Source organism: Streptomyces zhaozhouensis, from assembly GCF_900230195.1.
Classification (GTDB): Bacteria; Actinomycetota; Actinomycetes; order Streptomycetales; family Streptomycetaceae; genus Streptomyces; species Streptomyces zhaozhouensis.
This window is the reverse complement of sequence record NZ_OCNE01000020.1, coordinates 57672-113638: the sequence shown is the minus strand read 5'-3', so window position 1 is coordinate 113638 and position 55967 is coordinate 57672. Positions and strand designations below refer to the sequence as shown.

51 protein-coding genes, 1 tRNA gene and 2 pseudogenes (2 of these 54 cut by a window edge) are annotated in these 55967 nt (G+C 72.8%); 20 read left to right on the top strand and 34 right to left on the bottom strand.

Going from position 1 to position 55967, the window contains the following annotated elements; translation table 11 throughout:
* From CRP51_RS23530 to CRP51_RS23500, 7 genes are all read left to right on the top strand, one after another.
* Positions 1 to 621, top strand: the 3' portion of a protein-coding gene (locus CRP51_RS23530) for a potassium channel family protein (RefSeq protein WP_097233321.1). The gene continues 108 nt to the left of window position 1, outside the view; only the last 621 of its 729 coding nucleotides appear in the window; its start codon lies beyond the left edge, outside the window; it ends in the stop codon at positions 619 to 621.
* 138 nt (positions 622 to 759) lie between these two features.
* Positions 760 to 2016 (top strand): Na+/H+ antiporter NhaA, encoded by a 1257-nt coding sequence (gene nhaA / locus CRP51_RS23525; RefSeq protein WP_097233320.1) that lies wholly within the window; start codon positions 760 to 762, stop codon positions 2014 to 2016.
* A 74-nt stretch (positions 2017 to 2090) separates the two neighbouring features.
* Entirely contained in the window at positions 2091 to 3002 is a 912-nt protein-coding gene (ehuB, locus tag CRP51_RS23520) for an ectoine/hydroxyectoine ABC transporter substrate-binding protein EhuB (RefSeq protein WP_097233319.1), read from the top strand.
* Complete coding sequence (gene ehuC / locus CRP51_RS23515; RefSeq protein WP_439333211.1) at positions 3002 to 3748, top strand: ectoine/hydroxyectoine ABC transporter permease subunit EhuC; 747 nt, start codon at positions 3002 to 3004, stop codon at positions 3746 to 3748. The genes ehuB and ehuC overlap by 1 nt, the downstream gene beginning before the upstream one ends.
* Positions 3745 to 4398, top strand: coding sequence for an ectoine/hydroxyectoine ABC transporter permease subunit EhuD (ehuD, locus tag CRP51_RS23510; protein ID WP_097233318.1), 654 nt, complete (start codon positions 3745 to 3747; stop codon positions 4396 to 4398). Before ehuC ends, ehuD begins: the two co-directional genes overlap by 4 nt.
* A 103-nt stretch (positions 4399 to 4501) precedes the next feature.
* Positions 4502 to 5257, top strand: a complete 756-nt coding sequence (gene ehuA, locus CRP51_RS23505; RefSeq protein WP_245880764.1) for an ectoine/hydroxyectoine ABC transporter ATP-binding protein EhuA — start codon at positions 4502 to 4504, stop codon at positions 5255 to 5257.
* Between the two features lie 199 nt (positions 5258 to 5456).
* On the top strand, positions 5457 to 6230 hold the full coding sequence (locus CRP51_RS23500) for an IclR family transcriptional regulator (RefSeq protein WP_097233316.1): 774 nt from the start codon (positions 5457 to 5459) through the stop codon (positions 6228 to 6230).
* A 72-nt stretch (positions 6231 to 6302) separates the two neighbouring features.
* Here the strand turns inward: CRP51_RS23500 and CRP51_RS23495 are convergent, their stop codons facing one another.
* Positions 6303 to 6638, bottom strand: coding sequence for an antibiotic biosynthesis monooxygenase family protein (locus tag CRP51_RS23495; RefSeq protein WP_097233315.1), 336 nt, complete (start codon positions 6636 to 6638; stop codon positions 6303 to 6305).
* A 183-nt stretch (positions 6639 to 6821) separates the two neighbouring features.
* Between CRP51_RS23495 and CRP51_RS23490 the strand changes: the two genes are divergently transcribed.
* Complete coding sequence (locus tag CRP51_RS23490) at positions 6822 to 7250, top strand: OsmC family protein (RefSeq protein WP_097233314.1); 429 nt, start codon at positions 6822 to 6824, stop codon at positions 7248 to 7250.
* A 77-nt stretch (positions 7251 to 7327) separates the two neighbouring features.
* Here the strand turns inward: CRP51_RS23490 and CRP51_RS23485 are convergent.
* Together CRP51_RS23485 and CRP51_RS23480 are read right to left on the bottom strand one after the other, a co-directional pair.
* A tRNA-Leu gene (locus CRP51_RS23485) sits at positions 7328 to 7412 on the bottom strand.
* Between the two features lie 158 nt (positions 7413 to 7570).
* Positions 7571 to 8941 carry a DUF445 domain-containing protein gene (locus tag CRP51_RS23480; RefSeq protein WP_170970646.1) on the bottom strand — a complete coding sequence of 457 codons (1371 nt, stop codon included), beginning with the start codon at positions 8939 to 8941 and terminating at the stop codon, positions 7571 to 7573.
* Between the two features lie 178 nt (positions 8942 to 9119).
* Here CRP51_RS23480 and CRP51_RS23475 point away from each other — a divergent pair, with 178 nt between their 5' ends.
* Together CRP51_RS23475 and CRP51_RS23470 are read left to right on the top strand one after the other, a co-directional pair.
* A complete protein-coding gene (locus tag CRP51_RS23475) occupies positions 9120 to 10439 on the top strand; it encodes an SGNH/GDSL hydrolase family protein (protein ID WP_097233312.1) in 1320 nt (439 codons plus the stop codon).
* Positions 10440 to 10655: 216 nt separating this feature from the next.
* Positions 10656 to 13187 (top strand): transglycosylase domain-containing protein, encoded by a 2532-nt coding sequence (locus CRP51_RS23470; protein WP_097233311.1) that lies wholly within the window; start codon positions 10656 to 10658, stop codon positions 13185 to 13187.
* Between the two features lie 61 nt (positions 13188 to 13248).
* Here the strand turns inward: CRP51_RS23470 and CRP51_RS23465 are convergent, their stop codons facing one another.
* The gene (locus CRP51_RS23465; RefSeq protein WP_097233310.1) at positions 13249 to 13551 is read right to left on the bottom strand and encodes a GroES family chaperonin; all 303 of its coding nucleotides are present in this window, start codon (positions 13549 to 13551) and stop codon (positions 13249 to 13251) included.
* Between the two features lie 144 nt (positions 13552 to 13695).
* Positions 13696 to 14040, bottom strand: coding sequence for a DUF3618 domain-containing protein (locus CRP51_RS29750; protein ID WP_245880761.1), 345 nt, complete (start codon positions 14038 to 14040; stop codon positions 13696 to 13698).
* A gap of 136 nt (positions 14041 to 14176) precedes the next feature.
* Here CRP51_RS29750 and bcp point away from each other — a divergent pair, with 136 nt between their 5' ends.
* From bcp to CRP51_RS23440, 4 genes are all read left to right on the top strand, one after another.
* The gene (gene bcp / locus CRP51_RS23455; RefSeq protein WP_097233308.1) at positions 14177 to 14644 is read left to right on the top strand and encodes a thioredoxin-dependent thiol peroxidase; all 468 of its coding nucleotides are present in this window, start codon (positions 14177 to 14179) and stop codon (positions 14642 to 14644) included.
* Positions 14645 to 14675: 31 nt separating this feature from the next.
* Positions 14676 to 15455, top strand: a complete 780-nt coding sequence (locus tag CRP51_RS23450) for an HAD-IIA family hydrolase (protein WP_097233307.1) — start codon at positions 14676 to 14678, stop codon at positions 15453 to 15455.
* 128 nt (positions 15456 to 15583) lie between these two features.
* On the top strand, positions 15584 to 16570 hold the full coding sequence (locus tag CRP51_RS23445) for a hypothetical protein (RefSeq protein WP_099459328.1): 987 nt from the start codon (positions 15584 to 15586) through the stop codon (positions 16568 to 16570).
* Complete coding sequence (locus CRP51_RS23440; protein ID WP_097233305.1) at positions 16567 to 17250, top strand: class F sortase; 684 nt, start codon at positions 16567 to 16569, stop codon at positions 17248 to 17250. Before CRP51_RS23445 ends, CRP51_RS23440 begins: the two co-directional genes overlap by 4 nt.
* 25 nt (positions 17251 to 17275) lie before the next feature.
* Here CRP51_RS23440 and rdgB read toward each other — a convergent pair whose 3' ends face one another.
* From rdgB to clpS, 15 genes are all read right to left on the bottom strand, one after another.
* The gene (rdgB, locus tag CRP51_RS23435; protein ID WP_097233304.1) at positions 17276 to 17887 is read right to left on the bottom strand and encodes an RdgB/HAM1 family non-canonical purine NTP pyrophosphatase; all 612 of its coding nucleotides are present in this window, start codon (positions 17885 to 17887) and stop codon (positions 17276 to 17278) included.
* Positions 17888 to 17917: 30 nt separating this feature from the next.
* A complete protein-coding gene (locus tag CRP51_RS23430; protein ID WP_097233303.1) occupies positions 17918 to 20029 on the bottom strand; it encodes a beta-galactosidase in 2112 nt (703 codons plus the stop codon).
* A gap of 53 nt (positions 20030 to 20082) precedes the next feature.
* The gene (locus tag CRP51_RS23425; protein WP_097233302.1) at positions 20083 to 20904 is read right to left on the bottom strand and encodes a carbohydrate ABC transporter permease; all 822 of its coding nucleotides are present in this window, start codon (positions 20902 to 20904) and stop codon (positions 20083 to 20085) included.
* Positions 20905 to 20963: 59 nt separating this feature from the next.
* Positions 20964 to 21902 carry a carbohydrate ABC transporter permease gene (locus CRP51_RS23420; RefSeq protein ID WP_245880760.1) on the bottom strand — a complete coding sequence of 313 codons (939 nt, stop codon included), beginning with the start codon at positions 21900 to 21902 and terminating at the stop codon, positions 20964 to 20966.
* A gap of 9 nt (positions 21903 to 21911) precedes the next feature.
* Positions 21912 to 23318, bottom strand: coding sequence for an ABC transporter substrate-binding protein (locus tag CRP51_RS23415; RefSeq protein WP_245880759.1), 1407 nt, complete (start codon positions 23316 to 23318; stop codon positions 21912 to 21914).
* A 260-nt stretch (positions 23319 to 23578) separates the two neighbouring features.
* On the bottom strand, positions 23579 to 23953 hold the full coding sequence (locus CRP51_RS23410) for a hypothetical protein (protein ID WP_097233300.1): 375 nt from the start codon (positions 23951 to 23953) through the stop codon (positions 23579 to 23581).
* 90 nt (positions 23954 to 24043) lie between these two features.
* Positions 24044 to 24772 (bottom strand): ribonuclease PH, encoded by a 729-nt coding sequence (gene rph / locus CRP51_RS23405; protein ID WP_097233299.1) that lies wholly within the window; start codon positions 24770 to 24772, stop codon positions 24044 to 24046.
* A 98-nt stretch (positions 24773 to 24870) separates the two neighbouring features.
* Entirely contained in the window at positions 24871 to 25626 is a 756-nt protein-coding gene (locus tag CRP51_RS23400; RefSeq protein ID WP_097233298.1) for an MBL fold metallo-hydrolase, read from the bottom strand.
* Between the two features lie 137 nt (positions 25627 to 25763).
* Positions 25764 to 26960 (bottom strand): rod shape-determining protein RodA, encoded by a 1197-nt coding sequence (gene rodA, locus CRP51_RS23395; RefSeq protein WP_097233297.1) that lies wholly within the window; start codon positions 26958 to 26960, stop codon positions 25764 to 25766.
* Between the two features lie 253 nt (positions 26961 to 27213).
* A complete protein-coding gene (locus CRP51_RS23390; RefSeq protein WP_097233296.1) occupies positions 27214 to 28164 on the bottom strand; it encodes a PLP-dependent cysteine synthase family protein in 951 nt (316 codons plus the stop codon).
* Complete coding sequence (locus CRP51_RS23385) at positions 28164 to 28442, bottom strand: MoaD/ThiS family protein (protein WP_097233295.1); 279 nt, start codon at positions 28440 to 28442, stop codon at positions 28164 to 28166. The genes CRP51_RS23390 and CRP51_RS23385 overlap by 1 nt, the downstream gene beginning before the upstream one ends.
* A 321-nt stretch (positions 28443 to 28763) precedes the next feature.
* Positions 28764 to 29222 (bottom strand): M67 family metallopeptidase, encoded by a 459-nt coding sequence (locus CRP51_RS23380; RefSeq protein WP_097233294.1) that lies wholly within the window; start codon positions 29220 to 29222, stop codon positions 28764 to 28766.
* Positions 29223 to 29289: 67 nt separating this feature from the next.
* Positions 29290 to 30873 (bottom strand): alanine/glycine:cation symporter family protein, encoded by a 1584-nt coding sequence (locus CRP51_RS23375; RefSeq protein WP_097233293.1) that lies wholly within the window; start codon positions 30871 to 30873, stop codon positions 29290 to 29292.
* 111 nt (positions 30874 to 30984) lie between these two features.
* Positions 30985 to 31590 (bottom strand): DUF2017 domain-containing protein, encoded by a 606-nt coding sequence (locus tag CRP51_RS23370; RefSeq protein WP_097233292.1) that lies wholly within the window; start codon positions 31588 to 31590, stop codon positions 30985 to 30987.
* The gene (clpS, locus tag CRP51_RS23365; protein ID WP_097233291.1) at positions 31590 to 31901 is read right to left on the bottom strand and encodes an ATP-dependent Clp protease adapter ClpS; all 312 of its coding nucleotides are present in this window, start codon (positions 31899 to 31901) and stop codon (positions 31590 to 31592) included. Before clpS ends, CRP51_RS23370 begins: the two co-directional genes overlap by 1 nt.
* A 108-nt stretch (positions 31902 to 32009) precedes the next feature.
* Here clpS and CRP51_RS23360 point away from each other — a divergent pair, with 108 nt between their 5' ends.
* Positions 32010 to 33359, top strand: a complete 1350-nt coding sequence (locus tag CRP51_RS23360; protein WP_097233290.1) for a nicotinate phosphoribosyltransferase — start codon at positions 32010 to 32012, stop codon at positions 33357 to 33359.
* Between the two features lie 88 nt (positions 33360 to 33447).
* Positions 33448 to 34038: an isochorismatase family protein gene (locus CRP51_RS23355; protein ID WP_097233289.1), complete on the top strand. Its 591-nt coding sequence runs from the start codon at positions 33448 to 33450 to the stop codon at positions 34036 to 34038.
* Between the two features lie 246 nt (positions 34039 to 34284).
* Here CRP51_RS23355 and CRP51_RS23350 read toward each other — a convergent pair whose 3' ends face one another.
* A complete protein-coding gene (locus CRP51_RS23350) occupies positions 34285 to 34605 on the bottom strand; it encodes a hypothetical protein (protein ID WP_097233288.1) in 321 nt (106 codons plus the stop codon).
* 171 nt (positions 34606 to 34776) lie between these two features.
* Complete coding sequence (locus CRP51_RS23345; RefSeq protein ID WP_097233287.1) at positions 34777 to 37131, bottom strand: immune inhibitor A domain-containing protein; 2355 nt, start codon at positions 37129 to 37131, stop codon at positions 34777 to 34779.
* 425 nt (positions 37132 to 37556) lie between these two features.
* On the opposite strand from CRP51_RS23345, the gene CRP51_RS23340 reads away from it, so the two are divergent.
* Positions 37557 to 37865 carry a hypothetical protein gene (locus tag CRP51_RS23340; protein ID WP_097233286.1) on the top strand — a complete coding sequence of 103 codons (309 nt, stop codon included), beginning with the start codon at positions 37557 to 37559 and terminating at the stop codon, positions 37863 to 37865.
* 33 nt (positions 37866 to 37898) lie between these two features.
* Here CRP51_RS23340 and CRP51_RS23335 read toward each other — a convergent pair whose 3' ends face one another.
* Positions 37899 to 38549: an RDD family protein gene (locus CRP51_RS23335; RefSeq protein ID WP_097233285.1), complete on the bottom strand. Its 651-nt coding sequence runs from the start codon at positions 38547 to 38549 to the stop codon at positions 37899 to 37901.
* Positions 38550 to 38625: 76 nt separating this feature from the next.
* Positions 38626 to 40293, bottom strand: coding sequence for an RDD family protein (locus tag CRP51_RS23330; protein WP_097233284.1), 1668 nt, complete (start codon positions 40291 to 40293; stop codon positions 38626 to 38628).
* A 406-nt stretch (positions 40294 to 40699) separates the two neighbouring features.
* Here CRP51_RS23330 and CRP51_RS29745 point away from each other — a divergent pair.
* Positions 40700 to 41113, top strand: a pseudogene (locus CRP51_RS29745) (SsgA family sporulation/cell division regulator); the annotation flags it as partial.
* 327 nt (positions 41114 to 41440) lie between these two features.
* Here CRP51_RS29745 and CRP51_RS29740 read toward each other — a convergent pair.
* Positions 41441 to 41908: pseudogene (locus CRP51_RS29740) on the bottom strand (Lrp/AsnC family transcriptional regulator); the annotation flags it as partial.
* Positions 41909 to 42077: 169 nt separating this feature from the next.
* Here CRP51_RS29740 and hppD point away from each other — a divergent pair.
* Positions 42078 to 43211 carry a 4-hydroxyphenylpyruvate dioxygenase gene (gene hppD, locus CRP51_RS23315; RefSeq protein WP_097233283.1) on the top strand — a complete coding sequence of 378 codons (1134 nt, stop codon included), beginning with the start codon at positions 42078 to 42080 and terminating at the stop codon, positions 43209 to 43211.
* A gap of 78 nt (positions 43212 to 43289) precedes the next feature.
* Here the strand turns inward: hppD and CRP51_RS23310 are convergent, their stop codons facing one another.
* From CRP51_RS23310 to CRP51_RS23270, 9 genes are all read right to left on the bottom strand, one after another.
* Complete coding sequence (locus CRP51_RS23310) at positions 43290 to 44126, bottom strand: hypothetical protein (RefSeq protein ID WP_245880758.1); 837 nt, start codon at positions 44124 to 44126, stop codon at positions 43290 to 43292.
* 58 nt (positions 44127 to 44184) lie between these two features.
* Complete coding sequence (locus CRP51_RS23305; RefSeq protein WP_097233281.1) at positions 44185 to 44829, bottom strand: IclR family transcriptional regulator; 645 nt, start codon at positions 44827 to 44829, stop codon at positions 44185 to 44187.
* Between the two features lie 337 nt (positions 44830 to 45166).
* Positions 45167 to 46969: a DEAD/DEAH box helicase gene (locus CRP51_RS23300; RefSeq protein ID WP_097233331.1), complete on the bottom strand. Its 1803-nt coding sequence runs from the start codon at positions 46967 to 46969 to the stop codon at positions 45167 to 45169.
* Between the two features lie 387 nt (positions 46970 to 47356).
* Positions 47357 to 48925, bottom strand: coding sequence for an MFS transporter (locus tag CRP51_RS23295; RefSeq protein ID WP_097233280.1), 1569 nt, complete (start codon positions 48923 to 48925; stop codon positions 47357 to 47359).
* A gap of 67 nt (positions 48926 to 48992) precedes the next feature.
* Positions 48993 to 51329 (bottom strand): xanthine dehydrogenase family protein molybdopterin-binding subunit, encoded by a 2337-nt coding sequence (locus tag CRP51_RS23290; protein ID WP_097233279.1) that lies wholly within the window; start codon positions 51327 to 51329, stop codon positions 48993 to 48995.
* Entirely contained in the window at positions 51329 to 52606 is a 1278-nt protein-coding gene (locus CRP51_RS30270) for a (2Fe-2S)-binding protein (protein WP_097233278.1), read from the bottom strand. The genes CRP51_RS23290 and CRP51_RS30270 overlap by 1 nt, the downstream gene beginning before the upstream one ends.
* Positions 52603 to 53496 (bottom strand): FAD binding domain-containing protein, encoded by an 894-nt coding sequence (locus tag CRP51_RS23280; protein ID WP_097233277.1) that lies wholly within the window; start codon positions 53494 to 53496, stop codon positions 52603 to 52605. The genes CRP51_RS30270 and CRP51_RS23280 overlap by 4 nt, the downstream gene beginning before the upstream one ends.
* Before the next feature lie 275 nt (positions 53497 to 53771).
* Complete coding sequence (locus CRP51_RS23275; RefSeq protein WP_097233276.1) at positions 53772 to 54068, bottom strand: DUF3039 domain-containing protein; 297 nt, start codon at positions 54066 to 54068, stop codon at positions 53772 to 53774.
* Between the two features lie 11 nt (positions 54069 to 54079).
* The gene (locus CRP51_RS23270; protein WP_097233275.1) at positions 54080 to 54637 is read right to left on the bottom strand and encodes a YqgE/AlgH family protein; all 558 of its coding nucleotides are present in this window, start codon (positions 54635 to 54637) and stop codon (positions 54080 to 54082) included.
* A gap of 306 nt (positions 54638 to 54943) precedes the next feature.
* Here CRP51_RS23270 and murA point away from each other — a divergent pair, with 306 nt between their 5' ends.
* Positions 54944 to 55967, top strand: partial view of a UDP-N-acetylglucosamine 1-carboxyvinyltransferase gene (gene murA / locus CRP51_RS23265; RefSeq protein ID WP_097233274.1) — the 5' portion only. The gene runs 296 nt beyond the window's last position; only the first 1024 of its 1320 coding nucleotides appear in the window; its start codon is at positions 54944 to 54946; its stop codon lies beyond the right edge, outside the window.

Here is a 55967-nt window from a genome sequence, read left to right as displayed (position 1 = left end):
GGCAGGTTCGGCATCTCGCTCGCCGAGGAGCTGATGCGGCGCGGCTGGGAGGTGCTGGGCGTCGACTCGGACGAACACCTGGTCCAGCAGCACCGCGACACCCTGACCCACGTGGTGCTCGCGGACGCCACGGACGAGGTGGTGCTGCGGCAGTTGGGGATCGACGAGTTCCCGCGCGCGGTGGTGGCCATCGGCACCAGGATCGAGGCCAGCATCCTGACCACGTCCAACCTGCTGGAGCTGGGGGTGCCCAACCTCTGGGCCAAGGCGATCAGCCGCCAGCACGGCAAGATCCTGGAACGGCTCGGCGCCCACCACGTGATCCTGCCGGAGCACGAGATGGGCGAACGGGTGGCGCACCTGGTGACGGGCCGGATGTTGAACTTCATCGAGTTCGACGACGACTACGCGCTGGTGAAGACGGTCGCCCCGCAGTCCACCACCGGGATGCCGCTGAGCGAGAGCGGGGTGCGCCGCCGGCACGGGGTGACGGTGGTGGGCGTCAAGCGGCCCGGCGAGCAGTTCACCCACGCGACGGCGGAGACGGTGGTCCAGCCGGGAGACGTGATCGTGGTCACCGGCAGGACATCGGCGGTCGAGAGCTTCGCCGACCTGACCTGAGGTTGTTCGCCGCACCTCGGGGTACGGTGACGTCAAAGACGCGTAAGGACGGCGGCCCCTGACCGCCCGAGCGGCTTGGGTGTGCCGGGAAGTCTGGTCGGCGAGTGAATGCCGCGTTCCCGAGGAGAGAGACACCGGATGACCCCGCCACGCCTGCCCTCCCCCCTGCCGAAGATCGCCCGCCGCCTGCCCCCCGCCGAGCGCGACCGGCGTTCCGTCGCCGAGTTCCTGCGCCTGGAGGTCACCGGCGGGATGCTGCTGCTGGTCGCCGCGGCCCTCGCCCTCTTCCTCGCCAACTCCCCGTGGAGCGCCGGATACGAGTCCGTGCGCGACCACCACCTGGAGATCCCGTTCCTCGGCCTCGACCTGTCGGTGGGCCACTGGGCCGCGGACGGGCTGCTCGCCGTCTTCTTCTTCGTCGCCGGCACCGAGTTGAAGCGCGAGCTGACCGTGGGCGAGCTGCGCCGCCCGGCGGCCGCCGCGCTGCCGGTGATGGCGGCGATCGGCGGGATGGTCACCCCGGCGCTGATCTACCTCGCCGTCGCGCTGCCGTCGGGCGGCGCGTCCGACGGCTGGGCGGTGCCGATGGCCACCGACATCGCGTTCGCGCTGGGTGTGCTGGCCGTGGTCGGCCGGCGGCTGCCGAGCGCGCTGCGCACCTTCCTGCTGACGCTGGCGATCGTGGACGACCTGATCGCCATCCTGGTGATCGCGGTCTTCTTCACCTCGGAGCTGGACGTGCTGGCGCTCGCCGGCGCGGCCGCCGGCCTGCTGCTCTTCCGGCTGCTGCACACGCGGGGGGTGCGCGGCTGGTACTGGTACGTGCCGCTGGCGCTCGCGGTCTGGACGTTGACCTACCACAGCGGGGTGCACGCGACGGTCGCCGGCGTCGCGCTCGGGATGCTGCTGCGCGCCACGCCGCGCGACGACGAGGAGTCGACACCGGCCGAGCACATCGGGCACCTGGTCCACCCGTTCTCCGCCGGGCTGGCCGTGCCGCTCTTCGCCCTGTTCGCCGCCGGGGTCCCGGTCTCGGCCGCGACGCTGGGCGAGATGGCGGGCGAGCCGGAGGCGCTGGGCGTGGTGCTGGGGCTGTTCCTCGGGAAGCTGATCGGGGTCTTCGGCGCCACCTATCTGACGGCGCGCTTCACCAAGGCCCGCCTCAACCCGCAGCTGGGCTGGCCCGACGTCGCCGGGACGGCGCTGCTGGCGGGCATCGGCTTCACGGTGTCGTTGCTGATCGCGGAGCTCGCCTTCGCCGGCGACCCGGCGATGACCGAGCACGTCAAGGCGGCCGTGCTGCTGACCTCGCTGCTGGCGGCGACCAGCGCCGCCCTGATGCTCACTCTGCGTGGACGGAGGCTCGCCCGTTCCGGCGACTCGACGTCACCGTAACGACCAGGCAACGGTGTGCGCGTACGCCCGAACGGGCCCGCATAGATGTGAAGGCTCTGGGTAGCCGCGCGCCCATGGCTCCACCGACAAGAAGTTTTCTTCAGGACGGACACCGAGGGACCGGGCTCAGTCGCCGCTCTCTGCTGGCCGGTCTGGCGGTGTTCGGCGGCCTCGCGGCCACCGGGTGCAGCCGGGTGGCCGCCGAGGACGCGGTGGAAGGGGGGAACCTTCTCGACCGGCTGCGTGACCGGGGCAGCGTGAAGATCGGCATCGCCAGCGAACCGCCGTTCGGCTATGTCAACGACGACGGCGAGCCCACGGGCGAGGCGCCGGAGATCGCCAAGGTGATCTTCTCCCGCCTCGGCGTGGACAACGTCGAGGCGATCCCGGTGGACTTCAGCGCGCTGATCCCCGGGCTCAAGGCGCAGGTCTTCGACGTGGTCTCGGCCGGGATGTACATCACGCCCGAGCGGTGCGCGCAGGTCCTCTTCGCCGATCCCGACTACCAGATGCCGGACTCCTTCATCGTCCCGGCGGGCAACCCGCTGGGCATCACCAGGTACGAGGACGTCGCCGAGCAGGGGCTGACCCTGGCGACCGGGCAGGCGTACGCGGAGATCGACTACGCGCTGGCCGCCGGCGTCCCCAACAGCAAGCTGCTGATCCTGCCCGACCAGGTCGCCGGCCTCGACGCCGTCAGCCAGGGCCGCGCGGACGCCTTCGCCGGCACCAACGTGACCGTGATGGACGTCGTCGAGGGCAACAACCGGGTCGAGGCCACCGAGCCCTTCGTGCCCATCGTGGACGGCGAGCCGGCCTACGGCGCCGGCGCGTTCGCCTTCCGCCCCTCAGAACAGAACTTCCGCGACACGTTCAACGAGGAGCTCCACAAGCTCAAGGAGAGCGGGGAGCTGCTGGAGATCGTGGAACCCTTCGGCTTCACCGAGGCGGAGATGACCGACCTCACCGCTGAGGAGCTTTGCTGATGATGACCGAGGGGATGTTCGACAACTACTTTCTGCCGGGCATCTGGATCACGATCCAGGTGACCCTGTACAGCGCGGTGCTCGGCGCGGTGGTCGCCTTCACCGTCGGCACGCTGCGCACCTCGCGGCTGTGGATCGTGCGGTTCCTGGCGGGGACCTACTTCGAGATCTTCCGCGGCATGTCGTCGCTGGTGCTGATGTTCTGGCTGGTCTTCTCGCTGCCGCTGCTGCTGGAGTGGCGACTGGTGCCGATGTTCGCCGGCGTGCTGGCGCTGGGTCTGACCTACGGGGCGTACGGCTCCGAGGTGGTGCGCGGGGCGCTCGCCGCCGTGCCGGAGGGGCAGCGCGAGGCGGGGGTCGCGTTGAGCTTCACGCGGTGGCAGCGGCTGCGGCGGATCGAGATCCCGCAGGCTCTGCCCGAGATGATCCCGCCGTTCAACAACCTGCTGATCGAGCTGCTCAAGGGCACCGCGCTGGTCTCCGTCATCACCGTGGCGGACATGACCTACGCGGGTAACCTGGTCCGGCTGGGCTCCAACGAGTCCGCTCCGGTCTACACACTGCTGCTGGTGCTGTACTTCGCGCTGGCGTTCACGCTGACCCGCGGGATGCGGGTGATCGAGCGCAAGGCCAACGCGAACGTCGGCAGGCCGCAGCAGCGCCGCGGCCTGCTGGCCAAGCTCTCCCTGCGGGAGAGCGCCAACGAGGGTTCGGGCGCGCTGACCACGGGGGGTGTGGCCAAGTGAACTGGGACTGGGAGATCGTCAACGACTTCATGCCCTCGTTCTGGGACGGGGTCCTGGTCACCCTCCAGGCGTTGGTGCTGGGGAGTCTGATCGCGTTCGGGCTCGGCCTGGTCTGGGCCATGGCCCAGCGCGCGCCGTTCGCCTGGGTGCGGTGGCCGGTGACCGCGCTCACCGAGTTCATCCGGAACACCCCGCTGCTGGTGCAGTTGTTCTTCCTCTACTACGTGGTGCCCGAGTGGGGTCCCTCGATGTCGGCGCTGACCACCGGCATCATCGGTCTGGGCCTGCACTACTCGACCTACACGGCCGAGGTGTACCGGGCGGGGATCGACGGCGTGCCCGTCGGCCAGTGGGAGGCGGCGACGGCGCTGAGCCTGCCGCGCGTGCGCACCTGGGTCGCGGTGATCCTGCCGCAGGCCATCCGCCGCGTCGTTCCGGCGCTGGGCAACTACGTCATCGCGATGCTGAAGGACTCCCCCATGATCGCGGTCATCGGGGCGATGGAGATGCTCGGAGAGGCCGAGAACTTCAGCAATACCACCTTTACCACCGAGGCCTACACCATCGTCGGCATCGCCTTCCTGGTCATCGCCTACCCGGCCTCTCTGCTGATCCGAGTTCTGGAGCGTCGTCTTGCCCTCACCAGCTGAAAACCCCGAGAACGTGAAGAAGGCCCAGGACACCGAGTCCGCCGAGCCGACCGGGACCGACGCGTCCGCCGACCCCGCCGAGTGCCGCGCGGCCGGCAGCGAACTGGTCAGATTCGACAAGGTGACCAAGCGGTTCGGCGACGTGACCGTGCTTGACCAGTTGGACTTCCGGGTCGAGACCGGCAAGCACGTCACGCTGATCGGCCCGTCCGGCTCCGGGAAGACCACCATCCTGCGGCTGCTGATGACCCTCCTCACCCCCGAGGAGGGCACGATCAAGGTCGACGGCCAGTACCTCACCCACGAGGAGCGGGCCGGCAAACTGGTCAAGCCGAGCGAGAAGCACGTGCGCGAGGTGCGCAAGAAGATCGGCATGGTCTTCCAGCACTTCAACCTCTTCCCCAACATGCGGGTGCTGCGCAACGTGATGGAGGCGCCGGTGCACGTGCTGGGCCTCTCCAAGGACGAGGCCGAGGAGCGCGCCAAGGAACTGGTCGAACTGGTCGGTCTCACCGAGCACCTGGACAAGTACCCCAGCCAGCTCTCCGGCGGGCAGCAGCAACGGGTCGCCATCGCCCGCGCGTTGGCGATGCGGCCCCAGGTGCTGCTGCTGGACGAGGTCACCTCGGCGCTCGACCCCGAGCTGGTCGCCGGCGTGCTGGACGTGCTGCGGGACATCGCGCTCTCCACCGACATCACCATGCTGGTGGTCACCCACGAGATGTCCTTCGCGCGGGACATCTCGGACGCGGTGCTGATGTTCGACAAGGGGAAGATCATCGAGTCCGGCTCCCCGGAGAAGATCTTCAGCGAGCCGGAGCACGACCGCACCAAGGAGTTCCTCTCGACGGTGCTCTGACCGCGCCTCGGCCCGCTGTGCTGGCCGAACGCCCCCGGGGCCGCCGCCCGTCGGCCGCGGCCCCGGACCGCCCCCGGTGGTGTGCCGTTCCTGTGTGAACCGGCGCACCACCGGTGTCGTTCTCGCTACTCTGGGGAGGCTCAGCCTCCTCGTGTCCTCCCGGACGCGTGGACCTTGTGAACGCTGGCAGGAGGACGACGTGGCGACAACGCCCGGCCGCACAGCTCCGTTTCACTCCGTGCGCTGCGCTCTGCGGCTGCTGGAGACGATCGCCGGGCACCCGGACGGCATACCCGGCGGCGAGTTGGGGCAGGCCACCGGCCTTCCCCCGGAGCAGCAGGAGCATCTGCTGCGGATGCTGCTCGCCGAGGGGTATGTGGAGGAGCCCCTGGACGGGGTCTACGCGCCTGGCCGGACGCTGCTGATGCTCGGGGGCGCGGGCGACGACGGCGAGGAGAGCCGCCGCCGCTTCCGCGAGGAGCGGCTCCAGTCCGCCCTCGACGCGCTGCGCGACTCCCTCAACGCCCCGGTCTACCTGGCCCGTTACGCCGACGGCGAGCTGGAGGTGCCGCAGGTCTCGGACACCCCGCAGGCGCCGGTGGTCAACGAGTGGGTCGACTTCCGCTCCGCCGCGCACGCCACCGCGATCGGCAAGTGCCTGCTGAGCCAGCTCGACCACGACGGCCGCCAGGACCACCTCACCCGCCACCGCGCGGCGCGGCTCACCTCACGCACCATCACCGACCGCCGGGTGCTGCTGAGCACGCTGGAGCGGCAGCCGCCCACGATGCCGGTGCTGGACTTCCAGGAGTACGCGATCGGCACGCTGTGCGCGGCGGTGCCGCTGACGGCCGGCGCCACGGTCGGCTGCCTGGCGCTCTCCCTGCCGGTGGGCCAGGGCCACCGACTGCGCGAGGCCGCCGAGGAGTTGAACCGTCAGGCGGCCACCACGCTGCTCTCGCTCAGCATCTGAACCGCGCCCCGCCCGCGGCCGGGCCGAGGCCGGGCCGAGGCCGGTCGTCCTGGTCGTCCCCGTCCGGGTCGCCTAGGACGGGTCCTGGGCCCCGGGCGCCCTGGGCGCCGCCTGCTGGACCACTTCGAGGGACCACAGCTCCGACCCGGTCGCGGCGGGCCGCCGGCCCTCGCCGCCACCGCCGTGCGCCTGCCGCATCGAGCCCTCGGCCCAGGCCCGGTAGTCCTCCTCGCTCCGCCAGCGGGTGTAGACCAGGTACCGGTCGGTCCCCTCGACCGGCCGCAGCAGCTCGAACCACTCGAACCCGTCCTGCCCCTCCACCATCCCGGCCCGGCCGGCGAACCGCCGTTCCAACTCCTCCCGCTGCTCGGCGGGAACCTCCAGAACGTTGATCTTCACCACGGACACCCGAACGTCTCCTGTCACCTCATGGCCTCCGGCCCCGCCGCCTCAACGGGCCGGGCCGCCGGCCCCCAGTCTGCACCCGGAGGAACGCGCCGGCGTCGACCGCCCGTGCTTCCCCGTCACCCGGGCGGCAGCGATAGCGTGTAGGTGACCCGCTTCTGGTTTTTCCCCTCGGGAGGATCGCCCATGGCAACCACACGCACCGCGACGACCAACTGGGAAGGCTCCCTCATGGAGGGCGCCGGCAAGGTGAACCTGGACTCGTCCGGGGTCGGCACCTTCGACCTGACCTGGCCCTCGCGCGCGGAGACCCCCGAGGGGCGGACCAGCCCCGAGGAGCTGATCGCCGCCGCGCACTCCGCGTGCTTCTCGATGGCGCTCTCGCACGGGCTGGCCGGCGCCGGCACCCCGCCGGAGACGGTGCGGACCTCCGCCGACGTCACGTTCCAGCCGGGGACCGGCATCACCGGCATCGTGCTGAAGGTCCAGGCCAGGGTGCCGGGGCTGTCGGCCGACGGCTTCCAGGAGGCGGCCAACACCGCCAAGGAGAACTGCCCGGTGAGCCAGGCGCTGGCCGGCGTCACCATCACGCTGGAGGCCGAACTCCTCGACTGAGCCGAACTCCTCGGCTGAGGCGCCGCGTCGGGCCCCCGGCATCCGTTCCGTCGACGGGTGTCGGGGGCCCTGTCGTGTGCGGCCGGAGGGATTCGAACCCTCACGCGCGCGAGGCGCACTGGGACCTAAACCCAGCATGACTGCCAGTTCCATCACGGCCGCTCGTGCGGGCGATTCTACGACAGACGTCCACCACCCCACCGGTGGAGAAGCGCCCCGGGAGGCCGCGCGGACCGCCGCCCACGGACCCGACCCGACCGGCGCCCCCCCGACCACGCCGCACCGCCGCAGCACCGCACCCGGCGGCCGGCCGCGCGTGCTCAGCCGCCCAGCGCCCGGGTGGCCGCGTGGATCACCAGGCCGGCGAGCGCGCCGATGACCGTGCCGTTGAGCCGGATGAACTGGAGGTCGCGCCCGATGTGCAGCTCGATCTTCCGCGAGGTCGTCGGGGCGTCCCACGCCGCCACCGTGTCGGTGATCAACGACGTGATCTGCGCCCGGTAACCGGAGACCACGTGCACCGTCGCGTCCGCGACCCAGCCGTCGAGCTTGGCGCGCAGCCGGTCGTCCGAGACCAACCGCCCGCCGGTGCCCAGCACCGCGGCCCGCGCGCGCAGCCGCAGCGCGCTGCGCTCGTCCTCCGCGGACGCCAGGATCATCGCCCGCAGCGCGCCCCACGCCGAGGCGATGAGGTCCTGCACCGCCGGCCGGTTGAGCAGGTCGTTCTTCACCCGCTCGACCCGCTCCCTGGTCTCCGGGTCGTGCTGCAACTGCTGGGCGAAGTCGGCCAGGAAGCGGTCGACGGTCTCCCTGGCGGGGTGGTCCGGCTGGTCCTTGGCCTCGGTGACGAAGCGCAGCAGCTCGCGGTAGACCCGCTCGCCGACCCTCCGGTCGACGAACCGGGGCGTCCAGCCGGGCGAGCCGCCGGCGACCGCGTCCAGCACCGCGTCCCGATGGGTCGTCAGCCAGCCCTGCGCGGCCTCCAACAGCAGGTCCACCAGCCGGCGATGGCCCTCGTCCGCGATGGTCCGCTCCAGCAGCCGGCCCAGCGTCGGGGCGATCTCCTGCGCCTCGGCCCGCCGGGTGATCGACTCGGAGAGCACCGCCTGCACGTCGGCGTCCCGCAGCACCCGCAGCCCGCCGCGCACCGCCGTGGCCAACTCGGCGGTGACGCGGTCCGCGTTGTCCGGCACCGCGAGCCAGTCCCCCAGCCGCCGCGACAGCTCGACCGACCGCAGCTTGTCCTTGACCACCTGCTCGGAGAGGAAGTTCTCCCCGACGAACTCGCCCAGGGACTGGCCCAGCTGGTCCTTCTTGGTGGGGATGATCGCGGTGTGCGGGATGGGCAGGCCGAGCGGCCTGCGGAAGAGCGCGGTCACCGCGAACCAGTCGGCGAGCGCGCCCACCATCCCGGCCTCGGCCGCCGCCGCGACATAGCCGGCCCAGGCGCCGGCGCCGCTGTGCTCGGCCCAGGTGGCGAGCGCGTAGACCACGGCGACCACCACCAGCAGGCCGGTGGCCACCGCCTTCATCCGGCGCAGCCCGCGCCGCTTCGCCTCGTCGGCGGCGGTGAGCACGCCGGCCTGCCCCACGCCCTCGCCACGCCCGCCGCGTGTGTCGCGCTCGTCACGCGCTCCGGCGCGCTCGTCACGCTCCACTTCCTCGGCGCGCTCGGCGTCCTCGGTCCGCATCCCCGTCACTCCCTCCGCGTTCGCCGTTGGCAACGACCCGTGCCCCACCCGTCGTTCCCGCATCATCCCCCCTCGGACCGTTTCTGCCGCATTCGCCATCCACAGGGCCGGTGTGATCATTCACAAGCTGTGGAGGGTTTGGTACGGCCGTGCGGGTGACGCGTGGGATCATCGACGCGTGGGAGAGGTCAGTAAGCGAGGGGTCTTCGGGCTGCTCGCCGCTTTGCTAGTGATACTGCTGGGGGTCGCCCTCGCCATCGGCACGGGGCGGGGCGAGAGAGTGGACATCGCGGCGCCGACACCGTCGGCGCCCGAGGTGGTGCCCGCGGCGCGCGGGGAGTGGATCGGCACCTGGTCGGCCGCGCCCTCGGGGGCCGAGCCCGGCACCGCCGACGGCTTCGCCGACCAGACGATCAGGAACGTGGTGCGCACCTCCGTCGGGGGCAGCGCCGTGCGCGTCGAGCTGTCGAACAGATACGGCGGTCAGCCGGTGACGTTCACGAACGTGACCGTCGCACTCTCCTCCGCGCTCGGGGGCGCGGCGGCGCACGAGGGCACGATGCACCGGGTGACGTTCGGAGACGGCCACTCGGTGACGGTGCCGCCCGGGGGGTCCGTCATATCCGACGCCACCCCGCTGGAGCTGCCGCCCGCCGCAGACCTGTTGGTCTCGCTCTACTCGCCGGAGCCGTCCGGCCCGGTCACCTACCACCGGATGGCCCAGCAGGGGAACTACCTGGCCGTCGGCGAGCAGACCAGCCGGCTCTCCGGCACCGGCTTCACCAGGACCTCCGACGTCTGGCGCTATCTGACGGGGGTCCAGGTGCTCACCGCCCAGGCCGACGGCGCGGTGGTCGTCATGGGCGACTCGTTGACGGACGGGATCACCTCCACGCGGGACGCCAACCGCCGCTGGACGGACGTGCTCGCCGCGCGGCTGCGCGACGACGCCGACGCCCCCGACCTGGCGGTGCTCAACCAGGGCATCAGCGGGAACCGGCTGCTGCGGGACGGCCCCCCGGACCGCCTGTTCAACGGGGCGCGGGGGCTCAGCAGGCTGCACACCGACGCGCTTCCCCAGCCGGGCGCCCGCGCGCTGGTGGTGCAGTTGGGCATCAACGACATCCTGCTGGAGCCCCGCGTCACCGATCCGCGGGCGATTCTGCGCGGGCTCGACCGGCTGGCCGACGAGGCGGCGGCCGAGGGGCTGCGGGTGCTGGGCTGCACGCTGGCGCCGTTCGGCGGGCACCCGGCGTGGACGCCCGAGTGGGAGGAGATACGTCTGCGGGTGAACGACCGCATCAGGGCGGGCGGCCTGTTCGACGCCGTGATCGACTTCGACGCGGCGCTGGCGGACCCGTCCTCTCCCCACCTGATGCTGCCCGCCTTCGACTCGGGCGACGGTCTCCACCCCAACGACCAGGGGTTCCGCGCCATGGCGGAGGCGGTCGACCTCTCCGAGCTGGTCGACCACACGGCGGAGGCCCAGGCCCTCTGACCGCCCGAGGCACGGGAGGCTGCGGTCCGCCGCGCGCGCGTCCGCGCCCCGCCGCCCGCGGGCCAACGGGTGAGGCGGCGCGCCCGTCCGGGGGACAGCGGACGCGCCGGTGATGTGCGGAGCGCCGGGGATTCGTTACGCACGGTGCGAAAGTGTCTATCCAAGGCAGATAAAAGCACCGCCGACGCACCGCGACCAGGTCGTGACGAGGGCCCCATGAGCGACGCAAGCCCGCCCAGCAGCAGCGACGACGAACCTTCCCCGGACGCGACCCCCGAGGCCGGCCCTCCGTCCGCCGCCGCGCCCGCCCCGGGACCGGCCGCCCCCGAGGCCGACGCGTCCGCCGCGCACACCGCGCGTTCCCGCTTCGGCGGCTGGCCCGGCTGGGCACCGCGCCCGCCGCGCCCGCCGGCGCGGCGCCGCAGCGGCTGGCGCCGGCTGCTGCCGACCTGGCGGCTGGTGCTGGTGGCCGGCGCGGTCGCCCTGGTCGCCCTGCTCGGCTCGCTGGTCGCCGGCTATCTGCTCGTCGACATCCCCGAGCCCAAGTCGGCCGCCGCCGCCCAGAGCAACGTCTATCTCTACGCGGACGGCAGCCAGTTGGCCCGGGTCGGCGAGATCGACCGGGAGAACGTGGCGCTCGACGACGTGCCCGAGCACGTGCGCCACGCCACGCTCGCCGCCGAGGACCGGGACTTCTACCACGCGCCCCCGGTCGACGTCGGCGCCATGGCCCGCGCCGGGTGGAACATGATGCGCGGCGGCGGCCGGCAGTCCGGCTCGACCATCACCCAGCAGTACGTGAAGAACTACTACCTCGACCAGCGCCAGACCGTCACCCGAAAGGTCAAGGAGCTGTTCATCGCGGTCAAGCTCGATCGCGAGGTGAGCAAGGACGAGATTCTGGAGGGCTACCTCAACACCAGCTACTTCGGCCGCAACGCCTACGGCATCCAGGCCGCCGCCCACGCCTACTACGGCAAGCCGGCCAAGGAGCTGAACGTGGCGGAGGGCGCCTACCTGGCGGCGTTGCTCAACTCCCCCAACGCCTACGACGTCCGGGCCAATCCGGGAGCCCGCGAGCGGGCCGAGGCCCGCTGGGAGTACGTGCTGGACGGCATGGTCTCCGAGGGCTGGCTGGAGGAGGACGAGCGCGAGCGGACACGGTTCCCCGAGCCGCGTGACCAGAACCCCTCGGCCGGTCTCGACGGCGAGCGCGGCTACCTGGTGGAGGCCGTCAAGCAGCACCTGGAGGAGCGCGGCGTCGTCGACGAGCACCAGCTCGCCGCCGGCGGCTACCGCATCACCACCACCATCGAACCGGCCCGTCAGCGCGCCCTCACCGACGCGGTCGACGCCCAGCTGGAGACCGCGCTCAGCGAGGAGCGCGAGCAGGACAGCTGGGTCAGGGCCGGCGCCAGCTCCGTCGACACCGAGACCGGCCATGTCGTCGCCATGTACGGCGGCCGGGACTACGTCGAGCAGTACGTCAACAACGCGACCCGCCGCGACTACCAGGCGGCCTCGACGTTCAAGCCGTTCGTCTACGCCGCCGCGCTGGAGAACGACTCCACCAACCAGAAGGGGGAGCTGATCGGCCCCTCCACCAAGTACGACGGCCGCAGCGGCCGCGAGGTGGTCTCCCGCGACGGCAGCGGCACCGGCTGGGCGCCGGAGAACGAGGGCAACCGCGACTACGACACCGTTCCGGTCAGCGAGGGGATGGACAAGTCGATCAACGCGGTCTTCGCGCAGATGGGCGTGGACGTCGGCCCCGAGCTGGTGCGGGACACGGCGGTGGCGCTCGGGCTTCCCGAGGCGACGCCGGGACTGACCGAGGCGGACGCGTCGATCTCGCTGGGCACGGCGACGCCCAGCACCCTGGACATGGCCGGCGCCTACGCCACGCTGGCGCGGCACGGCGAGCACCGGGAGGTGCTGCTGGTCTCCGAGATCACCAAGGACGGCGAGACCGTCGACCTGCCCGAGCCCGAGCGGGGCGAGGCGATCTCGCGGGAGGCGGCCGACGGCACTACCGCCATGCTGGAGGCCGTGGTGCGCGGCGGCACCGGCACCGCGGCCGCCAGTTCCGGGCGTCCCTCGGCAGGCAAGACCGGCACGGCGGAGAACGACCGCGCGGCCTGGTTCGCCGGCTACACCCCCGAACTGGCCACGGTCGTCGCCATCTTCGGGCAGGACCCGGAGACCGGCGCGCAGCGCGAGCTGTACGGGGCCGCCGGGCAGGAGCGGATCAGCGGCGGCGGCTTCCCCGCGAGGATCTGGGGCCAGTACACCCAGGCCGCGTTGGAGGGGCAGCCGGTGACCGACTTCGAGCTGCACCAGCCGGAGCGCCGCGAGCACGACGACAGCGACATGGGGAGCGACGAGGACGACCCCGACTCCAGCTCGGACCCGGACTCCGAGGACGACCCCGACGCGGACCCCGACCCCGACTCCGGGTCCGAGGAGAGTGAAGGACCCGAGGGGTCGACGGGCCCGGAGCCTGACCGGCCGAGCACGCCAGGCGGCACCGAGCCCGGCGACTCCGGCTCGCCGAGCGCGCCGGACAGTCCGGGTTCGCCGGAGGACGGCGGTTCCGGGACCCCGGACGACAACCCGCCGGCCGTCGAGGACAACGCGCCGGCCGCCCCGGGCGGGGCGGCCGAGCCCGACCAGGGCGCGGTCCGGGAGGAGCCGCCCGGGGAAGCGACGGCGACGGACGCCGACCGGGCCGCCGCCTCCGGCGGTTGACCGGCGGCGACGGCCCGGCGGAAGGGGTCGTCGGGGGATCGGGGGGCGGACGGCGGGGGCGCTACAGGTAGAGGCCCGTCGAGTCGTCGGAGCCCTGGAGCCGCTCGGCGGCCACCGCGTGCAGGTCACGCTCGCGCATCAGGACGTACATCACGCCGCGGACCTCGACCTCGGCGCGGTCCTCCGGGTCGTAGAGCACCCGGTCGTTCGGCTCGACGGTGCGGACGTTCTGCCCGACGGCGACCACCTCGGCCCAGCTGAGCCGGCGGCCGACCTGGGCGGTTGCCGGAATGACGATGCCGCCGGTCGACCGGCGCTCGCCCTCGGCGTTCTCCGCCCTGACCAACACCCGGTCGTGCAGCATTCGGATGGGCAGCTTGTCGTGGGTGGGATGCGAACTCACGGAACGACCGTATCTCAGGGAGGCGTCGGCGCGACGACCGGCGTCGGCGACCGCCCGCGGACTACCGGCTTCCGCCCTCCGGCTAGATGTCTAGCGGCTACGTGCCTAGCGGCGGCGACGGCGCGAGGAGAGCACCAGCAGGCCGGTGACCGCGACGGCCAGCACCGCGACGGGGATGACGCGGTCGAGCCGGGGCCCGCCGTCGGCGGAGACCAGCTGGGCGCGGACGCCGTCCACGGTGCGGGTCACGGCGACCGAGGCCTTGCCCGCGGTCCGGTCGACGGCACCGGCGGCCCTGGCCCTGACGTCACCGACGATGGTCGCGGGGTGCACCCGGACCGCGATCTCGTCGAGGGTCACGGCGAGGTTCTCCCGCCGGCGGGCGAGCCTCTCCTCGATCTCGGCGGCGCTCCTGGCTGCTTCCGGCACGTCGATGCCTCCATCGTCCACACGGTCAACGGTTGTGGGGTTACGGCACAGTGTGTCAGCTCCACCAGGGCGATGCGCGTCGGATACCCCGATTAGGCTGGGTGGCGCACCGTTGAGCACGTCTACGACGACACACCGCACGCTGAGGAGCACCGCGATGAGCGAGCGCCTGCAACCCGGGGACGTGGCCCCCGCGTTCACCCTGCCCGACGCCGACGGCAAGCCCGTCTCGCTGGCCGACCACGCCGGCCGCAAGGTCATCGTGTACTTCTACCCGGCGGCGCTCACCCCCGGCTGCACCAAGCAGGCGTGCGACTTCACGGACAACCTGGAGCTGCTGGCCGGCGCCGGGTACGACGTCATCGGGGTCTCCCCGGACAAGCCGGAGAAGCTGGCGAGGTTCCGCGACAAGGAGGACCTGCGGGTCACCCTGGTCGGGGACGAGGACAAGGCGACGCTGACCGCCTACGGCGCGTTCGGCGAGAAGAAGATGTACGGCAGGACCGTCACCGGTGTCATCAGGTCCACCGTGATCGTCGACGAGGAGGGCAGGGTCTCCCGGGCGCTGTACAACGTGCGGGCCACGGGGCACGTGGCCAAGCTCATCAGGGACCTGGAACTGTAGGGCGACCGGACCCTTGGAAGGCGGAGGCGCCGTGGCAGAGCGAAAGCCGATCGAGTCCTGGCTGACGGACATGGACGGGGTGTTGATACACGAGGGCGTGCCGATTCCGGGCGCCGAGGAGTTCGTGCGGCGGCTCCGCGAGTCGGGGATGCCCTTCCTGGTGCTGACGAACAACTCGATCTACACCCGGCGCGACCTCCAGGCGCGGCTGACCCGGATGGGCCTTGAGGTCCCGGTGGACGCCATCTGGACGTCCGCGCTGGCGACGGCGCAGTTCCTGGACTCGCAGCGGCCGGGCGGTTCGGCGTATGTGATCGGCGAGGCGGGACTGACCACGGCGCTGCACGACGTGGGCTACGTGCTGAGCGACGTCTCGCCGGACTACGTCGTGCTCGGCGAGACCAGGACGTACAGCTTCGAGGCGTTGACCAAGGCGATCCGGCTGATCAACGACGGCGCGCGGTTCATCGCCACCAACCCGGACCACACCGGCCCCTCGGCGGAGGGCGCGCTGCCGGCGACCGGTTCCGTGGCCGCGTTGATCACCAAGGCGACGGGCCGCGAGCCGTACTTCGTGGGCAAGCCGAACCCGCTGATGATGCGCACCGGGCTGAACATGATCGGCGCGCACTCGGAGACCAGCGCGATGATCGGGGACCGGATGGACACCGACGTGCTGGCCGGCCTTGAGGCGGGCATGGAGACGTTCCTGGTCCTGACGGGGCTGACCGAGCCGCACGAGATCGACCGGTTCCCGTTCCGGCCGTCGGCGGTGGTGGACTCGATCGCGGATCTGGTCGACCGCGTCTGACCGCCGACGGCGGGTGAGGGACCGCGCCGGTCGGGTTCTTACCCGACCGGCGCAAGCGTGAGCGGCTGCGGATGCGGCGGGCGACGCCCCGGGAGACCTTCGACGGGTAACCACCCGGGAGGTTGGACATGGGCATCACGCGCTCACTGACACTGACCCTGTGCGCGGCGGCGACCGTGACGGCCGCGGTCGGCGCCGCCCCGGCCCGCGCCGCCGACGGGCGGTCGGGCGAGGGGGACGCGGTACTGGTCACCCCCGCCAAGCCACTGCCCGGTGAGAGCGTCGGGCTGCTGGTCCCCGAGTGCGCGGGGGCCGAGTCGGGCGAGGCCGTCTCGCTCGCCTTCTCCGGCACGGTCCGGCTGACGCCGGGCGAGCCGGGCGGCGGGCTCGTCGGTGAGGCGCGGATCGACGCCGAGACGGTGCCGGGCCACCACCCGATCCAGGTCACCTGCGGGCAGCCGGACGGCGCGCTCTACGGCCTGGTGACGGTCGGCGGCGGCGCCCCGGCGGCCGACCACGCGGGCGGCGGGGCCGACCCGACCGCGGACGGGCCGGAACCGCTGGGCGACCACGGCGGGGAGCACGGCACCGAGCGCGGCTCCGCACGGGGGACGGAACACGGGACGGGACACGGGACGGAACACGGGACGGAGCACGGTTCGGAACACGGCTCCGCACGCGGCGAGCACGAGGAGCGGTGCGGCCCCGGCCACCGGAAGCCGGAGAAGCCCGAGAAGCCGTCGCACCCCGGGCCCGGGCACGAGAAGCCGGAACACACCGAACGCCCCGGGCACACCGAACGCCCCGACGGCACCGAACGCCCCGACGGCACCGACCGCTCCGAGCACCGAAGCGGTGGCGAGGACCGGGGAACGGGCCACGGCGCGGACGACCGTTGCCGCCACGAGGGCGGACGGGAGCACGGCGCCTCGCCCTCGGCCCCGGTGCGGGCCGGCGGCGGGGGCACGGCCGCCAGCCTGTCGTCCACCCCGGCGCAGCCTGCGGTGGGTTGGGGCGACGCGCTGCCCGCGGGCCTCGCGCTGCTGGCCGGCGGCGGCGCGACCTGGGCGGTGCGGCGGCTGCGCGCGCGCTCCGGGTCCAGGGCCGGCAGGTGAGCGGCGGCGACCGGGGAAGGGCCGGCGTCGGGGCGCTGACCTCGCTGGTCGCCTGGACGGTGCTGCTGTGCGGGCTGTGGCTGTGGGCCCGTGACGTGACGGGCGGCCCCGGGCTGCCGCCGCTGGCCTTCGGCGCGGCGGCAGGTCGGGCCGAGGCCGGCGCCGGACACGCGGAACGGGACGAACTGCCGCCGCCCCGAGCCCCGTTGCCCGGCGACGCGGTCCCCGAGTCGGTGACGGTCGACGCGGCGGGGGTGGCGGCCGAGGTGGTGCCGCGCGGGCTCGACGAGGACGGCGGCGTGGAGGCGCCGCCGTACGAGGCGCCCGAACTGGTCGGCTGGTACGCGGACGGCGCCGCGCCGGGCGCCGAGGGCGCGGCCGTGCTGGTGGGCCACCGGGACACCGAGAGCGCCCCGGCGGTCTTCCACGAGCTGGCCGACGTCGAGCCGGGCGACCGGGTGCGGGTGACCCGCGCGGACGGCCAGGTGGCGCTCTTCACCGTCGACGACGTGCGCACGGTCCCGCGCGCCGACTTCGATCCGGACCGGGTCTACGGCCAACGCACCCCGGGCGCCGCCGAACTGCGCCTGCTGACCTGCGGCGGCGCCTTCGACCCCGGCGGGGGCGGCTACGCGGCGAACGTGGTGGTCTCCGCCTATCTGACGGGCGTCGCCGTCTGACCGAGGCGCCCGCCTTCCGTCACCCTCACCTTCCGGAGGGGACCAGCTCGGCGACGAGGGGGGCCAGCGCGCGGAACGCGAGGCCCCGGTGGCTGATCGCGTTCTTTTCCTCGGGAGTCAACTCGGCGCAGGTGCGGTCGGAGTCGGTCGGTTGCAGGATCGGGTCGTAGCCGAAACCGCCCGCGCCGGCGGGCTCGCGGCGGAGGGTGCCGGTCAGCCGGCCCTCGGTGACCCGTTCCCTGCCGTCGGGCAGCGCGAGCGCGGCGGCGCACGCGAAGTGCGCGCCCCGGTGCTCGTCCGGCACGTCGGAGAGCTGGGCCAGCAGCAGCTCCAGGTTGGCGACGTCGTCGCCGTGGCGCCCGGCCCAGCGCGCGGAGAAGATCCCGGGCGCCCCGCCCAGCACGTCCACGCAGAGCCCGGAGTCGTCGGCGACGGCGGGCAGCCCGGTGGCCCGCGCGAGGGCGTGGGCCTTGAGCAGCGCGTTGGCGGCGAAGGTCACCCCCGTCTCCTTGACGTCCGGCACCTCGGGAAAGGCGTCGGCGCCGAGGAGTTCGAGGGCGACCCCCGCCTCACCGAGGATGGCGCGCAGCTCGGTGACCTTGTGGGCGTTGCGGGTGGCGAGAACGAGTCGGTCCATGCCCGCGATTATGGCCCGCCGGCCGGGCCGCTACGTCGCCGGCGTGCGTTCGGCCAGCACCCGCACGTCCCAGGGGCCGAGGGCGAGCCGTTCGCCGGCCGCCAGCTCGACGCCGCCGGTCAGCTCGGCGGCGGCGGTCGGAACGATGAACTCCCCCTCCTCCCATGACCAGTTGTGCACGAAGTGCAGTCGGGTCCCGTCCTGTGCGGTGGCCCCGGTGACCGTCTGACTGGCGCTGCCGGGGCGCCAGCCGTCGTCCGCGCCGCTCTCCCCCGCGCACCAGCGGAGCACGGCGGCGGCCAGCGCCGGGTCGGGAACGGTGCCCAGCGTCGTGATCCGGCCGGCGTGGTGGGCGCGGGTGGTGACGGCCGCGAACCGGCCGAAGTGCGGGTGGTCGTAGCCGGCCAGCACCTCGGCGTCGGTGGGCGTCAGCCCGTCGACCCAGCGGGTGGCGCGCGCCTCCCCTGGCAGCGTCAGCGCCGACCCCGGCGCCGCGCGGACCGGCAGCGGCTCGCGGAGGGTGGCGATCTCGTCGTACCAGGCGCCGGCGGCCTGATCCAGCAGCGCGGGCTTGCGTTCCAGCCGGGCGCGCACCTCCTCGTCGCCGTAGCCGGTGCGCACGCCGAGCAGCAGATGGCCGCCGGCCGCCGCGTACCTCTCCAGCCAGCCGAGCAGCGCGTCGTCGGCCACCAGCAGCCCGGCGGCCACCAGCACCGGGTGGCGGGCGGCCGTCTCGGCGGGGTCCGCCGCGGCGAGCTGTTCGGCGTGCAGGATCGCGACCTGCCGACCGGCGTCGAAGGCTCCTCGGTAGAACGCGTCGAAGACCGCGTGGTAGGAGTCGCGGTCGCCGCCCGAGCCGTCCGGCAGCGGCAGCATGGGGTAGTCCTCCAGCGCCCACTTGGAGTCCGTCGAGTAGACCAGTGCCACGTCGGCGTCCGGGGTCACGCCCGCGACCAGCTCGCCGGCGCGTGCGAACTCGACGCCCAGCGCCGCGAGTTCGCGGTAGACCCGGCCCGGTTCCTGGCTGTGCGGGAGGATGCCGCCCCAGTAGGTCTCGGTGCCGTGGTGCAGCGTGTGCCAGTGCCAGTACTCGATCATCCGCGCGCCACGGGAGACCAGCGCCCAGGCGGCCTGGCGCCACTGCCCGTCCCAGGCCGGTTCCATCGTCCAGGAGGGGCCGATGGCCTGCGCGTTGGTCTCGGTGACCAGGAACGGCTCCTGACGGGAGGAGTACATCCGGTCGGCGGAGCGGTAGAGCGCCCACACCCCGTGGGTGGTCCATCCCTGCTGCGCGGAGCCGGTGTCGGGCAGGGCCAACGCGTCCCGCATCGCGTAGTACGGGTTGCCGGCGGTGACGTCCAGCCGTTCGGTGAGCCGCTGGTCGTGGACGGCGGGGCGGGCGTAGGCGAGACAGGTGGTCACGAACTGGTCAGGTCGGGCGAGTTCCCTGACCACTTCGGCCTGCCAGCCGATGAACTCCGTGGTCAGCTCGCCCTGCAGCCGGCGCCACGCCAGGTCGTACTGCGGCTGGCCGTTGGCGTCCGGCGTCCACAGGTCGGCCCAGGTGGAAAGGCGGTGTGACCAGTAGGTCAGCCCCCAGGCCCGGTTCAGCTCCTCGACGGTCCCGTAGGTGGTCCGCAGCCGGTCGACAAAGCGCTGGAAGACCCCCCGGTTGTGGAGGAGTTCGTTGCCCGGCTCGTTGTCCACCTGGTAGCCGATGACCGCCGGGTGGTCGGCGTAGTGGGTGACGATCCGCCTGATCACCCGCTCGGCGTGGAAGAGGAACGCGGGGTGGGTGTGGTCGATCTCCTGCCGGATGCCCCAGCCCATGGGCTGGCCGGTGCGGCGCTCGGCGTTGATCTCCGGGTGGGCGCGTTGCAGCCAGGGCGGCACCGCGTAGGTCGGGGTGCCCAGCACCACGGAGATGCCGCGTTCGTGGGCGCCGTCCAACACGGGACGCAGCCAGTCGAGTTGGAAGACGCCTGGTTCCGGTTCCCAGGTCGACCAGACGGACTCGCCGACCCGGATGACGCTGAACCCGGCCTCCCGCATCAGGTCGAGGTCGGTGTCGAGTCGCGGGGTGGGCTGGTACTCGTGGTAGTAGGCCGCGCCGAAGAGGACCCTCGGGGGGAGCTTGGACATGCCTGCCTTTCGTGACGGTTCGCCGCTTGCCCGGGTGCCCGCCGCCTGGGCGTTCACCCCTTGACCGCGCCGGCGGAGAGCCCCTCGAGCAACTGCTTGCGCAGCAGCAGGAAGACCAGGATGGTGGGCACCGAGGCCAGCACGGCCCCGGCCATCACCAGGTCGTAGGAGCGGTTCTCGGCGCGGAAGAGGATGTTGAGACCGAGGGGGATCGTGTACTGGTTGACGTCGGAGAGCAGCACCAGCGGCCACATGAACGCGTTGTAGCTCTGGAGGAACTGCCACACGGCCAGCGCGCCGAGCGAGGGACGCAGCAGCGGGAGGACCACCCGCCAGAAGGTGCCGAACTCGCTGCTGCCGTCGATCCGGGCGGCCTCGATGATCTCGTCGGGGATGGACTGGACGATGTACTGCTGCATCATGAAGATCCCGAAGGCCGGCGCCACCCACGGCACGATCAGCGCGAACCAGGGGTTGGAGAGCCCGGACTTGACCACCAGGATGAACAGCGGGACCAGGATCACCGCGAACGGCACCGACAGCGAGCTGAACATCACCCCGAAGAGCACCCGCTTGCCGGCGAACCGGAACTTGGCGAAGCCGTACCCGGCGAGCGCGCAGACGAAGACCGCGACGGTGGTGGCCAGCAGCGCGGTGACCACGCTGATGGCAAACCAGTTCCAGAACGGTTGGGTGTCCAGCAGCGTCCGGTAGTTGTCCAGTGTCGCGGGGCTCGGTATGAGCTTGGGCGGGTACTCGAAGATGTCGCCCCTCGGCTTGAACGAGGAGCTGATCGCCCAGACCAGCGGCGCGACGAAGATCAGCAGCAGCAGGGTGAGCGTGGAGTAGAGCGCGATCCTGCCGGAGCGGCTCATCCCCCCGCGCCCGCCGCGTCGAAGGGGCTCACGGGTCTTCCGGGTGTCGGCGCGGGTGCTCATTCGGCCCTCCCGATGGCCAGCAGCCGGTTGAGCAGTTGGCTCACGGCGAAGACGACGACGAAGAGCACCAGCCCGGCCGCCGCCGCGTAGCCGAACTGCTGGCGTTGGAACGCGGCCCGGTAGACGAACATCGCGACGCTCAGCGTCGCCTCGCCTGGACCGCCGTTGGTGATCAGATAGGGCTCGTCGAAGAGCTGGGCGGCGCCGATGAACGAGGTGACCACCACGAACGCGGTCACCGGCTGGATCGAGGGCAGGGTCACGGTGAAGAAGCTGCGGATCGCCCCGGCGCCGTCCAGTTCGGCCGCCTCGTAGAGGTCCCTCGGCACCGCCTGGAGCGCGGCGAGGAAGAAGATGGTCAGATAGCCGACCCAACGCCACAGGACCACCACGGCGACGGTGGACTTCGCCCAGTCGGGGTCGCCGATCCAGTCGACGCCGCCGCCGCCGAAGAGCGCCTTCAGCACGGAGTTGACCAGTCCGTACTGGGTGTCCAGCAGCAGGCTGTAGACCAGTGCGATGACGATCGGCGAGAGGACCATCGGCACGAAGAACGTGACCCGGAAGAGGTCCCTGGCCCGCAGCCCCCTGGTGTGCAGCGCCTGCGCGAGCAGCAGCGCGCAGGGCACCACGACGAAGACGCTGACCAGTACGTAGAGCGTGGAGTTGGCCAGTGCGGTGTGGAAGCTGGTGTCCCTGGCCAGGTCGAGGAAGTTGCGCAGCCCGACGAACTTCGGGGTGCCGAGGCCGACCCACTCGGTGAGGCTCAGACCGCAGGCGACCAGGATCGGCACGATCATGAAGAGCACGTACAGCACGTAGAACGGGGCGATGAAGGCGTAGGGGGCCCACATCCGCCGCCGCCCGCCGCCGCTCGGAGGTGGCGGCTCGGAGGACGCGGCCCGGGGTGGGGGCGCCGTGGTGGGGACGGTCAACTGGGCTCCTCAGTCGCGGGAGTTGCGGGTCTGGCCCCGGAAGTCCTCGGCGGCCCTCGCCAGCGCGTCGCGCGGGGAGAGGTCCCCGTGGTACGCCTGGAGCAGATAGCCGCTGAGGACGGTGTCGAGGGTGGACTTGTCGGCGCTGAGATGGATCGCCGGCGCCTCGTCGATCAGCTCGCGGTACACCTCGAAGGTGGGCTGACCACCGCAGAACTCATCGGTGATGGCGAGGAGTTCGCGGTTCTCGTAGACCGAGCGGCGGGTCGGCAGATAGCCCAGGTCGCGGAAGCGGCGAACCTGTTCGGACGGGGTCAGATAGGCGGCCTTTACCAGTTCGACCCCGGCCAGGGTGTTCTCCTTGCCGCGGATCACCCCGAAGCCGGTGCCCCCGGTGAACGAGGTGCGCACCCCGCCGTTCCGGAACGCGGGCAGCGGCCGGATACGCCACTGGCCGGCCTGCTCGGGGACGTTGGGCTCCAGACCGTAGATCCGGTACCAGGTCGCCATCCACTGGCCGAGCACCGCGCCGTCCTTGAGGGCCGCCTGCATCGGCGGATGCAGCAGCCCGGCGACGCTGCTGAGGAAGCCGGTGCGCAGCCCCTCGGCCATGAAGCCGAGCACCTCCTCGGCCTCGGGCGACTCGATGGCCAGCGCTCCGTCCTCGTCGAAGAACCGGCCACCGCGTTGCAGCAGCAGCATCTCGAACCCCTGGGTGTTGACACCGGGTTCGCTGCCCACGGGCACCGCGCCCAGCGAGACCCCGTGCCGCTCGTGCGCCCTGGTGCCGGCCTCCGCCAGTTCCTCCCAGGTGGCCAGGTCGGTGGGGATGCCGAGCCGTTCGAACTCGGACTCCCGGTAGTAGTAGACGACCAGTGGCGCGTCCGAGTCGAGGGCGTAGAGATGCCCGTCGCGGCTGAACGGCGCCGTCCTGGCGGGCAGCAGGTCGTCGGCCGCGTCGCCGAGGTCGCCGCTCAGGTCGGTCAGCAGCTCCTCGGCGAGCACCCCGCGCAGCAGCCGGGGGAAGGCCCCGATCTCGAAGCCCGCGACATCGGGGGTGCCTCGGCCGGCGATGGCCTGGGCGATGGTCTTGGTGACCAGGTCCTCGGCGCCGGCGCGGCTCAGCCGCAGGCGGTAGCGGAAGTCGCTGCTCCGCTCGGCGATCTCGGCGGAGATCTCGAAGAAGTCCGCGTACGCCTCGTCATGGGTCCAGAACGACAGCTCGACGTCGCCTGAGGCACGGGGGTCGGCGTTCTGGCCGCCGGCGCAGGCCGCGAGCCCCGGCGTCAGCGCGGCGGCGGCCCCGAGGCCGGCGCCGGCCCGCAGCAACGCCCGCCGGGAGAGCGGGCCCTGGGGCGGCGGCGGGGCGCCGCCGGGACGTCGGTAGCGGGGGAACTTCGGGACCTGTGCAGCCACGCCACCAGCTCCTTTGCCAGCGTGCTCACGCCGGCCCGCCTGGTACCGCGACCGGCCCGCCACACGCTAGGAACGAGTTTCGGCCACCGTCAAGAGTCATGTTCGAGAAATCGTGATTCGTTCGACCAGGCGAACGTGAGCCTGACGTGCCACGTGGAGCGTCGACCCGGCCCCGGTGGGCGGGTCGCTCGCGCGGTTCCCCGCGCCCCTGCCTCCGCCGTGGGCGGCTCGGGGGCGCGGGGAACCGCGCGGGCCGTCGGTCAGGACGCGCAGGCCGAGGTGAGTTCGTCCGCGGCGTCGCTCAGCGGTGACAGGTCGGGGGACTCGCCGTCGGCCACCCCGTCGCGCACGTTGGCGAGGGCGTCGCCCACCGACTCGGCCGCCGCCCGGACGTCCGTGTCCGAGACGTCGTCGGTCAGTTCGTCGAGGTCGCGCTCCGCCTCGTCGGCCGCGTCGACGAACCCGGTCGGGTCGTCGCCGTCGATCGCCCGGCCCAGCGTCTCCACGCTGCTGGAGACGTCGAGCGCCAACCGCCCGCAGTCCACCGCGCGGTCCAGGTCACACCCCAGGGTGCCGAGCACGGCCGTGATCGCCAACGTGCCGCCGGCCAGCCCCATCCTGATGGTTCGCACCATCAACTCCCCTCCATCGGGCGGAGGTTCCGCCCTCGTTCCGCTTACTACCCCCCGTCCCGACACCGGCAACGCCACGCGGACGGCCGGCCGTCACCCCTCGGCGAGTGCCGCCCGCTGCGCCTCCGCGAGGCGCGTGCAGCCGCCGACCGCCAGGTCCAACAGCGCGTCCAGCTCGGCGCGTTGGAACGGCGTGCCCTCGGCGGTGCCCTGCACCTCGACGAAGGCGCCGGTGTCGGTGCAGACCACGTTCATGTCGGTCCCGGCCCGCACGTCCTCCGTGTAGGCCAGGTCGAGCAGCGGCTCCCCGTCCACGATCCCGACGCTGACGGCGGCGACCTGACCGGTCAACGGCTCGTTCTTGCCCCGGACCAGCTTCCGCCCCCTCGCCCAGGACACCGCGTCGGCCAGCGCCACATAGGCGCCCGTGATGGCCGCCGTCCTGGTGCCGCCGTCCGCCTGGAGGACGTCGCAGTCGAGCACCACCGTGTTCTCACCCAGGGCGCGGAAGTCCACCACCGCGCGCAGCGAACGCCCGATCAGCCGCGAGATCTCGTGGGTGCGCCCGCCGATCTTCCCGCGCACCGACTCCCGGTCGCCCCTGGTGTTGGTGGCGCGCGGCAGCATCGCGTACTCGGCGGTGACCCAGCCCTCCCCGCTCCCCCGCCGCCAGCGGGGCACCCCCTCGGTGAAGCTGGCCGTGCACAGCACTCTGGTGTCGCCGAAGGAGACCAGTACCGATCCCTCCGCGTGCTTGCTCCAGCCGCGTTCGATGGTCACGGGGCGGAGCTGGTCGGCCGTCCGGCCGTCGATGCGTGACATGGATCGACCCTATCCGGCGTCCGGCCTGCGCCGATCCCCGGTTTCCCGACGGGAGGACCGCGCGGCGGACGGGCCGGAGCCGCGTCGGCGAGGCGGTCTCAGACCACGTAGACGGCGCCGGGGCGGGCCAGTTCGACGGGGCCGTCGAAGGCGGACTTGGCGTCGCGCAGATTCACCTGGGCGTCGGTCCACGGCGGGACATGGGTGAGCACCAGCCGGTCGGCGCCGGCCCGTTGGGCGCAGACGCCGGCCTCCAGGCCGTTGAGATGGACGTCGGGCGCGTACTCCTTGCCCTGGGTGAAGGACGCCTCGCAGAGGAACAGGTCGACGCCGCGCGCCAGTTCGTCCAGCCCCTCGCAGCTTCCGGTGTCGCCCGAGTAGCAGATCGAACGGCCGGCGTACTCGACCCGGAAACCGTAGGTCTCCACCGGGTGGTTGACCCGCGCGGCGCGGACGGTCAGCGGCCCGAGGACCAGGTCCCGGCCGGTCTCCAGGTCGTGGAAGTCGAAGACCTCCCGCATCGACGACTCGTCCGGCACGTCGTCGTAGGCGGTGATCAGCCGCTGCTCGGTGCCGCTCGGCCCGTACACCGGGACCCGCGGCGGCCGGCCGCCGTCGTGCCGGTAGTAACGGGCCACGAAGTAGCCGCACATGTCGATGCAGTGGTCGGGGTGGAGATGGCTGAGCGCGATGGCGTCGATGTCGTACAGCCCGCAGTGCTTCTGTAGCTCGCCGAGGGCGCCATTGCCCATGTCAAGGAGCAGCCGGTAGCCCTCGGCCTCGATGAGGTAGCTGGAGCAGGCCGAGTCGGGGGCCGGGAACGACCCCGAGCAGCCGACGACGGTGAGCTTCATAAACGGGGGAACCTCCGTAGTGGGGTTCGAACGACTCTAAGTCGCGAAGCGCCCCGCCGCGCCTCGCACGGCCCCGGGTGTGGGCGGAATCACCAGCCCGGGGGGTAGTCGCCAAAACATCAGCTCGAAGAGTTCGATCACATTCTGCTGTGGGAGCGAATGCGAATAGCGAGCAACAGCCCAACGGCGATCCAGATGGCGAACATCGACGATCCGCCATAGGAGAGGAACGGCAGCGGAAGTCCGGTGACCGGCATGATCCCCAAAGCCATCCCCATGTTCTGGAAGGTCTGGAAGGCCACCCACGCGACAATGCCGACCGCCACGATCGTGCCATAGGGGTCCGGCGCGTCCCGCGCGATCCGGCAGCCGCGCCAGAGCACCACCCCCAACAGCACCACGATCAACCCCGCTCCCAGAAAGCCGAGTTCCTCGCCGGCGACGGTGAAGACGAAGTCGGTGTGCTGTTCCGGAACGAACTGCCCCGTGGTCTGGCTGCCGTGGAAGAGCCCCTGCCCGAAGAGCCCGCCGGAGCCGATGGCGATCCTGGCCTGGTTGGTGTTGTATCCCACGCCCGCCGGGTCGAGCGCCGGGTTGGCGAACGCGGCGAACCTGTTGAGCTGGTACTCGTCCAGCAGCCCCACCTGCCACACCGTGATCGCGCCGGCGACGCCGAGCGCCACCAGCCCCAGGATCCACGCCCGCCCGGTGCCGGAGGCCGCCAGCACGCCGAGCGCGATCACGGCGAGCACCATGGTCTGGCCGACGTCCGGCGTCAGCATCACGAGCACGGCGGGGACCGTGATCACCAGCAGCGCCTGGAGCACCGTCCTGCTGTCGGGGCCGTCCCTGCGCTCGTTGCTCCCCGGCGCCGCGAGCAGCAGCGCCATGGCGAGGATCACCCCGATCTTGACCAGCTCGGACGGCTGGAAGGCGAAGCCGCCCGGCAGTTGCAGCCAGCTGCGGGACCCGTTGACCGTCGACCCCAACGGGGACAGCACCAGCAGCGAGAGCACCACGCAGAGCAGGTACAGCACCGGGACGGCGGCCCGCAGCCGCAGATAGCCGTACCAGACGATCAGTCCGCAGAGGCCCAGGCCGATGGCGACGTTCATCAGCTGCCGCATCAGGAAGAACTCGGGCTCGCCGTTGTTCAGGTCGGTGCGGTTCCGGGTGGCCGAGTAGACCAGCAGGATGCCCAACGTGGTCAGGACGAGGGCGGCGAGCGTCAGCGGCCAGTCCAGCCGCCGCGCGAGCGAGTCCCGGGCGGTGATCAGCCGCCAGACGCTCTGCTCGCCGCCGGCGGGGGGCGCGGTCAGGGAGTAGCTGCGCATGGTCACACAAATGACCATACGTGTCGAAGCCACTCCATTCCGTTATTAACGGCGTGGGGGCGACCACCCACCCGGCCCCCCCGGCACCGCTGTCGGCTGACCCCCGCCACCCATGCACCGCGCAGTTCCCCGCGCCCCCAAGCCGCCCACCGCCGTCAAGGGGCGCGGGGAACGGCGCGAGCAACCACCCACCGGGGCAAGGACGACAACCCACACAGCCAAACAGGACCGTGGTCGTCCGGTGACCGGCCGGCTAGGCCCAGAGCTGGCCCTGGAGGCGCTCGACCGCCTCCTCCGTCGTGGCGGCCTCGTAGATGCCGGTGGAGAGGTACTTCCAGCCCCCGTCCGCGACGACGAACGCGATGTCCGCCGTCTCCCCTGCCGCCACCGCCCGGCGGCCCACGCCCAGCGCCGCGTGCAGGACGGCGCCGGTGGAGACGCCGGCGAAGATGCCCTCCTCGTCGAGCAACTGCCGCACCCGGCGCACCGCGTCCTCGGAGCCGACCGAGTAGCGGCCGGTGAGCACCGCGTCGTCGTACAGCTCGGGGACGAAGCCCTCGTCCAGGTTCCGCAGGCCGTAGACCAGGTCGTCGTAACGCGGCTCGGCGGCGACGATCTCCACGTCCGGACGGTGCTCGCGCAGATAGCGGCCGACGCCCATCAGCGTGCCCGTGGTGCCGAGGCCGGCCACGAAGTGGGTGACCGACGGCAGGTCGGCCAGGATCTCGGGACCGGTGCCGGCGTAGTGCGCGCCGGCGTTGTCCGGGTTCCCGTACTGGTAGAGCATCACCCATTCGGGGTGCTCCTCGGCCAGCTCCCTGGCCACTCGCACGGCCGTGTTGGAGCCGCCGGCCGCCGGCGAGGAGATGATCTCGGCGCCCCACATGGCGAGCAGTTGGCGCCGTTCGGCCGAGGTGTTCTCCGGCATCACGCAGATGATCCGGTACCCCTTGAGCCGGGCCGCCATGGCCAGTGAGATGCCGGTGTTCCCCGAGGTCGGCTCCAGGATGGTGCAGCCGGGGGTGAGCCGGCCGTCCTTCTCCGCCTGCTCGATCATGTACAGCGCGGGACGGTCCTTGACCGAACCTGTCGGGTTGCGATCCTCCAGCTTGGCCCAGATCCGCACCGTCTCGCTGGGCGAGAGCCGGGGCAGCAGCACCAGCGGGGTGTTCCCCACGGAGGCCAGCGCGCTGTCGAAGCGCATCAGCCCATGCCCCCGGCGACCGCCGGCAGGATGGTGACGCTGTCGCCGTCCTTGACCGGGGTGGCGATGCCCTCCAGGAAGCGGACGTCCTCGTCGTTGAGGTAGACGTTGACGAAGCGGCGCAGCCCGCCGTCGTCCACCAGGCGCTCCCGGATGCCCGGGTGGTTGACCTCCAGGTCGGCGAAGAGCTCCTCGATCGTCTTGCCCTCGCCGGTCACGACCTTCTGGCCGTCGGTGTGGGTGCGGAGAATGGTCGGGATGCGGACCTCGATGGCCATGAAAGGACTCCAGAAGCAGTAAGACGGACGCGTGACTGGCTGGGCGAGGGGCGAGCGGGCCGCCCGGTCAACGAACCACCGGACACCCGGCGCAGCCGAGGCGCCCCGCCCCGAGGGGACGACGGGCCCGGCGCGGCGCGTGCGGTCGAAAGTCGCTCACGTCCGGGAGAACCATGGCGTCATCGTATCGATTCCCGGATGGACGATCGAGGGCGTTCAGCATACGAACGGAACCGTCTCAGAACGGGTCAAGCACCCCGCTGATCAGGCACGTTGGCCGGGGACACCGCCCCGCGCCGGGGGTGACCGCGCTCACCCGGGTCACCGCCCCGGCGTCGCCTCCGCCTCCGCCTCCGGGTAGGCGTCGACCACGGCGACCTCCTCCTCGGTGACCTCCCCGTCCACGATGCGGAACGAGCGGAACGGGACCGGCCCCTCGCCGTTGCCCGACTCCGCGGTGGAGACCAGCACGTAGTGCGCGAACGGCTCCATGGCCAGCGAGATGTCGGTCCTGGAGGGGTGCGCCTCGGTCGCGGTGTGCGAGTGGTAGATGACCACCGGGTCCTCGTCCCTGGCGTCCATCTCGTTGTAGAGCCGCAGCAGCTCCTCGGAGTCGAACTCGTAGAACGTGGGCGAGCGGGCCGCGTTGAGCATCGGCACGAAGCGCTCCGGCCGGTCGGTGCCGGCCGGGCCGGCGACGACGCCGCAGGCCTCGTCGGGGTGGTCGGCCCTGGCGTGGGCGATGATCTGGTCCCGCAGTTCCGCCGTGATGGTCAACATGACCCCAGCGTAGGACGGCCCGCCCGGTGGCCGGGAGGGGCGTCCCGGCCCGTGGACAGCCCCGCGACTACTTGGCCAGCGTGATGTCCTCCGCCGACTCCGCCTGCTCGGCGGCCCGCTCGTCGGCCTCGATCGCCTCGTCCGAGTCGCCCGCGTCCCGGCGCCGCACGTACCGCAACACCTTGCGCAGCTCGGCCCTGACCACGGGGGCGAGGAGATAGAGCCCGATGATGTTGCAGACGGCGGCGAGGAAGAGGAACGCGTCGGCGAGGTCGACCAGGGTGCCGAGGGAGAGCAGCGCGCCGCCGACGGTCAGCAGGCAGAAAAGCACCTTGTAGCTGCCGTCGGCGAGCCTGCCCTGGCCGAAGAGGTGGGTCCACGCCTTCAGCCCGTAGTAGCCCCAGGTGATGATCGTCGCGAAGGCGAAGAGGAAGACCGCGAGGGTCAGCACGTAGGGGAAGCCGGGCAGCGCGGTCTCGAAGGCGTCGGAGGTGATCGAGATGCCCACCGCGTTGCCCTCGACCGTCCCGCCGTCCGCCGCCCGCTCCCTGGCCTCCTCGTAGAGCGGCCCGCCGGCGACGACGATGGTCAGCGCGGTCATGGTGCAGATCACCACGGTGTCCAGGAACGGTTCGATCAGCGCGACCAGCCCCTCGGTCGCCGGCCGCTTGGTCTTGACCGCCGAGTGGGCGATGGGGGCGGAGCCGACGCCGGCCTCGTTGGAGAAGGCGGCCCGCTGGAAGCCGACGATCAGCGCCCCCACCACGCCGCCCGCCACGCCCTCGGGGCCGACCGCCTCGCGGCAGATGGTGACGACGGCGTCGGGGACCGCGCCGGCGTTGCGGCCGATGACGACGAGGCAGGCCGCGCAGTAGAGGAGCGACATCGCCGGCACCAGCCGGCTGGTGACCCGGCCGATGGCGCGGATACCGCCGAGCAGCACCAGCCCGGCGAGCAGCGCGACCACCACCCCGAAGAGCAGCGCGCCGGAGGAGCCGGCGAAGAACGAGGTGTGGTCCTCGGTGACGGCGACCAGTTGCTCCAGGCTCTGGTTGACCTGGAAGAGGTTGCCGCCGAAGAACGCGAAGAAGAGCAGCGTCACCGCCGCCAGCAGCGAGAGCGCGCCGCCCAGCCGGGGCAGGCCGCGTTCGGCCAGGCCCTTGCGGAGGTAGTGCATCGGGCCGCCGGAGACCCGGCCGCGCGCGTCGATCTCCCGGTAGCGGACACCGAGGGTGCACTCGACGAACTTGCTGGCCATGCCGAGGAAACCGCAGAGCATCATCCAGAGGGTGGCCCCCGGGCCGCCGATGGAGACGGCGATGGCCACGCCGGCGATGTTGCCGAGACCGACGGTGCCGGAGACGGCGGAGGTCAGCGCCTGGAAGTGGGTCACCTCGCCGGGCGCGTCCGGCTGCTCGTAGCGGCCGCGCACCAGGCGCAGCGCCAGCGGGAGGTGCCGGATCTGGACGAAGCCGAAGAGCACCGTGAAGACCAGCCCGGCCACCGCGAGCCAGCCCACGATCAGGGGGAAGTCGCTCCCGAAGAGGCCGACCTCGTAGAAGACGACCTCCGTCAGCACACGACTGACCGGTTCGAAGAGATTGTTGACCGTCTGGTCGATCTCGTCGGTCCAGGAGTTCTGACCTGCCATGCGATACCCCTGACGGTGCGCGAAACAAAAACATCGTCAGGTTATCCGCGAAGGGAATCCCCGGCCTGTCGAGGAAGACGCGGGAAAGGCGCCTTTCCGCGCCCGGGGGGACTACTCGGGGAGAAGCGTGTCCACCAGGGTCTCCTGGAGACTCCCCAGCCACAGAAAGGCGATCACCATGGCCTTTCGCGGGTCCTCGTCCGGAAGGTCGAAAAGCTTCTCGGTGGTCGACTCGTCCTCGATACCGAGCCGCGCGCCGATCACCAGCCGCAGGTCGTTGAGCCCGCCGAGCCAGCCGTCCGAGGCCGCCCGGTCCAGCGTCAGCACCGCGTTCCCCTCGCGGTCGCGCGGCGCGCCGCGCGCCTCGTCGAGGCCGTGCACCATCGCCAGCAGCCGCTCCCGCTTCCGGGTGCGCAACTCGTTCTCGGTATAGCGGCGGAATTCGGCCGAACGGGTGACCGCCGCCTCGTCGGCCGGCGCCCCCGGGTCGCCGTAGGCGTCCGGGAAAAGGCGCGCCAGCGCCGGATCGCGCGGTGGTTCGCTGGGCCCCTCGGCGAAGAGCGCCTGCAGGGGATCGACATCCTCGTTCTCGTGCTGATCCGGTCCGATCAGTTCAAGAAGCTGAACGGTCAGACTGCGAAGGACGGAGAGCTCGCCGTCGTCCAGCGCCACCGAGGCGCCCCCGTCGGCACCCGCCGACTCGAAGAAGCCCGGCATCAGCTCTCCCGCTGGAGCGTGGCCCAGAGCCCGTAACCGTGCATCGCCTGCACGTCCCGTTCCATCTCCTCGCGGCTGCCCTGGGAGACCACGGCCCGCCCCTTGTGGTGGACGTCGAGCATCAGCTTCTTGGCCTTGTCCTTCGAGTAGCCGAAATACGCCTGGAAGACATAGGTGACGTAACTCATCAGATTCACCGGGTCGTTGTGCACCACGGTGACCCAGGGGACTTCCGGCACCGGCGCCTCGTCGGGCGTCGCCTGCTCCTCGGTGCGTTCGATCTCCACGGGCATGGCAGTCACACCCCCCATGCTGCCACCACCGCGCCGTTCGGACCCAAACGCCCAGGACAGAGGGGGTGGGCGACGCCACGCCACGAGATATCGTCAGTTTGACGAGATTGGGGGTACGCTGGCCCCATGGACGTCAAGGACCACAGGCCCAGCGGGCTGCCGGTGACGGTGCCCTCGACCGCGCTCTTCACCGACCAGTACGAGCTGACCATGCTGCGGGCCGCCCTCCGCGCCGGCACCGCGCACCGGCGCTCGGTGTTCGAGGTCTTCACCCGCCGACTGCCCGAGGGCCGCCGCTACGGCGTGGTGGCCGGCACCGGTCGCGTGCTGGACGCCGTGACCAACTTCCGCTTCGAACCCGAGATGCTCGACTTCCTCGACCGCCAGGAGGTCGTGGACGGCCCCACCCTCGACTGGCTCGCCGACTACCGCTTCACCGGCACGGTGCGCGGCTACCCCGAGGGCGAGGTCTACTTCCCCGGCTCGCCGATCCTCCAGGTCGAGGGCACCTTCGCCGAGTGCGTGGTGCTGGAGACGGTGGTGCTGTCGATCCTCAACCACGACTCGGCGGTGGCCGCCGCCGCCTCCCGGATGGCCGTGGCGGCGGCCGGCCGCCCGCTGATGGAGATGGGCGCCCGCCGCACCCACGAGCTGAGCGCGGTGGCCGCGGCCAGGGCCGCCTACGTCGGGGGCTTCTCCGCGACCTCCGACCTGGCCGCCGGCTTCCGCTACGGCATCCCCACCGTGGGGACCAGCGCCCACGCGTTCACGCTGCTCCACGACACCGAGCGGGACGCGTTCACCGCCCAGATCGACGCGCTCGGTCGGGGCACCACGCTGCTGGTGGACACCTACGACGTGGCCGAGGCCGTGCGCGCCGCCGTCGAGATCGCCGGGCCCGAGCTGGGCGCGGTGCGGATCGACTCCGGGGACCTGCTGGTCGTCGCGCACCAGGTGCGCCGGCAGTTGGACGAGCTGGGCGCGCACGACACCCGGATCGTGGTCACCAGCGACCTCGACGAGTACGCGATCGCCTCGCTGGCCGCCGCGCCCGTCGACTCCTACGGCGTCGGCACCCAGCTGGTCACCGGATCCGGCCACCCGACCTGCTCGATGGTCTACAAGCTGGTGGCGCGCGCCGACGGGGACGGGGAGGGGGCGCCGCTGCGGCCGGTGGCCAAGAAGTCCCTCGGCGGCAAGCTCTCCGTCGGCGGGGTTAAGTGGGCGGCCCGTCCGGTCGACGAGCGGGGCATCGCCGAGGCCGAGGTCATCGGCACCGGCGAGGTGCCCGAGGAGTTCTCCGGGCGGCTGCTGGGCGTGGAGCTGATGCGCGACGGCGAACCGGTCGGCCAGGAGTCGCTGAGCGCGGCCCGCGACCGGCACGTGCGCGCGCGGGGCGCGCTCCCCCTGTCCGCCACCCAGCTCTCCCGGGGTGAGTCCGTGCTCCCCACACGCTTCCTCACTCCGCCCTCATGAGCCGGGCGCCCAGTAGGCTCATGCCGACCCGGGCCGGCCACACGGCCCGGAGTGACCCACGGAACAACGCACCAACGAGGTGGTTCGGATGCACCGCGCGCTGATCGTCGTCGACGTGCAGAACGACTTCTGCGAGGGCGGCAGCCTCGCCGTCAGCGGCGGCGCCGACGTCGCGGCCGCCGTCACCGACCTGATCGGGGCGGCCACCCCCGGCTACCGGCACGTGGTGGCCACCCGCGACCGGCACATCGACCCGGGCGACCACTTCTCGGACGCGCCGGACTTCGAGACCAGCTGGCCGCAGCACTGCGTGGCGGGCACGGAGGGGGTGGGCTTCCACCCGAACTTCGCACCCGCGATCGCCTCCGGCGCGGTGGAGGCGTGCTTCGACAAGGGCGCCTACGAGGCCGCCTACAGCGGCTTCGAGGGGCGGGACGAGGCGGGCACCGGGCTGGCCGACTGGCTGCGCGAACGGGAGGTCACGGAGGTCGACGTGGTGGGCATCGCCACGGACCACTGCGTGCGGGCCACCGCGCTGGACGCCCTGCGGGCGGGCTTCCGCACCCGGGTGCTGCTCAGCCTGACGGCGGGGGTCGCCCGGCCGACCGTGGACCGGGCCCTCACCGAGCTGGACGAGGCGGGCGTCGAGCTGACGGGAGCCCCTGTCGTCAGGGGGTGACCTCCGGTCGTTCGCATGAGCGACTACGGAGGGGGTGGTGCGGCAAGCGGTCGCGTGCACCCCGGGCCGGTGACGGCCTCAGGGGCGCGGGGAACTGCGCGGTGCATGAGTGACGGCCCGCACCCGACGAGGGCGTCCAGCCGCGCGGGACGGGCTGTCGCTCCCCGGTCGGACCCCAGCCGCGCGGGACGGGCTGTCGCCCCCCGGTCGGACCCCAGCCGCGCAGGACGGGCTGTCGCTCCCCAGTCAGGAGGCCAGCGTGGGGGCCGAGCGGAAGAGGTGGGTCATCGGATGCCAGCTCTCCGTGAGGCCGCAGGGGGCCGAGCGCCAGACGACGCCCTCGGGGTGGTGCAGCACCGCGGAGATCTCGTCCGGGGTCGGCGGCGCCGCGTTCCCCCTGAGGTAGACCGCGCGCAGGCCGAGGTTCCGCAGCCGGGTCAGCGCCCTGGGGCGGTTCGCCGCGTGCACCAGCACCCGCACCGTGCGGCCCGACGCGTCGGGCCTGGGCACGGCGAGCGCGACAACGACGCTGCCATCGGGCAGTCGCACAAACCCTCCGTCGGCCATGGAACACCTTTCCCGGTTCGTTCTCCTTCGAGATGGACTTACTCAATCCTTACGCGATCGGCCGCCGCCCTGTCGAGGGGCGGCGGCCGATACATGCTCTGACCTGCGATTTTCTAGTTGGTCACATCAGCGACCGTCAGATATCGACGTATCGCGACAAAGCGACCACACTCAGCGACCGCTCGGGGAGACCTTCACGACGAGCGGCTTGGCCGGGTCGCGGGGCTCGCTGAGGACCGTGATCCGGGTGTTGGTGTCGGGCACGATCACGCTGTTGCCCGGGTTGGACTCGTCCCAGTACTCGCCCCTGCGGTCGTCGAACGAGCGCACGCCGTCCTGGCTCGGCAGGGTGGTGGTCACACCGTCCTGGTGGACCGTCAGCTCGGCGCTGTCGGAACGGCCGAACGTGGCGTCCCTCGCCTGGAAGCGGTTGCGCATCAGGGTGCCGTCCGACCAGGTCTCGGCGGTCGGCCTGGCGTCGACCGGCAGGATCAGGCCCTCACCCGGGTGCTGGCTGGTGTTGTTGTTGGTCTGCGAGGTGTCCCACAGCCACACCAACATGCCGTTCTCGTAGGAGTAGTGCTCCACCCAGTCCGGACGGTCGGTGAGCCAGCCGAAGTTGTACGGGCCGGTCTCCAGGGTGTCGTCGTAACCGACGTACTGACGGCTCTCCACGATGTAGTACTGCGGGTAGTCGTCGGTGATCGAGGCGCCGACCACCGAGAAGCCGTCGGCCTCCCAGTCGCCCTCGCCCTCCTCGGCGTTGTCGCTGAAGACGACCTCGCCGTCGGCGGTCACGGTGATCTCGTCGGCGGTGAAGCCGATCTCCGCCAGCGCGCCGTCCGTCTGGTAACGGAACCGCAGGTCCACGCTGCCGCCGGCGTACTCGTCCAGCGGGAACGCCAGGGCGCGGTGGCCGTCCGAGACGCCGGTGATCACCGGGCGGTCGGCGCTGTCCCTGGGCAGCGGCTCACCGTCGACGGTGCCGTCCAGCGGGGTCCACGCGGAACCGTCGACGGACGCCTCGACGTAGAGGTTGTCGTAGCCCTCCTCGATGGTCCACCAACCGGTCAGGTCCAGCGAGGCCGTTGTCGCGCCGGTGAGGTCGACCGTGCGGGTCAGCGTGTTGTTCAGGTCGTCGCCCGAACCGCTCCACCACTGCGCCTCGCCCTCGGCGGGCTCGGCGATCTCGTGGGTGACGGTCTTCTCCGGCAGCTCCACGATGACGGACTGGGTGCTGCCGCGCTGCGGGTAGACCTCGCTCGACGGGCCGAGCCGGTGGACCGAGTTGGTCGCGGCGCGCGCCACCTCGTAGTCCAGCCAGCCCAGTTGCAGCTTCTCCCAGGAGCCCATGTCGTTGGGCAGGGTGCCGATCGCGCCCTCGCCCCGGCTCAGCCAGGAGCCGGAGGACATCGCCGACCAGAACGCGGTGCCGTTCTCGCCGCCCGCGGTGTCGTAGAGGTCGGGCAGACCCAGGTCGTGGGCGAACTCGTGGGCGAAGACGCCGACTCCGCCGTTCTCCGGCTGGATGGTGTAGTCGCCGACCCACAGGCCGGTGTCGGCGATCTGGGTGCCGCCGGCCGGGTTGTTCTCGGGGCCGGTGTGACCGGCCTGGTCGCCGTAGGCGTACCAGCGGTGCGCCCAGATGGCGTCCTCGCCCTGCGCGCCGCCGCCGGCGGACTCGTCCTCGCCGGCGTGCACGATCTGGAAGTGGTCGAGGTAGCCGTCCGGCTCGTTGAAGTCGCCGTCGCCGTCGTAGTCGTAACGGTCCTGGACGTCGTACTGGGCGAGGGTCTCGGCGATCTCCTCGGGGCTCACGCCGGCCGCGATCTGGTCGTCGTACCAGGCGTTGACGCCGTCGGTGATGACGTTCCAGACCTCCTCGCAGACGTTGTCGCCGCAGGAGTTGGTGCCGTACCTGGCCTCGTTGTAGTCGACGCGGACCCAGTCGGTGACCAGACCGTCGACCGTGTACTGGCCGGAGGACTGCTGCTCGAAGTACTGCTTGACGGACGGTACCTCGGGGTCCTCCGAGTAGTAGACGTCCTCGTAGTACTGCCGGTCGAAGTCCTCCTGCCAGATGGTGGAGTTGTCGTTCTCCCGGTCAGGCTCCGCTATCTCGTTGACCCGCGGGCCCGGCGTGCCGCCGTAGTCGGGGTGGATCTCGTCGCCGAACTCCACCAGCACGGTGAAGATCTTGTCGGTGCCGGTGGTCGCGACCTCGACGAACTCGCCGTCGCTCAGCTCCACCACCTCGGAGCCGGCCAGCGTCCTGGCGTCCGCCTCCCCCGCGATCAGCTGCTCGTACGCCTGCTGCCGCTGCGCCTCGCGCTTCTCGGCGAGCGGGTTCTCCAACTCCGGTTCGGCGGCGCTGAACCGCTGGTCCTGGGTGCCGACGGTGTCGTCGGCGGGCGGCGTCTGCGCCTGGGCGGCGCCGGCGGGCACCAACGACGCGGCTCCGAGCGCGGCGACCGCCGTCACCACGGCGGCGGTCGTGGATCTCGTGGATCTCTTTCCTAGCTTCACCTGTTCGCCAGTCCTCCCCTGCGCACGCAGTGTTGTCGCAGTGTTCTCAAGGGGTTCTAACCCGACGCATTTGACATGAGTAAGACAGAAAAAGACAGACCTTGATTCGAACTCTTCCGCCAACTAACGTTTTTGGGCCGCACTTCGGCGAAGCCCTCGCGGCAAGGTCTTCCACCGGGGTCTTCCCACGGGGTCTTCCACCGGTGCCGGGCCTCCCGTGCCGCCGCGCCGCGACGGGACGCCGCCGCGCCCGCGTTGCTCCCGGCCCGATGAACCGGTGCGCCCCCCGTGCTTCCGTCCCCCGGCCGGTCGGGTGCTTGACCGACTCGCCCGGCGGGCATCCGGGCTCGTAGAGTCGTTCGAGAGAGGGCACCCCCTTCCTCCCTCGACGGCTACAGCACCCCCTTCCGAGGACGGAACCCGCCATGCCGCATCCGACCCCCGTGCAGATCGCCTACGGTTCGGTCACCGTCGTCTCCCTCACCCTGCTGCTGCTCGTCGCCGTGCCGAACGCCTCAGGGCCCGCCGCGTTCCTGATCGCCGGGGGCGCGCTCGCCGCCGGGACGGCCGTGGCGCTGCTCGTCGGGACGCGCGGGAGGGCCGCGCTCGCGCCGTCGGGACCGGCCCCCGCCACCGCGAGTGAGCCGGACTCCTCCGCCGGCCCCCCCTCGGCGGGCGTCCGCGCCGAGTCCGCGCGCCGGCCGGCCGAGGCGCGCGACCACGCGCGCGTCTGAGCGCCGGCGCGCACCGCACGCCGGGTGGCGCGTTCAGGCCGTGGAGACCACCACGGTCCGCGCCGCCTTGTCGTGCAGACACTGGCGGTAGGGCTGGTCCCAGGTGCAGAAGAGCACGTTGACCAGCCAGAAGATGAAGCCCACGCAGGGCAGCAGCTGCGGCAGCGAGTAGACCCCGGCCCTCAGCCAGCCGGCCTGGCCGCGGGGCAGCGAACCGTCGGCGAGCATCGCCACCCGGATCCTCATCGCCATCTTGCCCAGCGTCTGGCCCCTGGTGGTGAGCATCAGCGCCTCGTAGACGAAGTACACCAGCAGCACCACGGCCTGACGCCCGTAGGAGCCGCCGCTGCCGCCGCCGTCGTCGAAGTCGTAGGAGCCGGCGAAGGGCCAGAGGAGGAGGGTGACGGGGATGCCGACGACCAGGGTGTCGATGACGCGGGCCACCAGCCGGCGCCACCGCGCGGCCAGCGGCGGCATCCCGGCCAGCGGATCGGCCGCGCCGCTGGGCCCGCCGTACGGGCTGCTCCCGTAACGGTCACCGCCGCCCGGCACCCCGGTGGTGTCACCGGAGGCGGGCGGCGGGGGTGCGGGCGGCAGCCCGGACTCGTTCGAGGTGGCCGGATCGAAGGGGCGGGGGCGTCCCGGCTCGCCGCCGGGGCCTGGCTGGGGCTGCTCGCTGCTCATGCCAGCGAGTCCACCCCGGCCCCGGCACCGCCGCATCCGGGAGGCGGCGTACGGGCGTAACGACCGGGCGTCCGGGCTACCGCTGTGCGCCGACCGGGTCACCCGGTGGGCGGCCCTTGCCGGCGACGAAGGTCTTCGCCGCCTTGTCGTGCCAGCCCTGGCGCCAGGGGCGGTCGCGTACCGCGAGGATCATGTTGACGATGCCGACCAGCACCACCGCCAGCAGGTTGTACACCAGCCAGCGGACGATCGACTTGCCGAACGACGGCGGCTCCTGCTGCTCCATGTCCAGCACCTTCAGCCCGAGCATCGCCTTGCCGAGGGTGGTGCCCCACAGCGCGACGGGCAGCACCTCGAAGAGCAGGCCGACGCCGAGGAAGACGCCGAGCACCATGGCGAGATAGCCGCCGGTGGTGCCGTCGATCAGCCAGACGGTCTCGTTGACGCCGGCGTGCTCGATGGAGTCGATCCGGTCGTTGATGTGGTCCCTGGCGTCGCCGAGCAGCGGCACGGCGAGGGCGGCGGCGCCGCCCAGCGGCAGGATCGCGTCGATGATCCGCGCGAAGAGCCGCTTGCCGGGGGCGGCCGGGTACTTCTGCTCCGGCTCGGTGAACTTCGCCATCATCGTCAGCGGCGCGCCCTCGTGGGACTGGAGGTACGCCGACTGCCCCTGCGGCTGGCCCTGCGCGGGCGGGTAGCCGTAGCCGCCACCGGGCTGGCCCGGCTGCTGCGGCGGGTAGCCGTAACCGCCGGGCGGCTGACCGCCGGCCGGGGGCGGGAAGCCGTAGCCGCCGCCCGGCTGGCCGGGGGCGCCGCCGGGGGGTCCCGGCTGACCGCCGGGCTGGGGAAAACCGTAGCCGGCGGGGGGCTGCTGGCCGGGGGCGCCGCCGGCCGGCGGCGGGAAGATCTGGCCGGGGCCGGGGACGCCGCCCTGCGGCTGGCCCTGCTGGCCGGGCTGCCCCTGGTGCGGGGGGCCGGCGGGCGGCTGGGCCCCCTGCTGGGGCGGCGGCTGCGGGGCGGCGGCCGGCGGGTCGGCGGCGGGCGCCGCGTTGGCCGCGCCGGGCAGGCCGAGCCCCGGCGGGCCGGACTCCGGGCCGCCCGAGGCGGGCTGCTGCTGCTGGGCGGGGGGCTGCTGCGCGGGCGCGGCCGGGGCCTGGCTCGGGGGCGGGGACGCCGGCTGCGGCGTCCCCGGCAGGCCGAGCCCGGGCGGGCCACCGGCGGGCGGCGGCTGCGCCGACGCCGACCGCTGCGGCGGCAGGTCGGCCGAACGCAGCCCGAAGGTCTGCTCGTTGGGGCCCTCCGGCTCCGCCTTCGGCCGGCCGGCCGGCTGCGCGGCGGGCGGCGGCTCCGAGCCCTCGGACGGGGTGCGCAGGAACTGCCCCCTGGGGTCGACCCGCCCGGGCGCGGCCACCGGCGAGGTGCTGACGTCCTCGTCGGGGCGCGGCCCCACGTGCTGGTCGCGGCTGGCGGCGATCTCGGCGCGGTTCTCACGGACGGGCAACGCGGCCCTGTCGTCGGCCTCGTCCCTGGCCGCGGGCACTGGCGCGGCGCCCGCCGGCGGCGCCGAGGCGGCGCCCGAGGTGGGCGGCGTCGGCAGGGGCTCGCCTTCCCGGGGCTCGGGCCGGCTGCTGCCGGCGACCCAGGTCTGGCCGTCCCAGTACCGGATGTACCCCGGAATGGACGGGTCCGGATACCAGTTGGGCCCCGGGCCGCCGCTGGCGTTTCCTGCGGGTGGGAGGCTCATAGGCGGGCCGAATCTCCTCGTCCGTGCACTCGTCCGTGCGTCCTGCTGCTGAGTCGCTGAGGGATACGATGCTACGTCGCCGGGTGAGCGGCGGTATCCCCCCTCAGTCTGTCGTACCACGGACCTTAACCAACAGCCGTGGCCCCCGGAGACCCGAGGCACCCCAAGGGCCGGCAAAGCGCCCGACTCCGCCCGCCCCGGGGCCCGTTCGGCGGGCGGTCGCCACGCGCCCGGGGCTCGTTCCGGGGACGGCTGGTGGAGAAATTCCGAGAAGTTCCACCGAACCCGCGTAAGAGTCGGCGCCCGACCCGCTCTCCTCCCACGCGGCAACGAGGCCGCGCGGCGCTCTCGGTGGCCCGAGGCATCGGAAAAGAGATTCGAACCCTGGAACCTGGGGGGTCCTGACATGCAGACCATCATCGAACGCGAGCTGGACGTCCGGCTGGTCCTCGCCGGCGAGCGCAGCATCCCCGTCCCCGCCCGGCTCACCTACCGCTCGGACGACCCGTTCGCGGTGCACGTCACGTTCCACATCGGCTCCGACTCCCCCGTCCACTGGACCTTCGCCAGGGAACTGCTGGTGGAGGGCATCTTCCGGCCGGCCGGCCAGGGCGACGTGCGGGTGTGGCCCGAAAGCCCCGAGGACGACGAGCGGTTGACGACCACCATCTGCCTGTCGCTGCGCTCCCCCGACGGCGACGCGCTGCTGCGGATCCCCGGGCACTCGCTCGCGGCCTGGCTGGAGCGGACGTTGCGCGTCGTGCCGCCGGGCGGCGAGGCGCGGGGGCACGACCTGGACGGGGAGTTGGCGGCCCTGCTGACGGCGCCGTTCGCCGGGTGCGGCGAGTGCGGGGCGCCGTTCGGCGACGGCGGGGCCGGGCCGGCCGCCGGTGTCGAGGGCGCGGCGCGGCACGCCCAGCCCGAGGAGCGGCACGAGCGGGCGGCGGACGAGCTAGCACAGGGGCCGCTGCGGGCGCCGGGACTGCCCGACCTGTCCCGGCTCACCGACCTCACCGACCTGGTCGGGCTCTTCGGCCTCGGCCGGCCCGGGGACGGTGTCCCCCTCGCCGACCCCGGCGTCGACCTCCCCGACCGGGGCGAGGGTCCCGACGTCGCCGGGGACGACGGCACCGGGGAGGCCGCCGGCTGAGCCGGCCGCCGCGTGCCGCACCAGCGGGATCAGCCGCAGCGGCACCGGGTTGGACAGGGCGATCACGGTGGACGAGCGGACGATGCCGGGGAAGCAGACGACCTCGTCGATCACCCGCTGGAGGTCCTCGTTCGAACGGGCGACCAGCCGGCACAGCAGGTCGCCCTGGCCGGTGATGGTGTGGAGTTCGAGCACCTCGGGGACCCGGCGCAGATGGACGCGGAGCTGCTCGCCGACGCCCTGGGTGATCTCCAGGGTGACGAAGGCGGTGACGGGGAAGCCGATGGCGGCCGGGTCGACCTCGGGGCCGAAGCCCCGGATCACGCCCCGCGTGCGCAGCTTCTCCAGCCGCGCCTGCGCGGTGCCGCGCGCCACCCCGAGCCGCCGGCTCGCCTCCAGCACCCCGATGCGCGGCTCGCGCGCCAGCAGCTCGATCAGCCGGGCGTCCAACGTGTCGATGGCCACTCGCGCCCCCCGCGTCTCTTCCGTCTCTTCCGCCCCGGCGACCTCGCCGCCCCGGAACCCCTGAGCACCCTGCACTGAACGACCGGTGTCACCCGGCCGGCGCTGTACAGGATGCCCAGCGAAAGCGCCAACTATTGCACAGTCTGTCGGGGTGCCGCACGCTGCGAACATGACTGCGCAGAGAGATGAACACACCCGGGACGACCCGTTCCCCGTGCGGGGCATGGACGCGGTGGTCTTCGCGGTGGGCAACGCCAAGCAGGCCGCGCACTACTACTCCACGGCGTTCGGGATGACCCTGGTCGCCTACCGGGGCCCCGAGCACGGCAGCCCCGAATTCGCCTCCTACGTCCTGGAGTCGGGCGGCGCCCGGTTCGTCTTCACCTCGGTGGTCAGGCCGACGAGCGAGGCCGGCCACCGGCTCGCGCGGCACGTGGCCGACCACGGGGACGGCGTGGTCGACCTCGCGATCGAGGTGCCGGACGCCAGGGCCGCGTTCGCACACGCGACCGCCCAGGGCGCCTCGCCCCTCCAAGAGCCGGAGGAGCTGTCGGACGAGAACGGGACGGTGGTCGTCGCCGCCGTCGCCACCTATGGCGAGACCCGCCACACGCTGGTGGAACGCCGCGACTACAAGGGCCCCTACCTGCCCGGATACGTCGCGACCTCCCCGCTGGTCGCCCGCCCCGAGCGACGCTTCTTCCAGGCCGTCGACCACTGCGTGGGCAACGTCGAACTCGGCCGGATGAACGAGTGGGTCGCGTTCTACCAGCGGGTCATGGGCTTCACCAACATGAAGGAGTTCGTCGGCGACGACATCGCCACCGAGTACTCGGCGCTGATGTCCAAGGTGGTGGCCGACGGCACCCGCAAGGTCAAGTTCCCCATCAACGAGCCGGCGCCCGGCCGCAAGAAGTCGCAGATCGACGAGTATCTGGAGTTCTACGGCGGCCCCGGCGTCCAGCACATCGCGCTCGCCACCAACGACATCATCGCCACCGTCTCCGCGATGCGCGAGGCCGGCGTGGAGTTCCTGGGCGTTCCGGACTCGTACTACGACGAGCTGGGCTCCTGGGTGGGCGAGACCCGCGTGCCGGTGGAGACGCTGCGGGAGCACCGGGTGCTGGCCGACCGGGACGAGGACGGCTACCTGTTGCAGATCTTCACCAAGCCGGTACAGGACCGGCCGACGGTCTTCTTCGAGTTGATCGAACGGCACGGTTCGATGGGATTCGGAAAAGGGAACTTCAAAGCCCTCTTCGAGGCGATCGAGCGTGAACAGGCGCGACGGGGGAATCTGTAATCTCACCACCCCCCACAACCGCCCCCGCGACCTGCACTCGCGGGGGCGGTTTCCTGTGCCGGGTGCCTTTCGGCGCGTTCAGCAGGAGGGGACCGCGTCGCCGTCGCCGGCCAGCGCCCGCAGGCTCGCGACCGCGTCCTCCAACGTGTCGACGGGGACCAGCCGCAGTCCGTCCGGCGCGTTGCCCTCGGCCGCCTCGCACTCGTCGCGCGGCACCAGGAAGACCGTCGCGCCGTCGTCCCTGGCCGCGTGCGTCTTCAACGGCACCCCGCCGACGGCGCCGACCGTGCCGTCCGCGTCGATGGTGCCGGTGCCCGCGACGACCTGCCCGCCGGTGAGGTCGCCGCCCGAGCCGTCGCCGTCCAGCAGCGCGACGACCCCGAGCGAGAACAGCAGCCCGGCGCTGGGGCCGCCCACGTCGGAGAGGTTGAGCTCCACCTCGACGTCGTCCCGTCCCAGATACCCGAGGGCCGCCGCGACCGCGTCGTCCTGGGAGGAGCGCATCTGCTCCTCGTTGTGCTCCCTGATCTCCTCCGTGGAGTCGCCCACCGGGTAGACGGACTCCCTCGGCAGCACCGCGCGGTCGTCGGCGAGATAGCCGCTGACCACGTCGCTCAGCCGGACGGTCGCCTCCGGCGAGGTGGCGTTGATCGTCGTCATCCGCAACTCGCCCTCGGCGGAACGGGTCTCGGCGCCCTCGACGCTGATCACCGGTTCCCCCTCGTGCTCGCCCAGCACGTCGGCCGTCATGCCGGGCTCGGTCACCGCGAACGGCAGCGGCGCGAACGCCGCGACCCCGAGCAGCGCGGCGAACGCCACACCGCAGCCGGCGAGCACCCGCCGCCTGCGGCGCTCGGACGACGGGGAGTCGGCTGAGTCGGAGGTGGCCTTCGATGCGGCCGGCGCTGCGGGCATGGCAGCGAATCTAACGCAGCGCCGCCCCCGCACCCACCGGCAGCCCTCCCTCGCCCGTTCAGCGCAGCGCCTCCGCGACCTCCCTGGCCGCCCGCACCACCCGGGGCCCCACCTCGGGGGGCACCGTGTCGCTCAGCATCACCACGCCGACGCTGCCCTCGATCCCGCACGCCGCCGGCAGCGGCGCCGCCGCCCCGCTGGCGCCGGCCTCCAGCTCGCCGTGGGTCGCGACGAACCCGTCCTCGTTGTCGATGTCCTTGCAGCGGCGGGTGAGTATCGCCCGCCCGGCCGCGCCGCGCTCCAGCGGATGCCGGAATCCCGTGCGATAGGCGACGTGGTAGTCCGTCCAGCTGGGTTCGACGACCGCTATGGCCAACGCGTCCGTCCCGTCCACCACCGTCAGGTGGGCGGTCGCGCCCAACTCCTCCGCCAGCGCGCGCAACGCGGGCAGCGCCGCGTCCCGCACCAGCGGATGCACCTGCCGGCCGAGTCCCAGCACCCCGATTCCGACCCTGGCCCGGCCACCGGCGTCGCGGCGCACCAGGGAGTGCTGCTCCAGGGTGGCTATCAGCCGGTAGACGACCGTGCGGTTGACGCCGAGCCGCCGCGACAACTCCGTCACGGTCAGCCCGCGGTCGGTCTCGGCCAGCAGTTTGAGGACTCGCAGTCCTCGGTCGAGCGTCTGAGAGGTCTCCGTGGTCACGACGCCCCCTTCTCAGGTGGGCCCGCCATCGCGAGCCCGCGTGCCCGGCCCGGCCTTCAGCACGAACCGGCTGCACGTCCCGGGGGCGGCTCTGCCGTCCGGGGTATCCGCGTGCCCGGAAATGTATCCAGCGTCACCGCTCAGCGGAAGTCCCTGTCCAGAATCCGAGCAAGCCGCTGCCACTCGGGCCCGCGGTCGACAACCCACCTGGCCACTGCGGACCGTAGTCGTCTGCGCCCCGCCACCCATGCACCGCGCAGTTCCCCGCGCCCCCAAACCGCCCACCGACGTGAAAGGGGCGCGGGTGCAAGAACCCCGAAGGCCAAGCGGCAGCGCGTCAGCGCATCCGCGTAGCCCACTCCCGCACCTTGCGCATCCGCTGCTCCAACTGCCCCGGCGTCGCCTCCGCCGTCGGCGGGCCGCCACACACCCGGCGCAGCTCCGTGTGGATCACCCCGTGCGGCTTGCCCGACTGGTGGGAGTACGCCCCCACCAGCGAGTTCAGCTCGCGCCTCAGTTCCATCAGCTCCTTGTGGGAGACCACGGGACGCCGTTCGGCCGGCAGCTCCACCAGGTCCGCCTCCGCGTCCGGCTTCTTGCGGCTGTGCGCGATCTGCCGGGCCTGCCGCTTCTGGAGCAGCATCTGCACCTGGTCCGGTTCGAGCAGCCCGGGAATGCCGAGGTAGTCCTGCTCCTCCTCGCTGCCCGGATGCGCCTGCATCCCGAACTCCGCGCCGTCGTACATCACCCGGTCGAAGACCGCGTCCGACTCCAGCGCCTCGAACGGCAGTTGCTCCTCGGCGCCCGGCTCGTCCCGCTCCCGTTCCGCCTCCGCCAGCAGCGCGGCCTCCTCGGCGTACGGGTCTTCCTCCTCCTTGCCCTTGGGCTTGTCGAGGACGTGGTCGCGCTCCAGCTCCAGCTCGTGCGCGAAGCCCAGCAGCGAGGGAATCGTCGGCAGGAAGACCGACGCGGTCTCGCCCCGCCGGCGGGACCGCACGAAGCGGCCCACGGCCTGCGCGAAGAACAGGGGCGTCGAGATCGTCGTCGCGTAGACCCCGACGGCCAGCCGGGGCACGTCCACGCCCTCCGAGACCATGCGCACCGCGACCAGCCACCGGTCGTCCGAGAGCCGGAACTCCTCGATCCGGCCGGAGGCCCCCGCGTCGTCGGAGAGCACCAGCGTCGCCTTCTCGCCGGTGATCTCGCGCAGCAGCTTCGCGTAGGCGCGGGCCGAGTCCTGGTCGCTGGCGATCACCAGCCCGCCCGCGTCGTGGATGGAACGCCGCACCTCGTTCAACCGCCGGTCGGCGGCGCGCAGCACGGCCGGCATCCACTCGCCCCTCGGGTCGAGCGCGGTGCGCCACGCCTGCGAGATCGCGTCCTTCGTCATCGGCTCCCCGAGCCGCGCCGCCACCTCGTCGCCCGCCTTGGTCCGCCAGCGCATGTTGCCGCTGTAGGAGAGGAAGATCACCGGCCGCACCACGCCGTCGGCGAGCGCGTTGCCGTAGCCGTAGGTGTAGTCGGCGACGGAACGCCGCACCCCGTCCCTGCCCTCGGCGTAGCCGACGAACGGGATCGGGTTGGTGTCCGAACGGAACGGCGTCCCGGTCAACGCCAGCCGGCGCGTGGCCGGTTCGAACGCCTCCAGGCACGCCTCGCCCCAGGACCGGGAGTCGCCGGCGTGGTGGATCTCGTCGAGGATCACCAGCGTCTTGCGCTGCTCGCAGCGGTTGCGGTGGAGCATCGGGCGGACCCCGACGCCGGCGTAGGTGACGGCGACCCCCTGGTAGGCGCGGCCGACGGGCCCCGCGCTGTACTCCGGGTCGATGCGGATGCCTATCCGCGCGGCGGCCTCCGCCCACTGGGTCTTCAGGTGTTCGGTCGGCGCGACGACGGTGACCTGCTGCACCACGTGGTGGTGGAGAAGCCAGGAGGCGAGCGTCAGCGCGAAGGTCGTCTTGCCGGCGCCCGGGGTCGCGACGGCGAGGAAGTCCTGTGGCTGGGCCCGCAGATACTCGTCCATCGCACCCTGCTGCCAGGCACGGAGCTTGCTGGCCGTGCCCCAGGGCGCGCGCCCCGGGAAGGCCGGTGACAGGTGCGAGGAGTGGGCCGGCGATGCGGAAGAGGCGGTGGTACTCACGGTCTCCGAAACGGTCTCTACGACACGGACGATCGACAACCGCGCCAGCCTAACCGCTCCGGCACCCCCCGCGCGGGGCGCCTCCGGCGGGAGCGCGAGCAACCACACACCGGGCCGAGGACGACCACCCACCCAGACCGGCAAGCTCCGTAGTCGACCAACCCCCGCCACCCAGCATCCGCGCAGTTCCCCGCGCCCCCAAACAGGCCACCACCTACCGAACGTGAACCCGCACCCGAACGACCACGCCCACCGACAGCGAAGGGGCGCGGGGAACTGCGCGAGCAACCACACGCCGAGCCGAGGACGACCACCCACCCAGACCGGCAAGCTCCGTAGTCGACCGCGCCGCCCCGCCACGAAGGCAGCGACGAGACAGCGGTCGACTCAGGTCGCGCCGCGAAGGCCGGCCCCGGCCGGCTCCCGTTCCCGCAGCCGGCCGCCGACCACGATGCTCAGCAGGGCCATCGTGAAGGCCGCCGCGTAGACGGCGGCGAACGCGCCGGGGCCGACCGCCGTGTCCACCGCGGACGAGGACTCCGACGCGTGCCCCGCCGCGGCCGTCGCGTCGCCGCCGAGGGCGGCGAAGAGGGACCCGACGGCGGTGAGCATCACCACGTTGGAGAGGCTGTCGCAGAGTTGGAGGGAGGCCACGTTGCCGCCCGCCTCCTTCGGCGTGGAGAAGCGCAGCACCAGCACCCCCACCGTGGAGATCACCAGCCCCATCCCGAACGCCCCGACCGCCAGCGTCACCATCGGAAGCCAGACCGGCGCCGCGTCAAGCAGCACCAGCGGCGTGGTGCCCACGCCCACCGTGACCGCGACCGTACCGCCGCGCACCAGCGCGAAGCGGTGCGGCTCGGCCCACGCCCGGGACTGGGTCCAGGAGCCGACCGCCCAGGTCGCGCCGGAGGCGGCCAGCGAGAGGCCGGCCTGCGTGTAGGAGAGGTCCCGCTGGGTCACCAACAGCAGCGGCAGAAAGGTCTGCGTCGCCAGGTAGGCCGCCGACATCACCCCGCGCAGCGCGATCACCGACGGCAGCCCGCGCCGGAGGCGGAACGTTCCGGCGGGCAGCAGCCGCGCCGCCGAGGGCGCCAGCAACGCCAGCCCCACCGCCACCGGCAGCAGCGAGACCCACCGCAGCTCCTGCCCGCCGTACTGGAGCAGCCCGGCGCCCACCGCGACCGCGACCGCCAGTTGGAGCCGTCGCCGGTCCAGCGTCCGGCTCGCGCCCTCCGGCGGGCCGGAGGCCGCCCGCCGCAGCGCCGGAACCAGCGCCGCCAGCGGCAGCACCACCAGCACCGTGATGCCGAGGAACACCCAACGCCAGCCCAGCTGTTCCGTGATGGTCCCGGCGATCACCGGGCCCACCATCGAGGGCACCACCCAGGAGGCGGAGAACGCCGCCAGCGCCGCCGGCCGCAGCCGTTCGGGGAACGCCAGCCGGACCGTGACGTACAGCGCCACGATCACCAGCCCGCCGCCCGCGCCCTGGAGCGCCCGGCCCGCGACGAAGACCCACATCGACTGGGCGACCCCGGACAGCAGCAGCCCCAGCGCGAAGGTGCCTATCCCGGCCAGCACCGGGGAGAGCGGCCCCGAGCGGTCGCACCACTGCCCGGAGACCGACATGCCCAGCAGGCTGGTGGTGAAGAACGCCGAGAAGGCGAACGCGTAGAGCGAGACCCCGTCCAGCGCGTCGGCCGCCGCCGGCATCGCCGTGCCGACGGCCATCGCCTCGAACGCGATCAGCAGCACCGTCGCCACACAGCCCAGCGTCAGCGCCCGGTAGGGGGCGGACAGCACCCCGCCCGCCGGTTCGGCGGGCGGGTCGGCGGGGCCGAGGTCCGGGGCGGGGGCGGCGGGGCCACCGGGCCCGCCCCGTTCCGACGTCGTTACCTCTCCTGGGGGCTCTTCGGGGTCGGCACCGCGCGCGGCGGTCTCGGTGGGCTTCATGGGTCCAAGGTAAGGACCGAACCGCCCGGCTGCCTATGTACTTTCGGCGTAGGCCCCGGGCCGGGGCTCACTCCGTGACGCCCACCGCGAACTGCGGCTTGATCGGGAGGCGGTTCACCGGCTGCCCGGTGGCCGCCCGCACCGCCGCCGCGACCGCCGCCGGCGAGACCACCAGCGGCGGCGCCCCGGCCGCCTTGGCGCCGAACGGCGCGACCACGTCGCGCTCCTCCACCAGCGCCACGACCTTCACCTCCGGCGCGTCCAGCGCCGTCGCCAGCTGGTAGCCGGTCAGGTCGGCGTGACGCACCTCACCCCTCACCACCCGCAGATGCTCGGTGAGCGCGGCGCCGATCCCCTGGGTGACCCCGGCCTCAATCCTGGTGCGCAACTGGCGCGGGTTGAGCACCCGCCCCACGTCCTGCGCCACCGCCATCTCGACGACCCGCACCGAGCCCAGCTCCACGTCCACGTCCACCACCGCGCGCACGGCGGCGAACGCCAGCCCCACGAAGGCGTCGCCCTGCCCGGCGGCGTCCAGCGGCTCCGTCGGGTGCGGGCGGCACTGCGCGGTGGCCCACAGCTCCTTGCCCTCCAGCGCCTCGACCACCGGCGTGGACAGCACCCCGTCGTAGGAGGTGATCCGGCCGTCCTCGATGTTCAACAGCTCGGCGGACATGCCGAAGTTGGCCGCCAGCGGCTGGAGCAGCTGGGTGCGCACCATCCGTGCCGCCCGCTCCACCGCCCCGGCCGAGACCCAGGTGTGCCGGCCGCGACCGCCGGGCCCGGCCGGCGGCTGGTCGGTGTCGACGGGCGCGACGACCACGTCGTCGATGCCCAGCACCTCCTGCACGACCTGCCGCGCCAGGGTCGCGAACCCCTGCCCGGTCTCCACGGCCGCGCACAGCACGGTGGCCGTGCTGTTCTCGACCCTGACCGTCGCCGTCGACACCTCGTCGGTGCCCTCGGCGCCCAGCATGTGCACCATGCCCAGCGCGTAGCCGACGCCGCGCCGCACGGCCGCCGGGTCACCGGCGCCGTCCGGGCCGCCGGGCAGCAGCCAGTCCTCGATCGGCCCGTCCTTGGGCAGCGAGGGCAACGGCGCCTCGCGCACCGCGGCCAGCAGCTCGGCGACCGGCGCGGGACAGGTGACCGCCTGCCCGGTGGGCAGCGAGTCGCCCGTGGCCAGCACGTTGCGGGCCCGCAACTCCGCCGGGTCCATGCCCAGTTGGGCGGCCAGCCGGTCCATCTGCCCCTCGTGCGCCGCGCACACCTGCATCGCGCCCTCGCCGCGCAGAAAGCCGGCGGGCGGGTTGTTGGTGCGCACCGCCCAGCCGTCGACGACCGCGTTGGGCACCACATAGGGCCCGGCGGCGAAGGAGACGGCGGCGGCCAGCGCCTCGGCCGAGTCGTCGGCGTACGCGCCGGCGTCCAGCACCAGTTGCGCCTCGACCTTCACCAGCCGCCCCTCGCGGTCGGCGTGGTGCCAGTACCGCAGCAGCGTCGGGTGGCGGTGGGCGTGGCCGAGGAACGACTCCTCGCGGGTCGCCGCCAGCTTCACCGGGCAGCCGGTACGGATCGCCAGCAGCGCCAGCGGCAGCTGGAACGACTGGTCCTCCCGGTCCCCCAACGAGCCGGGCACGCCGGTGACGTAGAGCTTCACCTGCTCCGCGGTCAGCCCCAGGCAGCCGGCCAGCCGGTCCCGGTCGGTGTGCGGGTCGGTGGCGGCGACATAGACCTCCACGCCGCCGTCCGGCCGGGGCACGGCCAGCCCCGACTCGGCGCCGATGGGCGCCGAGTCCTGGCGGCCGATCCGGTAGAAGCCCTCGACCACCACCTCGCCGGTGGCGTGGGGGTCGCCGTGGCGCAGCGGGATGTGCCGCACCACATTGCCGTCGGGGTGCAACGGCTCGGCCTCGAAGGCGCGTTGCGGGTTGGTGACCGCGTCAAGCGGCTCGTACTCGACGGCGATCGCCGCCGCCGCCAGCCGCGCGGTCTCCGGGTGGTCGGCGGCGACCGCCGCCAGCGGCTCGCCGTGGTAGCGCACCACGTCGGAGGCGAACGCCGGCCGGTCGGCGACCCGCCGCCCGAGCAGCCCGTCGCCCTCCAGGTCCTCGTGCGTCACCACGGCGCGCACCCCCGGCATGGCGGCGGCGTCGGTGGTGTCGATCGACCGGATCCTGGCGTGCGGGTGCGGCGAACGCAGCACCGCCGCCCACAGCAGGCCCTCGGCCCACAGGTCGGCGGTGTAGGGGAAGGTGCCCCTGGCCTTGCTCTGCGCCTCGGCGGGCGGCAGCGAGGTGCCGAGCCCGTGCGGCGTGGCGCGGGCGGGCTTCGGCCTGCTTCCGGTGGCCGTCGGCAGGGAGATGCTGGTGGCCGCGTCGGCCGGACCGTGGGCCTGCGCCATCACACTCCTCCTGCCTGTCCTGCCTGGGGAAAGCCGCCGGCGGTCGCCGCCGGGCCCGCCTGGTGCGGGATGCGGGGCACCACGGCCTCACCGCCGGCCGGCGGCTCGGCGCCGCCCGCGGGGCCCGCCGGTCCCTCGTTCCCGGCCGCGGCCTCCTCGGCGCGCGCCGCGCGCTCGGTGATGACCCGGTCCACCGCGTTGAGCACGCCCCGGTAGCCGCCGCAGCGGCAGAGGTTGCCGCAGAGCGCGCGCCTGGTCTCCAGCTCGGTGGGCGCGTGGTTGCCCTCCAGCAGGTCGTGCACCGTCATCGCCATGCCCGGCAGGCAGAAGCCGCACTGCACGTCGCAGCCGGCCAACGCCCGCTGCACGTCGGACGGTTCGCCGTCGGAGCCGAGCCCCTCGACCGTACGGATCTCGCTGCCGGCCGAGGTGGCGGCCGGCACCAGGCAGGCGGCGACCAGCCGGCCGTCGACCTGCACCGAGCAGGCCCCGCACTCGCCCTGCGAGCAGCCGTCCTTGGCGCCGGCCAGGCCGAGCCGCTCGCGCAGCACATAGAGCAGGGACTCCCCGATCCACGCGTCGGTCACCTGGCGTTCGACGCCGTTGACCCGCAACGCGTAGGAGACGCGCGGGTGTTCGCTGCTGCTGGCGACCGGCGTCGGCGCCTCGGGCGCGGCGTCCACGGGCGCGGCGTCCACGGGATCGGCCGGATGTGGCTCCCCGCCGGTCGGTGTCGGCCACGGCGAGGGCGTCGGCGCCTCAAGCGCGGGGCCCTCGGCGGGCCAGGCGTCCGGCTCGGCCTGGTGCGTCGCCCGCTCCTCTGGCCCCTCGCCGAGCGGGCGGCGCTCGGCGCGCCCCTCGAACGAGCCGGCGAGCGCGGCGGCGGCCCCCTGCCCCATGGCGCCCGCGGCGGGGGAACGCGCCTCCGACGGATCGAAGGTGCCGGTCGGGTCGAACGCCCCCGAGGGGTCGAACGTCCCCGCGACGTCGAGCGGCCCCGGCGGCACGCCGGGCTCCTCGCCGGGTGCCGCGAACGGCATCGTCCACTGGCCGGTGGCCGCCGGGTCGACGCTGGGCTGCGCCGTCGCCGGCGGCCCGCCCGACTCGATCACCGGCGGCTGGTAGCCCTGGCCGGGCGCGGCCAGCGGCTCGCTGCCGCCGAGGGCCGGCAGGCCGCCGGGCAGCTCCAGGAAGCCCGTGGCCTCGGCGTCGTACTCGTTGCCCCAGTTGGGCTGCGGGCCGGGCGCGTTCGGGTCTGGGGGGTGCTCGTTGCTCATCGGAGAGCCCTTCCGAGTCCGCGGCGGGCCAGTGCCGCCACGGTACGCCTCAGGTGCAGCACGGCGGGCGCGAGTTGGGCGGGTTCGCCGCCGTCCCCCGCCGGTCTCGGGTCGGGGATGCAGGCCATCCCCACATAGTCGCCGAAGGCGGCCAGCGCCTCGGGCGCCAGCCCCCGCTGGCCGTCCCAGTCCACCAGCGAGGCGACCCAGCGCTCCGCGTCCAGCGGCCGCAGCGGCATGGGCGCCACCGCGCCGACCGCGCACCGCACCTCGCGGCGCAGCGGGTCGAGCACCACGGCGACGGAGGCCAGCGCGCGCGAGGGGCCGGTGCGCGCGGTGGCCTTGAGGAACGTCTGGGGGGCGTGCAGCAGCGGAACCCGGACGTGGGCCAGCAGCTCGCCGGGGTTGAGCCGGTCCCGGCCGGCCAGCAGGTGGCTGACCGGGATCTGCCGCCCCTCACCGTCCGGCGCCGCGACCAGCAGCGTGGCCTCCAGCGCGGCGAGCACCGGCAGGGTGTCGCCTGAGGGGGCGGCGGAGATGATGTTGCCGCCGAGCGTGCCGGCGTTGCGGACCTGGGGCGGGCCCGCCGCGCGGGCGGCGGTGGCCAGCGCGGGGATGAGGGCCGAGAAGTCGGGGCGGCTCATCCGCGCGTGGGTCAGGCAGGCGCCCAGCAGCGCGTGACCGTCCTGGTACGCCCAGCCGCGCAGCTCAGCGAGCCGGCCGAGCCCCACAAGGGCGGCGGGCCGCAGCATCCCCGCGTTGACGCCGGCCATCAGGTCGGTGCCGCCGGCGACCGGCACGGCCGCCGGATTGTCGGCGAGCGCCGCCACCGCCTCGTCCAACGTGGCCGGTAGCGCGACGAGCTGGGCCCCCGGCGCGTGCGTGCTCAATCCTGCTGCCCCTTTCCGGTTGTCCCGGCTGCCGAGCCGTACGGTACGTGGTCCGGGCCCGGACGTGGCAACTCTGGCACATTTTTCGCCGCCGCAGCGGCGCGCCCCCGGACGGCCCGGGGCGCAACCGCCTTCGTGCCGGGGCACGTTGGGCGCACGCTCACACGATCAGGGCACGCACACGATCAGGGCACCGCTCGAACGCGGGTCGGCCACACCCCGGGCGCCGCACGGCGCGGACCGGCCGACCGGCCGGCCGGCCGGGGAGCGGGGCGTCACTTGTCGCCCTTGCCGCCCTTACCGTCCTTGCCGCCGCCGAACGAGCCCATGGACTCGTAGATCTCCTTGCAGGTCGGACAGACCGGGTACTTCTTGGGGTCGCGCCCCGGGACCCAGACCTTGCCGCAGAGCGCGACGACGGGGGTGCCGTCCATCGCGCTGGCCATGATCTTGTCCTTCTGGACATAGTGCGCGAACCGCTCGTGATCGCCGTCACCGTGCGTGGTCTGCGGGGTGGGCTCGACGATCGTGCCGGTGCCCGCTCCGCGCTCGGGCTCCTCAACAGTGCTCATGAGTACCTAGCCTAATTGAGCGAGGGGTCGTCCGGGTACGTGGCGAGCAGCGCCAGGTTGCCACGCTGGCGGCGCAGCACCGCCCGCCACAGCCGTTCCGGCTCCGGCTCGGAGACGTCGCCCGGCTCGGAGTCCACGACGTACCAGGCGCCCTCGTCCAGCTCGCGCTCCAGCTGCTCCGGCCCCCAGCCGGCGTAGCCGGCGAAGACGCGCAGCGAGCCCAGCTCGGCCGCCAGCACCTCGGGCGGCGCCTCCAGGTCGACCAGGCCGATCGAACCGTGCACCCTCCGCCACCCCAGAGGGCCCGTGCCGGGCACGACGGCCAGCGCCAGCGCCGCGTCCAGCGCGACCGGCCCGCCCTGGAAGACCACGCCGGGCTCCCCCGCCAGCGCCGCCCAGGGCTCCAGCACCTCCGAGACGTCGACCGGCGTCGGCCGGTTCAGCACCACGCCCAGTGCGCCGTCCCCGTCATGGTCCAGCAGGAGCACCACGGAACGGTCGAAGTTGGGGTCGGACAGCGCGGGGGTGGCCACCAGCAGCCGCCCCGTGAGCGAGGAGTCCTCGGACATGCGCCCATGATTCCCCATCCCCCACCGCGCACGGCAGTGGGCACCCGACCGCGCACGCCAGCCCCCACGAGGGGCGCGGGAAACCGCGCGACCAGCCGCCCACCGACAGTGAAGGGGCGCGGGGAACTGCGCGAGCGACCGACCACCGGGGCGAGGACGACAACCCACCCCGGCCGGCCAAGGCCGCAGTCGACCGCGACCCGGCCGGCGAGGCCACCGCGCCCCGCCGCACCCGCACGGCGCGCGTTCGGGCCATTACCATTCCGAGTGGTCCCCCCGCACCCGTTCGAACAGATCGCGAGTTCCATGACCGACGACGTACTCCTTGTCCACGGCGGCACCCCGATCGAGGGCGAGATTCGTGTTCGAGGGGCGAAGAACCTGGTCCCGAAGGCGATGGTGGCCGCCCTCCTCGGCAGCGCGCCGAGCCGGCTGCGGAACGTTCCGGAGATCCGCGACGTGCGGGTGGTGCGCGGCCTGCTCCAGCTGCACGGCGTGACCGTGCGCAGCGGGGAGGAGCCGGGTGAGCTCGTGCTCGACCCCTCGCACGTGGAGAGCGCCAACGTCGCCGACATCGACGCGCACGCCGGCTCCTCGCGCATCCCGATCCTGTTCTGCGGCCCGCTGCTGCACCGGCTCGGGCACGCGTTCATCCCCGGCCTCGGCGGCTGCGACATCGGCGGCCGGCCGGTGGACTTCCACTTCGACGTGCTGCGGCAGTTCGGCGCCACCATCGAGAAGCGCGCCGACGGCCAGTACCTGACCGCGCCGCAGCGGCTGCGCGGCTGCCGGATCAGGCTGCCCTACCCGTCGGTCGGCTCCACCGAGCAGGTGCTGCTGACGGCCGTGCTGGCCGAGGGGGTCACGGAGCTGACCAACGCGGCGGTCGAGCCGGAGATCGAGGACCTGATCTGTGTCCTCCAGAAGATGGGCGCGATCATCTCGCTCGACACCGACCGCACCATCAGGATCACCGGTGTCGACCAGCTCGGCGGCTACACCCACCGCGCGCTCCCGGACCGCCTGGAGGCCGCCTCCTGGGCGAGCGCGGCGCTGGCGACCAAGGGCAGCGTCTACGTCAGGGGCGCCAGCCAGCGCGAGATGCTGACGTTCCTCAACGTGTACCGCAAGGTGGGCGGCGCGTTCGAGGTGGACGAGACCGGCATCAGGTTCTGGCACCCGGGCGGCCCGTTGAACGCCATCGCGCTGGAGACGGACGTGCATCCCGGCTTCCAGACCGACTGGCAGCAGCCGCTGGTGGTGGCGCTCACCCAGGCGTCCGGGCTCTCCATCGTGCACGAGACGGTCTACGAGTCGCGGCTCGGCTTCA

What these genes read in the sequence shown, in the direction of transcription:
- CRP51_RS23445 (WP_099459328.1), top strand. Translation starts at nt 15,584, where the DNA reads ATGGGCATCACGCGCTCACTGACACTGACCCTGTGCGCGGCGGCGACC.
- ehuC (WP_439333211.1), top strand. Translation starts at nt 3,002, where the DNA reads ATGATGACCGAGGGGATGTTCGACAACTACTTTCTGCCGGGCATCTGG.
- CRP51_RS23290 (WP_097233279.1), bottom strand. Translation starts at nt 51,329, where the DNA reads ATGGCGCAGGCCCACGGTCCGGCCGACGCGGCCACCAGCATCTCCCTG.
- rodA (WP_097233297.1), bottom strand. Translation starts at nt 26,960, where the DNA reads ATGCGCAGCTACTCCCTGACCGCGCCCCCCGCCGGCGGCGAGCAGAGC.
- CRP51_RS23465 (WP_097233310.1), bottom strand. Translation starts at nt 13,551, where the DNA reads ATGCTGCACGACCGGGTGTTGGTCAGGGCGGAGAACGCCGAGGGCGAG.
- CRP51_RS23340 (WP_097233286.1), top strand. Translation starts at nt 37,557, where the DNA reads ATGCCGCATCCGACCCCCGTGCAGATCGCCTACGGTTCGGTCACCGTC.
- CRP51_RS23310 (WP_245880758.1), bottom strand. Translation starts at nt 44,126, where the DNA reads ATGCCCGCAGCGCCGGCCGCATCGAAGGCCACCTCCGACTCAGCCGAC.
- clpS (WP_097233291.1), bottom strand. Translation starts at nt 31,901, where the DNA reads ATGGGGGGTGTGACTGCCATGCCCGTGGAGATCGAACGCACCGAGGAG.
- CRP51_RS30270 (WP_097233278.1), bottom strand. Translation starts at nt 52,606, where the DNA reads ATGAGCAACGAGCACCCCCCAGACCCGAACGCGCCCGGCCCGCAGCCC.
- CRP51_RS23275 (WP_097233276.1), bottom strand. Translation starts at nt 54,068, where the DNA reads ATGAGCACTGTTGAGGAGCCCGAGCGCGGAGCGGGCACCGGCACGATC.
- CRP51_RS23490 (WP_097233314.1), top strand. Translation starts at nt 6,822, where the DNA reads ATGGCAACCACACGCACCGCGACGACCAACTGGGAAGGCTCCCTCATG.
- CRP51_RS23295 (WP_097233280.1), bottom strand. Translation starts at nt 48,925, where the DNA reads ATGAAGCCCACCGAGACCGCCGCGCGCGGTGCCGACCCCGAAGAGCCC.
- CRP51_RS23350 (WP_097233288.1), bottom strand. Translation starts at nt 34,605, where the DNA reads ATGGCCGACGGAGGGTTTGTGCGACTGCCCGATGGCAGCGTCGTTGTC.
- CRP51_RS23480 (WP_170970646.1), bottom strand. Translation starts at nt 8,941, where the DNA reads ATGCGGACCGAGGACGCCGAGCGCGCCGAGGAAGTGGAGCGTGACGAG.
- CRP51_RS23385 (WP_097233295.1), bottom strand. Translation starts at nt 28,442, where the DNA reads ATGGCCATCGAGGTCCGCATCCCGACCATTCTCCGCACCCACACCGAC.
- rdgB (WP_097233304.1), bottom strand. Translation starts at nt 17,887, where the DNA reads ATGGACCGACTCGTTCTCGCCACCCGCAACGCCCACAAGGTCACCGAG.
- rph (WP_097233299.1), bottom strand. Translation starts at nt 24,772, where the DNA reads ATGTCACGCATCGACGGCCGGACGGCCGACCAGCTCCGCCCCGTGACC.
- CRP51_RS23335 (WP_097233285.1), bottom strand. Translation starts at nt 38,549, where the DNA reads ATGAGCAGCGAGCAGCCCCAGCCAGGCCCCGGCGGCGAGCCGGGACGC.
- CRP51_RS23355 (WP_097233289.1), top strand. Translation starts at nt 33,448, where the DNA reads ATGCACCGCGCGCTGATCGTCGTCGACGTGCAGAACGACTTCTGCGAG.
- CRP51_RS23330 (WP_097233284.1), bottom strand. Translation starts at nt 40,293, where the DNA reads ATGAGCCTCCCACCCGCAGGAAACGCCAGCGGCGGCCCGGGGCCCAAC.
- CRP51_RS23360 (WP_097233290.1), top strand. Translation starts at nt 32,010, where the DNA reads ATGGACGTCAAGGACCACAGGCCCAGCGGGCTGCCGGTGACGGTGCCC.
- ehuB (WP_097233319.1), top strand. Translation starts at nt 2,091, where the DNA reads ATGGCTCCACCGACAAGAAGTTTTCTTCAGGACGGACACCGAGGGACC.
- CRP51_RS23410 (WP_097233300.1), bottom strand. Translation starts at nt 23,953, where the DNA reads ATGGTGCGAACCATCAGGATGGGGCTGGCCGGCGGCACGTTGGCGATC.
- CRP51_RS23380 (WP_097233294.1), bottom strand. Translation starts at nt 29,222, where the DNA reads ATGTTGACCATCACGGCGGAACTGCGGGACCAGATCATCGCCCACGCC.
- CRP51_RS23390 (WP_097233296.1), bottom strand. Translation starts at nt 28,164, where the DNA reads ATGCGCTTCGACAGCGCGCTGGCCTCCGTGGGGAACACCCCGCTGGTG.
- bcp (WP_097233308.1), top strand. Translation starts at nt 14,177, where the DNA reads ATGAGCGAGCGCCTGCAACCCGGGGACGTGGCCCCCGCGTTCACCCTG.
- CRP51_RS23400 (WP_097233298.1), bottom strand. Translation starts at nt 25,626, where the DNA reads ATGAAGCTCACCGTCGTCGGCTGCTCGGGGTCGTTCCCGGCCCCCGAC.
- CRP51_RS23470 (WP_097233311.1), top strand. Translation starts at nt 10,656, where the DNA reads ATGAGCGACGCAAGCCCGCCCAGCAGCAGCGACGACGAACCTTCCCCG.
- CRP51_RS23425 (WP_097233302.1), bottom strand. Translation starts at nt 20,904, where the DNA reads ATGAGCCGCTCCGGCAGGATCGCGCTCTACTCCACGCTCACCCTGCTG.
- CRP51_RS23370 (WP_097233292.1), bottom strand. Translation starts at nt 31,590, where the DNA reads ATGCCGGGCTTCTTCGAGTCGGCGGGTGCCGACGGGGGCGCCTCGGTG.
- CRP51_RS23375 (WP_097233293.1), bottom strand. Translation starts at nt 30,873, where the DNA reads ATGGCAGGTCAGAACTCCTGGACCGACGAGATCGACCAGACGGTCAAC.
- CRP51_RS23430 (WP_097233303.1), bottom strand. Translation starts at nt 20,029, where the DNA reads ATGTCCAAGCTCCCCCCGAGGGTCCTCTTCGGCGCGGCCTACTACCAC.
- CRP51_RS23270 (WP_097233275.1), bottom strand. Translation starts at nt 54,637, where the DNA reads ATGTCCGAGGACTCCTCGCTCACGGGGCGGCTGCTGGTGGCCACCCCC.
- hppD (WP_097233283.1), top strand. Translation starts at nt 42,078, where the DNA reads ATGACTGCGCAGAGAGATGAACACACCCGGGACGACCCGTTCCCCGTG.
- nhaA (WP_097233320.1), top strand. Translation starts at nt 760, where the DNA reads ATGACCCCGCCACGCCTGCCCTCCCCCCTGCCGAAGATCGCCCGCCGC.